General features: G+C 62.8%; 56 protein-coding genes, 3 pseudogenes and 1 riboswitch (1 of these 60 only partly in view). Of the genes and pseudogenes, 41 read left to right on the top strand and 18 right to left on the bottom strand.

From position 1 onward, the window contains the following. Positions 1-160: 160 nt before the first annotated feature. Positions 161-682 carry a hypothetical protein gene (locus tag HB777_19390; GenBank protein QND65856.1) on the bottom strand — a complete coding sequence of 174 codons (522 nt, stop codon included), beginning with the start codon at positions 680-682 and terminating at the stop codon, positions 161-163. Positions 683-877: 195 nt separating this feature from the next. Here HB777_19390 and HB777_19385 point away from each other — a divergent pair, with 195 nt between their 5' ends. From HB777_19385 to HB777_19375, 3 genes and pseudogenes are all read left to right on the top strand, one after another. Beyond that, a complete protein-coding gene (locus tag HB777_19385) occupies positions 878-1,837 on the top strand; it encodes a threonylcarbamoyl-AMP synthase (GenBank protein ID QND65855.1) in 960 nt (319 codons plus the stop codon). 24 nt (positions 1,838-1,861) lie between these two features. Then, a complete protein-coding gene (locus HB777_19380) occupies positions 1,862-3,292 on the top strand; it encodes an FAD-binding oxidoreductase (GenBank protein ID QND65854.1) in 1,431 nt (476 codons plus the stop codon). 185 nt (positions 3,293-3,477) lie between these two features. Continuing rightward, positions 3,478-4,045: pseudogene (locus HB777_19375) on the top strand (hypothetical protein). Positions 4,046-4,250: 205 nt separating this feature from the next. Here HB777_19375 and HB777_19370 read toward each other — a convergent pair. Then, positions 4,251-5,234 (bottom strand): 4-hydroxybenzoate octaprenyltransferase, encoded by a 984-nt coding sequence (locus tag HB777_19370; GenBank protein QND68826.1) that lies wholly within the window; start codon positions 5,232-5,234, stop codon positions 4,251-4,253. Positions 5,235-5,302: 68 nt separating this feature from the next. Then, positions 5,303-6,214: a LysR family transcriptional regulator gene (locus tag HB777_19365; protein ID QND65853.1), complete on the bottom strand. Its 912-nt coding sequence runs from the start codon at positions 6,212-6,214 to the stop codon at positions 5,303-5,305. An 89-nt stretch (positions 6,215-6,303) separates the two neighbouring features. Between HB777_19365 and HB777_19360 the strand changes: the two genes are divergently transcribed. Together HB777_19360 and purD are read left to right on the top strand one after the other, a co-directional pair. Beyond that, positions 6,304-7,125 carry a phytanoyl-CoA dioxygenase gene (locus HB777_19360; protein ID QND65852.1) on the top strand — a complete coding sequence of 274 codons (822 nt, stop codon included), beginning with the start codon at positions 6,304-6,306 and terminating at the stop codon, positions 7,123-7,125. 155 nt (positions 7,126-7,280) lie between these two features. Further along, positions 7,281-8,558 (top strand): phosphoribosylamine--glycine ligase, encoded by a 1,278-nt coding sequence (gene purD, locus HB777_19355; GenBank protein QND65851.1) that lies wholly within the window; start codon positions 7,281-7,283, stop codon positions 8,556-8,558. A gap of 24 nt (positions 8,559-8,582) precedes the next feature. On the opposite strand, the gene HB777_19350 is transcribed toward purD, so the two are convergent. The 4 genes from HB777_19350 to HB777_19335 all read right to left on the bottom strand — a co-directional run bounded on the left by HB777_19350 (position 8,583) and on the right by HB777_19335 (position 10,908). Continuing rightward, positions 8,583-9,692: a glycosyl hydrolase 25 family protein gene (locus HB777_19350; GenBank protein ID QND68825.1), complete on the bottom strand. Its 1,110-nt coding sequence runs from the start codon at positions 9,690-9,692 to the stop codon at positions 8,583-8,585. A gap of 135 nt (positions 9,693-9,827) precedes the next feature. Next, complete coding sequence (locus HB777_19345) at positions 9,828-10,331, bottom strand: GNAT family N-acetyltransferase (protein QND65850.1); 504 nt, start codon at positions 10,329-10,331, stop codon at positions 9,828-9,830. Then, positions 10,328-10,615, bottom strand: coding sequence for a DUF1778 domain-containing protein (locus HB777_19340; GenBank protein ID QND65849.1), 288 nt, complete (start codon positions 10,613-10,615; stop codon positions 10,328-10,330). Before HB777_19340 ends, HB777_19345 begins: the two co-directional genes overlap by 4 nt. 56 nt (positions 10,616-10,671) lie before the next feature. Further along, complete coding sequence (locus HB777_19335; protein QND65848.1) at positions 10,672-10,908, bottom strand: hypothetical protein; 237 nt, start codon at positions 10,906-10,908, stop codon at positions 10,672-10,674. 216 nt (positions 10,909-11,124) lie between these two features. Here HB777_19335 and HB777_19330 point away from each other — a divergent pair, with 216 nt between their 5' ends. Next, positions 11,125-12,894: an acyl-CoA dehydrogenase gene (locus HB777_19330; GenBank protein ID QND65847.1), complete on the top strand. Its 1,770-nt coding sequence runs from the start codon at positions 11,125-11,127 to the stop codon at positions 12,892-12,894. A gap of 19 nt (positions 12,895-12,913) precedes the next feature. Continuing rightward, entirely contained in the window at positions 12,914-13,666 is a 753-nt protein-coding gene (locus HB777_19325) for a crotonase/enoyl-CoA hydratase family protein (protein QND65846.1), read from the top strand. A 195-nt stretch (positions 13,667-13,861) separates the two neighbouring features. Here HB777_19325 and pdxH read toward each other — a convergent pair whose 3' ends face one another. Further along, entirely contained in the window at positions 13,862-14,479 is a 618-nt protein-coding gene (pdxH, locus tag HB777_19320) for a pyridoxamine 5'-phosphate oxidase (protein QND65845.1), read from the bottom strand. A gap of 77 nt (positions 14,480-14,556) precedes the next feature. On the opposite strand from pdxH, the gene HB777_19315 reads away from it, so the two are divergent. The 4 genes from HB777_19315 to HB777_19300 all read left to right on the top strand — a co-directional run bounded on the left by HB777_19315 (position 14,557) and on the right by HB777_19300 (position 17,640). Further along, positions 14,557-15,018, top strand: coding sequence for a hypothetical protein (locus HB777_19315; GenBank protein ID QND65844.1), 462 nt, complete (start codon positions 14,557-14,559; stop codon positions 15,016-15,018). 133 nt (positions 15,019-15,151) lie between these two features. Continuing rightward, positions 15,152-16,081 carry a J domain-containing protein gene (locus HB777_19310; GenBank protein QND65843.1) on the top strand — a complete coding sequence of 310 codons (930 nt, stop codon included), beginning with the start codon at positions 15,152-15,154 and terminating at the stop codon, positions 16,079-16,081. 106 nt (positions 16,082-16,187) lie between these two features. Continuing rightward, on the top strand, positions 16,188-17,006 hold the full coding sequence (gene fabI, locus HB777_19305) for an enoyl-ACP reductase FabI (GenBank protein ID QND65842.1): 819 nt from the start codon (positions 16,188-16,190) through the stop codon (positions 17,004-17,006). A gap of 46 nt (positions 17,007-17,052) precedes the next feature. After that, positions 17,053-17,640, top strand: coding sequence for a histidine phosphatase family protein (locus HB777_19300; protein ID QND68824.1), 588 nt, complete (start codon positions 17,053-17,055; stop codon positions 17,638-17,640). 136 nt (positions 17,641-17,776) lie between these two features. Here the strand turns inward: HB777_19300 and HB777_19295 are convergent, their stop codons facing one another. After that, entirely contained in the window at positions 17,777-18,037 is a 261-nt protein-coding gene (locus HB777_19295) for a DUF1344 domain-containing protein (GenBank protein ID QND65841.1), read from the bottom strand. Between the two features lie 178 nt (positions 18,038-18,215). Between HB777_19295 and aroC the strand changes: the two genes are divergently transcribed. Together aroC and ribB are read left to right on the top strand one after the other, a co-directional pair. Beyond that, a complete protein-coding gene (gene aroC / locus HB777_19290; protein QND65840.1) occupies positions 18,216-19,325 on the top strand; it encodes a chorismate synthase in 1,110 nt (369 codons plus the stop codon). Positions 19,326-19,432: 107 nt separating this feature from the next. Beyond that, positions 19,433-20,533, top strand: coding sequence for a 3,4-dihydroxy-2-butanone-4-phosphate synthase (gene ribB / locus HB777_19285; protein QND65839.1), 1,101 nt, complete (start codon positions 19,433-19,435; stop codon positions 20,531-20,533). A 57-nt stretch (positions 20,534-20,590) separates the two neighbouring features. Here ribB and HB777_19280 read toward each other — a convergent pair whose 3' ends face one another. Then, a complete protein-coding gene (locus HB777_19280; GenBank protein QND65838.1) occupies positions 20,591-21,811 on the bottom strand; it encodes an MFS transporter in 1,221 nt (406 codons plus the stop codon). Positions 21,812-21,932: 121 nt separating this feature from the next. On the opposite strand from HB777_19280, the gene HB777_19275 reads away from it, so the two are divergent. After that, positions 21,933-22,541 (top strand): TetR/AcrR family transcriptional regulator, encoded by a 609-nt coding sequence (locus HB777_19275; protein ID QND65837.1) that lies wholly within the window; start codon positions 21,933-21,935, stop codon positions 22,539-22,541. Positions 22,542-22,637: 96 nt separating this feature from the next. After that, a pseudogene (locus HB777_19270) lies at positions 22,638-23,585 on the top strand (hypothetical protein). Here the strand turns inward: HB777_19270 and bluB are convergent. Next, a complete protein-coding gene (gene bluB, locus HB777_19265; protein QND65836.1) occupies positions 23,474-24,355 on the bottom strand; it encodes a 5,6-dimethylbenzimidazole synthase in 882 nt (293 codons plus the stop codon). The pseudogene HB777_19270 and the gene bluB overlap by 112 nt on opposite strands. A 47-nt stretch (positions 24,356-24,402) precedes the next feature. Then, positions 24,403-24,583: riboswitch (cobalamin riboswitch) on the bottom strand. Between the two features lie 121 nt (positions 24,584-24,704). Between bluB and HB777_19260 the strand changes: the two genes are divergently transcribed. The 6 genes from HB777_19260 to HB777_19235 all read left to right on the top strand — a co-directional run bounded on the left by HB777_19260 (position 24,705) and on the right by HB777_19235 (position 29,663). After that, entirely contained in the window at positions 24,705-25,631 is a 927-nt protein-coding gene (locus HB777_19260; GenBank protein ID QND65835.1) for a histone deacetylase family protein, read from the top strand. A 3-nt stretch (positions 25,632-25,634) separates the two neighbouring features. Further along, positions 25,635-25,886, top strand: a complete 252-nt coding sequence (locus HB777_19255) for an exodeoxyribonuclease VII small subunit (protein QND68823.1) — start codon at positions 25,635-25,637, stop codon at positions 25,884-25,886. Positions 25,887-25,985: 99 nt separating this feature from the next. Next, complete coding sequence (locus HB777_19250; GenBank protein ID QND65834.1) at positions 25,986-26,252, top strand: DUF2277 domain-containing protein; 267 nt, start codon at positions 25,986-25,988, stop codon at positions 26,250-26,252. 39 nt (positions 26,253-26,291) lie between these two features. Continuing rightward, on the top strand, positions 26,292-27,212 hold the full coding sequence (locus HB777_19245) for a pirin family protein (GenBank protein ID QND65833.1): 921 nt from the start codon (positions 26,292-26,294) through the stop codon (positions 27,210-27,212). Positions 27,213-27,313: 101 nt separating this feature from the next. Further along, on the top strand, positions 27,314-29,227 hold the full coding sequence (gene dxs, locus HB777_19240; GenBank protein QND65832.1) for a 1-deoxy-D-xylulose-5-phosphate synthase: 1,914 nt from the start codon (positions 27,314-27,316) through the stop codon (positions 29,225-29,227). Between the two features lie 148 nt (positions 29,228-29,375). Further along, positions 29,376-29,663, top strand: coding sequence for a hypothetical protein (locus tag HB777_19235; GenBank protein QND65831.1), 288 nt, complete (start codon positions 29,376-29,378; stop codon positions 29,661-29,663). 103 nt (positions 29,664-29,766) lie between these two features. On the opposite strand, the gene HB777_19230 is transcribed toward HB777_19235, so the two are convergent. Both HB777_19230 and HB777_19225 read right to left on the bottom strand, forming a co-directional pair. Then, positions 29,767-30,915, bottom strand: a complete 1,149-nt coding sequence (locus HB777_19230) for a GNAT family N-acetyltransferase (protein ID QND65830.1) — start codon at positions 30,913-30,915, stop codon at positions 29,767-29,769. Beyond that, on the bottom strand, positions 30,912-31,907 hold the full coding sequence (locus HB777_19225; protein ID QND68822.1) for a sterol desaturase family protein: 996 nt from the start codon (positions 31,905-31,907) through the stop codon (positions 30,912-30,914). Before HB777_19225 ends, HB777_19230 begins: the two co-directional genes overlap by 4 nt. 322 nt (positions 31,908-32,229) lie before the next feature. Between HB777_19225 and HB777_19220 the strand changes: the two genes are divergently transcribed. Both HB777_19220 and HB777_19215 read left to right on the top strand, forming a co-directional pair. Beyond that, positions 32,230-32,994 carry a TlyA family RNA methyltransferase gene (locus HB777_19220; protein QND65829.1) on the top strand — a complete coding sequence of 255 codons (765 nt, stop codon included), beginning with the start codon at positions 32,230-32,232 and terminating at the stop codon, positions 32,992-32,994. Beyond that, entirely contained in the window at positions 32,991-34,232 is a 1,242-nt protein-coding gene (locus HB777_19215) for a class I SAM-dependent RNA methyltransferase (GenBank protein QND65828.1), read from the top strand. Before HB777_19220 ends, HB777_19215 begins: the two co-directional genes overlap by 4 nt. Before the next feature lie 197 nt (positions 34,233-34,429). Here the strand turns inward: HB777_19215 and tldD are convergent, their stop codons facing one another. Both tldD and HB777_19205 read right to left on the bottom strand, forming a co-directional pair. Then, entirely contained in the window at positions 34,430-35,842 is a 1,413-nt protein-coding gene (gene tldD / locus HB777_19210; protein ID QND65827.1) for a metalloprotease TldD, read from the bottom strand. A 157-nt stretch (positions 35,843-35,999) separates the two neighbouring features. After that, entirely contained in the window at positions 36,000-36,557 is a 558-nt protein-coding gene (locus HB777_19205) for an invasion associated locus B family protein (GenBank protein ID QND65826.1), read from the bottom strand. Between the two features lie 259 nt (positions 36,558-36,816). Between HB777_19205 and coxB the strand changes: the two genes are divergently transcribed. The 18 genes and pseudogenes from coxB to HB777_19115 all read left to right on the top strand — a co-directional run bounded on the left by coxB (position 36,817) and on the right by HB777_19115 (position 54,548). Next, on the top strand, positions 36,817-37,833 hold the full coding sequence (gene coxB / locus HB777_19200) for a cytochrome c oxidase subunit II (protein ID QND65825.1): 1,017 nt from the start codon (positions 36,817-36,819) through the stop codon (positions 37,831-37,833). 38 nt (positions 37,834-37,871) lie between these two features. After that, entirely contained in the window at positions 37,872-39,524 is a 1,653-nt protein-coding gene (gene ctaD, locus HB777_19195; protein QND65824.1) for a cytochrome c oxidase subunit I, read from the top strand. A gap of 75 nt (positions 39,525-39,599) precedes the next feature. Further along, a complete protein-coding gene (locus HB777_19190; protein ID QND65823.1) occupies positions 39,600-40,544 on the top strand; it encodes a protoheme IX farnesyltransferase in 945 nt (314 codons plus the stop codon). Between the two features lie 2 nt (positions 40,545-40,546). Continuing rightward, a complete protein-coding gene (locus HB777_19185; GenBank protein QND62437.1) occupies positions 40,547-40,705 on the top strand; it encodes a hypothetical protein in 159 nt (52 codons plus the stop codon). Further along, the gene (locus tag HB777_19180; GenBank protein QND65822.1) at positions 40,705-41,337 is read left to right on the top strand and encodes a cytochrome c oxidase assembly protein; all 633 of its coding nucleotides are present in this window, start codon (positions 40,705-40,707) and stop codon (positions 41,335-41,337) included. Before HB777_19185 ends, HB777_19180 begins: the two co-directional genes overlap by 1 nt. Before the next feature lies 1 nt (position 41,338). Then, on the top strand, positions 41,339-42,226 hold the full coding sequence (locus HB777_19175) for a cytochrome c oxidase subunit 3 (protein QND65821.1): 888 nt from the start codon (positions 41,339-41,341) through the stop codon (positions 42,224-42,226). Between the two features lie 90 nt (positions 42,227-42,316). Beyond that, positions 42,317-42,800: pseudogene (locus tag HB777_19170) on the top strand (murein L,D-transpeptidase). A 74-nt stretch (positions 42,801-42,874) separates the two neighbouring features. Continuing rightward, the gene (locus tag HB777_19165; GenBank protein QND65820.1) at positions 42,875-43,261 is read left to right on the top strand and encodes a DUF983 domain-containing protein; all 387 of its coding nucleotides are present in this window, start codon (positions 42,875-42,877) and stop codon (positions 43,259-43,261) included. Continuing rightward, positions 43,258-44,013: an SURF1 family protein gene (locus tag HB777_19160; GenBank protein QND65819.1), complete on the top strand. Its 756-nt coding sequence runs from the start codon at positions 43,258-43,260 to the stop codon at positions 44,011-44,013. Before HB777_19165 ends, HB777_19160 begins: the two co-directional genes overlap by 4 nt. An 88-nt stretch (positions 44,014-44,101) precedes the next feature. Continuing rightward, positions 44,102-45,112: a 4-hydroxy-3-methylbut-2-enyl diphosphate reductase gene (gene ispH / locus HB777_19155; GenBank protein QND65818.1), complete on the top strand. Its 1,011-nt coding sequence runs from the start codon at positions 44,102-44,104 to the stop codon at positions 45,110-45,112. A 5-nt stretch (positions 45,113-45,117) separates the two neighbouring features. Then, positions 45,118-46,080 carry a homoserine kinase gene (locus tag HB777_19150; GenBank protein ID QND65817.1) on the top strand — a complete coding sequence of 321 codons (963 nt, stop codon included), beginning with the start codon at positions 45,118-45,120 and terminating at the stop codon, positions 46,078-46,080. An 11-nt stretch (positions 46,081-46,091) separates the two neighbouring features. Next, complete coding sequence (gene rnhA, locus HB777_19145) at positions 46,092-46,622, top strand: ribonuclease HI (GenBank protein ID QND65816.1); 531 nt, start codon at positions 46,092-46,094, stop codon at positions 46,620-46,622. Positions 46,623-46,662: 40 nt separating this feature from the next. After that, positions 46,663-47,247 carry a histidine phosphatase family protein gene (locus tag HB777_19140; protein QND65815.1) on the top strand — a complete coding sequence of 195 codons (585 nt, stop codon included), beginning with the start codon at positions 46,663-46,665 and terminating at the stop codon, positions 47,245-47,247. A 295-nt stretch (positions 47,248-47,542) separates the two neighbouring features. Next, positions 47,543-50,647: an AAA family ATPase gene (locus HB777_19135; GenBank protein QND65814.1), complete on the top strand. Its 3,105-nt coding sequence runs from the start codon at positions 47,543-47,545 to the stop codon at positions 50,645-50,647. Further along, positions 50,647-51,795, top strand: a complete 1,149-nt coding sequence (locus HB777_19130; protein QND65813.1) for a YcaO-like family protein — start codon at positions 50,647-50,649, stop codon at positions 51,793-51,795. The genes HB777_19135 and HB777_19130 overlap by 1 nt, the downstream gene beginning before the upstream one ends. A 4-nt stretch (positions 51,796-51,799) precedes the next feature. Further along, on the top strand, positions 51,800-52,525 hold the full coding sequence (locus tag HB777_19125; protein QND65812.1) for a TfuA domain-containing protein: 726 nt from the start codon (positions 51,800-51,802) through the stop codon (positions 52,523-52,525). 67 nt (positions 52,526-52,592) lie between these two features. Further along, positions 52,593-53,792 (top strand): hypothetical protein, encoded by a 1,200-nt coding sequence (locus tag HB777_19120; GenBank protein QND65811.1) that lies wholly within the window; start codon positions 52,593-52,595, stop codon positions 53,790-53,792. A gap of 30 nt (positions 53,793-53,822) precedes the next feature. Then, positions 53,823-54,548 carry a hypothetical protein gene (locus HB777_19115; protein ID QND65810.1) on the top strand — a complete coding sequence of 242 codons (726 nt, stop codon included), beginning with the start codon at positions 53,823-53,825 and terminating at the stop codon, positions 54,546-54,548. Positions 54,549-54,656: 108 nt separating this feature from the next. Here HB777_19115 and HB777_19110 read toward each other — a convergent pair whose 3' ends face one another. From HB777_19110 to HB777_19100, 3 genes are all read right to left on the bottom strand, one after another. Next, on the bottom strand, positions 54,657-55,133 hold the full coding sequence (locus HB777_19110) for a DUF2938 domain-containing protein (GenBank protein QND65809.1): 477 nt from the start codon (positions 55,131-55,133) through the stop codon (positions 54,657-54,659). A gap of 94 nt (positions 55,134-55,227) precedes the next feature. Continuing rightward, entirely contained in the window at positions 55,228-55,710 is a 483-nt protein-coding gene (locus HB777_19105; GenBank protein ID QND65808.1) for a peroxiredoxin, read from the bottom strand. An 84-nt stretch (positions 55,711-55,794) separates the two neighbouring features. Then, positions 55,795-56,359, bottom strand: the 3' portion of a protein-coding gene (locus HB777_19100) for a hypothetical protein (GenBank protein QND65807.1). 242 nt of this gene lie beyond the right edge of the window; the window shows 565 of its 807 coding nt (coding positions 243-807); its start codon lies beyond the right edge, outside the window; the stop codon is at positions 55,795-55,797.

Here is a 56,359-nt window from a genome sequence, read left to right as displayed (position 1 = left end):
TCTCAAGTTGAATGGGCTCTGAGCCACCAACGACCGCTACAATGCCAATGGCGGCCAGAGGAGGTAGAACAGCATCACGGCAAGCAAGGCGCCAATTGTCCCAAACGATAACACCGCCACAGAAATCCAGATCGCTCGCCTGATCCGCACCTGGGTTACCCTAAGCCTGTCTTTGAGCCGGGGCTACTTGGTGTAGCCGTTGGGAGGCATGCGCTGACCTGCTGCCGGCGCCGGGGCGCTCGGCGGGGCGGGTTGGTTCTCGGCGTTTCCCGAGGGGGGCTGCGGAGGCGGTGGCCGTTGCCGGCGCAGTGCCGGCCGCCGGCGCGGTGCCAGCGGCCGGCGCGGCACCTGTCGCTGGTGCGGCGGTTGGCGCCGGTGCTGGGAAATCGGGACCGGTAACACCGCCACGAATGACCATCGGGCCTGGCTGGAAGCCGTGCCTGGCCTCGGGCTTTTCCGGGATCGCCGCCACCTTTTCATAGGTGACGTCGGGCTCTGCTGCGCCAAGTGCCACCACCGACCGCGCATCCTTGGCTGCTTCGGCGGTTTTAGGCTGGTTGGGGGCACCAACCCTGACGATCGATGGTGTCGAGGACGGCGCGCCGGGAAAAACCAACGACGAGGCCTGAGCCCCACCGGTCACCGCGGCCAGAACGATCCCCATCAGTATGCGCACAGACACTGACATAGCTCCCCTTTTTGCCCAGAAGCTGCTCAATAGCAGGCCGCAATTGATGCGGGCTTTCGCGGAAACGTAGCATTTTAGGAATTGATAAATCACCAATGTCCCGTTTGGCCAACCGTTGCCTTGCCCATCAGCCGACTTGCCCAACGGCCGCCATCGTACTACGCACCCCGCATCTGTGAGGTGACGAGAGTGGCTGAAATACTTGGCTCGGGCGAGGCGCTGGAGCAGGCGCTGGCGCTGCTCAGGGGTGGCGATGTCGTCGCCATACCGACGGAAACCGTCTACGGGCTTGCTGGCGACGCCACCAACGGCATCGGCGTGGCGCGCATCTTCGAAGCCAAGGGGCGCCCGCGCTTCAACCCGCTGATCGCCCATGTCGCCGACATGGCGATGGCCGAGCGCCTCGCGCTGTTCGATCCGCTGTCGAAGAAACTGGCGCTGGCATTCTGGCCCGGCCCGCTGACGCTGGTGCTGCCGCAGCGGCCCGGCAACGGCATCCATCCGCTGGTCACGGCCGGGCTTGATACGATTGCCTTGCGCATGCCGAGGGGCTTTGGCGGCGACCTGATCGCCAGGCTCGGCCGCCCGCTTGCAGCACCCAGCGCCAATTCATCCGGCAAGATCAGTGCAACGACCGCGCAAGCGGTGGCGGCCGATCTCGGCGCGCGGATAAAGCTGGTGGTCGATGGCGGCGCGACGCCGGTCGGGCTGGAATCGACCATCGTCAAGGTCGAAGGGGACAGATTGCGGCTGCTGAGGCCCGGCGGCATTGCCGCCGAGGAGATCGAGGCGGCCATCGGCATGGAACTGTTGCGCGGCGGTGCCGCCGGCGTCGAGGCGCCGGGCATGCTAGCCTCGCACTATGCGCCGGGCGCCGCGATGCGGCTCAACGCCGGGACGGTCGGCGCGGGCGAGGCCTTGCTTGGCTTCGGCCGCCAACGGGCGGACGGCTGGCGCCGCGCTGCCGCTTTCCTCAACCTGTCTGAATCAAGCAACCTGCGTGAAGCGGCGAGCAATCTGTTCGCCTACATGCAGGAACTCGACCGCAGCGGCGCGCCGACCATCGCCGTCGAGCCGGTTCCCTTCGACGGTCTCGGTGAGGCGATCAACGATCGCCTCACGCGTGCCGCCGCCCCTCGTGACATCTAACAGCCCGCGACATAGTTTTCCCTGATGACCGAAATTTCAGAGACCCTCGACCCTGCTCTCATCGATCGCTTCGCCGCGATCGTCGGCGACAAATATGCGCTGCGTGATCAGCAGGACATCGCGCCCTACCTCATTGAGCGGCGTGGGCTTTGGCACGGCGCGACATCGCTGGTGCTGCGGCCGGGCAGCGTCGACGAGGTCAGCCGGATCATGCGGCTGGCGACCGAAACAGGCACGCCAATCGTGCCGCAAAGCGGCAACACCGGGTTGGTCGGCGCCCAGGTGCCAGACACCTCCGGTCGCGAGATCATCCTGTCGCTGTCGCGGCTGAACCGCATCCGCGAAATCGATGTCCTGTCCAACACGGTGACGGTAGAGGCCGGTGTCATCCTGCAGACGCTGCAGGAGGCGGCCGATGCCGCCGACCGGCTGTTTCCGCTGTCGCTGGCCGCGCAAGGCTCCTGCCAGATCGGCGGCAATTTATCGTCCAATGCCGGCGGCACCGGCGTGCTTGCCTACGGCAATGCGCGCGAACTCTGCCTTGGTGTCGAGGTGGTGCTGCCGACCGGCGAGGTGTTCGACGATCTGCGCAAGCTGAAGAAGGACAACACCGGCTACGATCTGAAAAACCTGTTCGTCGGCGCCGAAGGCACGCTCGGCGTCATCACCGCAGCCGTGCTCAAGCTGTTTCCAAAGCCGAAGGGGCGCGAAGTGGCCTTTGTCGGCCTGTCGTCACCTGAGGCCGTACTTTCCCTGTTCAGCCTGGCCATGGACCGTGCCGGGGCAGCACTGACCGCCTTCGAACTGATCGGCAAGCGGCCATATGATTTCACGCTGGCGCATGCCCAGGGCGTCGTGCGGCCCTTGGTCGACGACTGGCCGTGGTATGTGCTGATGCAGATTTCATCAGGCCGTTCATCGGAGGATTCGCGAGCGTTGATCGAGGACGTGCTCTCGGCAGGCCTCGAACAGGAATTCGTCGGCGACGCCGTCATCGCCGCAAGTCTCGGGCAGGGGGACGCCTTCTGGAATTTCCGCGAGCTGCTGCCCGAGGCGCAAAAGCCGGAGGGCGCCTCGATCAAGCACGACATTTCGGTACCCATTGCGTCGATCCCGCGTTTGATCGCGGAGGCCGCCGGCGCCGTAGCGTCGGTGAGCGCCGGTGCCCGCGTCGTGTGCTTCGGCCATATGGGCGACGGCAATCTCCACTATAACATCTCGCGGCCCGTCGACGGCGACGACGAGGCGTTTCTCGCCCTCTATCATCCAATGAATAAGGCGGTGCACGACGTCGTGCGCAGCCTGCACGGTTCGATCTCGGCCGAGCATGGTATCGGCCAGTTGAAGCGCGACGAACTGATCGCCACCGCGCCGCCGATGGCGATCGATCTAATGCGAAGGGTAAAGGCGGCCTTCGACCCGGCCGGCATCATGAATCCCGGTAAGGTTATCTGATCCTTTCAACATCTTGTTGCTGGTGGGATTCCGATAACCATCCCTGAGATCAGCAAAATTTAACCGACTTTCTTAAGCGGGGCGGTAAGGAGCCCGCGCTACTGTCTCCTCACAAACGAGGCTGGAAAAACCGGCCCGGAGAGAACCGGACACCGGCTCTCAGGAGACAGACAGGAAGGCACTCTATGAACACCGGACTGAAGCCAGTCTGGGCGGGACGCAACATGCGTCTCGACCCATTTCGCCTGCCGCAAGTGGTTAGCTACGCGACACGCGACGACTACGGCGATGTGACCTTTACCATCGACCAGCGCGGCGCCGTGATCCGCCGCCTGCTCGAGATGAGCGGCCTGCCGGCGATCATCGTTCTACCCGCCAATGCGTTCCGCGGCGTTGCCGCCCGCGCCATGGAGGACCCGGACGGCAATGTCACGGTGACCCTGGAACTCCTGCACAACGACCCGATGCTGTCGGTGCCGCTGCTGGTTGCCGACGATCTCGACGATGTCGCCGCCGACTGGCGCGCCTGGGCCGATGCCTACCGTCTGCCGATGCTGCTGATCGAGATCGGACGGCGTCGCTCGCACCCTGGAAGAATCGCTCGGCGCCGCCATCAAGACGTTGCCGCCGCAGGATCGCCGCAAGGGCCGCATTTCCAACACGCGCCGTCCGCGCTTCCTCGCTCGCCGCAGGGCCGGCGACCTTGGTCTCAGGCTGGTCATCGACGGCCAGGAGATTATTTCAAGGGACTAGCCCACTTCTCCCCGTCACTATACGGGGAGAAGTGCCCGGCAGGGCGATGAGGGGCAGCGCTCACCTAAGTGTTTGGCCACCACTTTAAGACTAGTTGAGTGTGCGTTGTGTCGCCGCTGAACCTCTCGCCTTCCCTCCAAGGTCGGCGCTGCCCCTCATCCGGCTGCCGCCACCTTCTCCCCGTATAGTGACGGGGAGAAGGAGACTAAACCAGCGGCTTCAGCGCCACCCACACCGCACCGCCGATCAGGCCAAGGAAGATCAGCCAGCCGACCTGGTTGTTCGACCTGAACAGCCGCAGGCATTGGTCCGGATTGTCGATATCCAGAACCGCGATCTGCCGGGCCATATGGGCGCCGGCGGCGATCAGCCCTGCCAGCGCCACCACCGGAGCCTGCGCCGACGCAAAGGCGATGGCGAAGCAGACCAGCGCACCGCCATAGAGCCCTGCCAGCCACGCTTTGGTGTTGTCGCCGAACAGGCGTGCCGTCGAGCGCACGCCGACAATGGCGTCATCTTCCTTGTCCTGATGTGCGTAGATCGTGTCGTAGCCGATCACCCACAGGATCGAGCCGATATAGAGCATCACGGCGGGTCCATCGAGATCGCCGAACTCGACCGCCCATCCCATCAGCGCGCCCCAGGAAAAGGCAAGGCCGAGCACCAGTTGCGGCCAGTTGGTTATCCGCTTCATGAACGGATAGATGGCGATGATCGCCAGCGAGCAGATGCCGAGCAGGATGGCAAAGCTGTTGAACTGGATGAGCACCACGAGGCCGACCAGGGCCTGCAGGGCAACAAACAGCCATGCCCGCCGGCGCGTGGCCTTGCCCGACGGCAGCGGCCGCGAGCGCGTCCGCTCGACCTGGTTGTCAATGTCCTCGTCGACGAGGTCGTTGTAGGTGCAGCCGGCGCCGCGCATGGCGATGGCGCCGGCCAGGAACAGCACGAGATACCAGGGCGCCGGCAGCAGCGAGAGCAGCGGATCGCCGGGACGCGGATAGGCGCTCGCCGCAAGGGCAGCCGACCACCAGCACGGCCACAGCAGCAGCTGCCAGCCGATCGGCCGGTCCCACCGGGCAAGCTGCGCATAGGGCCATATCGAGCGCGGCAGCACGCGATAGACCCAGTGGCCGTTCGGCGCATCGGCGACACGGCCCTGGGCCGCTTTCGACTGGATAGGTTCCATCTCCATGGAGTGGCAGCAGCGGCGGAAACCGTCAAGCGGCAAGCGGAGACGCGGCGCCCGTCAGCCTTTCACGAGGCAAAGATGTCGCGGGTGGCGAACCAACCCTTCGCCACGTCGACGAAGGCCAGCGCCGCATTCGACACACGCTGATGCGTGTCATAGGTGAGCAGGATCCGCTGCATGGGTAGCGGATCCGACAGCGGCTTGCAGATGAGCGGCAGGCCGTCATAGCTGCGATCACCGTGCGGGCGGGTGTAGCTGACCGCGACGCCGAAGCCGTTGGCGACCATGGAGCGCTGCAGTTCGAACGAGCTTGTCGTCGTGTCGGCCACAGGCGAAAGGCCGCGGCTGCGAAACAGGTCGAGCATGTGCTGCCAGCTGTGCGGCTGGTCCGTGGTGATCAGCGGATAGGCGGCCAAATCGGCAAGGCTGACTGTTGGGCGATCCGCCAGGGCATGGCCTGCCGGTAACAGCGCGTGCGGGCGAAGTTCGCGCAGTAGGATGCGGGCGAAATGCGTCGGCAGGCTGAGGTCATAGGTGAGGCCGAGATCGATGGCCGCATCGCCGAGCCGCCGCCCAAGCGTCTCGAAGGTTTCGTCGCGGACGACGACCTTGACGGCTGGATAGCGTTCGGAGAAGGCGCGCAGAAGGGCCGGCGCGAAGAACGGTGCCAGATCCTCGAAGCATCCCAGCACCAGTTCTCCGCTGACAGCCGATTTGCTTGAGCCCAGGCCGATGAGTTCCTCCGTCTCGGTGAGAACCTGCCTTGCCTTGGCCACGACCGCGCGGCCGAACGATGTCGGCGACACGCCGCTTCCCCTCTGGCGGACAAACAGTTTCTGGCCGAAATTCTTTTCGACGGCGTCAATGGCCACCGAGATCGACGGCTGCGAAACGTTCAGCACCTTGGCCGCGCCGGTGACGCTGCCATGACGCGCCACGGCGACCAGATAGCGCAACTGCGTGAGGGTCACATTCATAGGTAAGCTCTATGTGCTGGATGGAAAGTTATTATTTTACTGAATGAATGAGGGTTGCGATAGTCGGTTCATTCCAAGAGGAGAACGCCATGGCTTCCCAAGCTGCCACCCACACTTCCAACGCCTCCATGATCGATGCGGGCACCATCGCCGACTATCAGCGTGACGGTGCTGTCTGCATTCGCGGCGCCTTCAAGGGCTGGGTCGACACGATTGCCGCCGGCATCGAGCGCAATATGCAGAACCGCAGCGAAACCGCGTCCGACATAGCCAACGGCCGCGGCAGTTTCTTCGACGACTACTGCAACTGGGAGCGCATTCCTGAATTCGTCAGCGTGGTGCGGGACTCGCCCGTCGCCGAACTGGCAGCGGCGGTGATGCAGTCGCGCACCGCGCAGTTCTTCCACGATCATGTGCTGGTCAAGGAGCCCGGCACGCAGAAGCCGACGCCCTGGCATCAGGACATCCCCTACTACTTCGTCGATGGCCAGCAGACCGTGAGCTTCTGGATCCCCATCGACCCGGTGAAGGAAGCGACGCTGCGGCTGATCGCCGGTTCGCACAAATGGGACAAGATGATCCTGCCGGTGCGCTGGCTCGACGACAGCAATTTCTATGCCGGCGAGGGCGACTATCTGCCTGTGCCCGATCCCGACAACGATCCGTCGCTGAAAGTGCTCGAGTGGGAAATGGAGCCGGGCGACGCCATCCTGTTCGACTTCAGGACCGCGCATGGCGCGCGTGGCAACCTGACCGCGGCGCGACGCCGGGCGCTGTCGCTGCGCTGGGTCGGTGACGATGCCCGCTATGTCGAACGGCCGGGGCGCACCTCGCCGCCCTATCACGGCCATGGCATGCAGCCGGGCGAGAGGCTGCGCGAGGACTGGTTTCCAGTCGTCTACCAGGGCTGAGGCGGGCCAGAATATGGGCGCCGCAATTCGGCGCCCATATTCGGCCGGGGATAACGTTCCCGTGCGCAATTCGGCTCAAAACGCCCTGATGTCTTGACCCATCGTCCAGAGAGCAATAGCGGGTGCTCTCCAAGGGTTGGCATCAAGAGGTGACCATGAACGTTCTTCTTCTCGGCTCCGGCGGCCGCGAACATGCGCTCGCCTGGAAGATCGCCGCGTCGCCGCTGCTGACCAGGCTCTATGCGGCTCCCGGCAATCCGGGCATCGGCGGCGAGGCCGAACTGGTCAAGCTCGACATCGCCGATCACGCCGCGGTCGCCGCGTTCTGCAAGGACAAAAAAATCGACCTCGTCGTGGTTGGGCCGGAAGGGCCGCTGGTCGCCGGCATTGCCGACGATCTGCGCGCGCAAGGCATTCGCGTCTTCGGACCCTCCAAGGCTGCCGCACAGCTGGAAGGGTCGAAGGGTTTTACCAAGGATCTCTGTGCCCGCTACAACATCCCGACCGCCGCCTATGGCCGTTTCGGCGATCTGGCTTCGGCCAAAGCCTATGTCGAAAAGACCGGCGCACCGATCGTCATCAAGGCCGACGGGCTTGCTGCCGGCAAGGGCGTCACCGTCGCCATGACGCTCGGCGAAGCACAGGCCGCACTCGATGCCTGTTTCGACGGTTCCTTCGGCGCCGCCGGCGCGGAAGTGGTGGTCGAGGAGTTCATGACCGGCGAGGAGGCGAGTTTCTTCTGCCTCTGCGACGGCACCACAGCACTTCCCTTCGGCACCGCGCAGGACCACAAGCGCGTCGGTGACGGCGACACCGGCCCCAACACAGGCGGCATGGGCGCCTATTCGCCGGCCCCGGTGATGACGCCGGAACTGGTCGAACGCACCATGCGCGAGATCATCGAGCCTACCATGCGCGGCATGGCCGAACTTGGCGCGCCGTTCTCCGGCGTGCTGTTCGCCGGGCTGATGATCACGGACAAGGGGCCGAAGCTGATCGAATACAACACCCGTTTCGGCGACCCGGAATGCCAGGTGCTGATGATGCGGCTGAAGGACGATCTGCTGGTCCTGCTCAACGCCGCCGTGGACGGTCAGCTTGCGCATATGTCCATACGCTGGCGCGACGAGGCCGCACTGACCGTGGTGATGGCGGCGAGGGGCTATCCCGGCACGCCGGAAAAAGGCTCCGTGATCCGTGGCGTCGAGCAGGCGGCGAGCGATGGCGTCCAGATATTCCACGCCGGCACCGCCATCAATGGCGGCGCGCTGGTCGCCAATGGCGGCCGCGTCCTCAATGTCACGGCATCAGGCGCCACGGTCGGCGAGGCGCAGAAACGAGCCTATGCCGCGCTCGACCGCATCGACTGGCCGGATGGCTTCTGCCGTCGCGATATCGGCTGGCAGGCCGTGGCGCGCGAGCAGGCTGGCTGAAATTCAGTATTGGGAGACGACAATCTACCGCAAACCGCGATCGATCTCGGTCGAAGCGGTGCTGAGCGGATCGGCGGCGGCAAAGGCGGCGTCGAGTTGCGCGGGCGAACGCTGTTCGGTCCGCTTCCAGGCGACATATTGGACAATGCCGAAGCTTGGCCGTCGCGGCACTGTCTTCACGACCGGCATGCGGAAGCCGTCGCGAAATTTCCCCCAACGGGTGCCCAGCGCTGCCACCATATCCTCGAAAGTCGGCGGCGCCGCCACCGAGGCATAGGTGATGGTGACATTGCCGGCGAGGCCGGCTTCGCGTGAGACCGGTAGCGGTATCGAGGCGAGATAGTCCGGCGGCACGTCGATAAGCCCACCGAACGGCCATTGCGCGCGCAACGTGGTGGCGTCTGTCGGCGCGACATTGACGTCGATGTCCTTGGGCGTGCCGGCGACCCTGTAGGGGCAGCGGAACCGGCCGCAATTGGCTTGCGCCGAAAACTGCCACAGTGCGTAGCCTTGCCAGTTGCCCATCGGAAAATGCACGTCGATGTCGGACTTGTAGCGAGCATACCAGAGCGGCAGCCGCGACAGGAGCCTGTATCTGTAGCTGTTGTCGGCAATGTACTGGGCGGTCTTGCCGTTGGTGTAGAGCACCGGGAAACGGCCGATGCGCCGATGCACCTGGCGTACGAACTCCTCGGCATCGTCGAGCGACATCCATTGCGAAGGATCGTTGCCCTCGATGTCAAGGGCCATGAGATCGTCCGGCGCCGGCTCGGCGAAGTCGAGGAAGTTGTTGGCCTGCTCGACCGGATTGCCGGGGCGGGCGAGGTGATAGGCGCCCCATTTCAGGCCGAGTGCCTTGGCGACCACCCGGCGCGTCTGGAACAGTTCGCGCGTCACCGCATGGCGTTTCCACAGCGCCTTGCAGAGCTTCACCTCGGTGTCGTCGCCCAAACAGAAATAGGGCGGGGGCATGCCGTCGGACGCCTTGTTGATGAAGCCGACGACCCGCTTGTCGGTGGCGAGCTGGGCCCAGTCGATGGAATTGTATTCGTAGGCGTCGACGATGAGGGCGCGGTCAGCGTTCTTCCACGGCTCGGAAAAATCCGAGGCCTTTGCCGCCATCGACAGCGCCATCGTCGCCGCCAAGGCGAGAAGCGCTTTGCGGCGAAGAAGGCGCGCCGGCATTTTCAAAACAGGGAATCCCCGTTGATCAAAGGTAGATGCTGAACCGCTATGGTTAAGGATTTGCCATCAAGGCAATTCGGCGCGTCAGTCGAACAGCTTCAACGCCGTCGCTACCGACAGGAACATCGACAACGGGCGGTCGTGAAATGGCGTGAAACCATGTTTGCGATAAAAAGCCGCAGCTTTGTCGTCCTTGGCGTCGACGATCAGCGCGAAGCAGGCAGGAGCGGCTTGGGCGCAGCGCCGGAGCGCATCCACGATCAGTATCGATCCAACTCGTTGTCCCTGGTATCGGATATCAACCGCCAACCTTCCGATCAATATGGCGGGCAGGACTGGATAACGCGGTAGGCGTTTTATCAGGTCTTCTGGCAGCGAAGCCATGGGTACACTTGACGCTGCAAGAGTGTAATATCCGGCAACGAGATCGACGTCACGCTCTGCGGCGACAAAGCAGTTGCTGACTCGGCGTTTGACGTCCTGGCTCGCTTGCTCGCGTAGATAGTGGTCGAGCGCCTGCACGCCACAACTGAATGCCTTACGATCATACGATCCGCCCAGCGGCTCGATGATCAGGTCTAGACTCACCGGGATTCGACGACAAGTCGCTTGTAGGCGTCGGCAGCTTTGCGCAACGCTTCATTGGGTTCGGGTGGATTGAAAATGGCCTCTGCCAGAGCGTGCTGATCCTTGATGGACAGGCGGATGATCGCAGTCTCTTCAATGGTGCGTTGTGCAGCTTCCTGCGCTGCGGAGACTACGAAGTCGCTGACGCTGCGGCCCTGGATTTCGGCAGCACGTTTCACCACACTCAGCATATCCGGGGATATCCGAGCTTCGAGACGGGCAGTACGGGTCTGTTGGTTTGGCATCACGATCACCTCTACCTTAATGTACGGCCTTTAACCGTACATATCAAGCGCCGCGTTCAACGCTGGCTGAGCGGTTGAACCTCAAACGGATCCGGCGCTGGCTCCTGCCGCAGCGTGCCTTCGGCGGCGCGTTTGCGGTGATGGGCGAGAGAGCATTGCGGCGAGCACAATATGCCGCGATCCGACCAGTAGGCGGCACCGTGTTCCAGTCTGCCCTCATGGTAGCAGAACCCTTCCGCTCGATAGGGCAGGCCGCATTCGATGCAGCGATAGGCGTCAGGTCTGGCAAGCATGGGGCGGGTTCCGGTCGGCTGGTTCTGATCTGTCGCCGGTTGATTTGATCCGGCGCCGATTGAATTTAATACGCGTCGCCGCGATTGCAAAATCCGCGTGACAAAATTTGACGTTTACGTAAAAAGAAGACGAGAGATCGCCCAAAGGGCGGATGGTTTTGCAGTGGCGCTGGCTCTAGGGTTGGCGGGGCCGATGCATCAGGAGGAGTGAGCGGCATGTATCGGGCACCGGTCGAGGATATCGCTTTCACGCTCAAGCACGTGGCCGGCATGAAATCGGCGCTTGATGCCGGCAGGTTCGGCGACCTCGGCGAGGATCTGGTCGATGCCGTTCTGGGTGAGGCCGGTCGCTTCGCCACCGAAGAGGTCGCACCGCTCTACAAGATCGGCGATCAGCAAGGTGCGGTGCTGAAGGACGCCGCCGTCACCACACCGCCCGGCTGGAAGCAGCTCTATCGCCGCTGGATCGACGGCGGCTGGAACGCGCTGTCCGGACCTGAAGCCTATGGCGGCCAGGCGCTGCCGACCATGCTCGGCGTCGCTGCGCTCGAAATGTGGAACTCCGCCGCCATGGCCTTCGGCATCGGCCCGACGCTGACCATGGGCGCGGTCGAAGCGCTCGACAAACACGCCTCCGAAAACCTCAAGGCGAAATATCTCGAAAAGCTCGTCTCCGGCGAGTGGATGGGCACGATGAACCTGACCGAGCCACAGGCCGGTTCGGACCTCGCAGCCTTGCGCGCCCGCGCCGAGTCGGCCGGTGACGGCAGCTACCGCATCTTCGGCCAGAAAATCTTCATCACCTATGGCGAGCACGATTTTACCGACAACATCATCCACCTGGTTCTGGCGCGGCTGCCCGATGCGCCCGCCGGCACGAGCGGCATCTCGCTGTTCCTGGTGCCGAAATTCCTGGTCGGCGACGATGGCTCGCTGGGGGCGCGCAACGACGTCTTCTGTTCCGGCCTCGAGCACAAGCTCGGCATCCATGCCTCGCCGACCTGCACCATGATCTATGGCGATGGTTTCCAGGGCGCCAAGCCGGGCGCCGTCGGCTGGCTGATCGGCGAGGAGAACAAGGGCCTCGCCTGCATGTTCACGATGATGAACAATGCGCGGCTTTGCGTCGGCATGCAGGGGGTCGCGGTCGCCGAGGCCGCAACGCAGAAGGCGATTGCCTATGCCAACGACCGCCGGCAGGGCAAGGCGGCAAGCTACGCTGGCGCCGGCATGGCGCCGATCGTCCATCACCCCGATGTGCAGCGCAATCTCCTGACCATGAAGGCGCTGACACAGATCGCGCGGGCGATCAGCTATTCCTGTGCCCACGCCATCGACCTGGCACGCGTCTCGGCCGGCGACGAGGCGGCGCACTGGCGCGACCGTGCCAATCTGCTGACGCCGCTGGCCAAGGCGTTTTCGACGGATGTCGGCGTCGAGGTTGCCTCGCTCGGCGTCCAGGTGCATGGCGGCATGGGCTTCATCGAGGAGACGGGCGCGGCCGCCTTCTATCGCGATGCGCGCATCGCCCCTATCTACGAAGGCACCAACGGCATACAGGCCATTGATCTGGTGATGCGCAAATTGCCGCTCGGCGGCGGCGGCCATGTACACGGTTACATCGCCGAACTGGCTGCGGTGGCCGGAGCGGTGCGAACCTCGAACCTGCAGGGTTTCGGCCGCACCGCCGATGCTCTCGACGCCGCGTTTGGCGATCTGACGCAAGCGACCCGCTTCCTGCAGGAATTGGCAGCCGATGGCCGGCCGGACGAGGCGTTGGCGGGTGCTACGCCCTATCTCAGGCTGATCTCGCTGGCCGCCGGCGGCGCCTATCTAGCGCAAGGCGCGCTTGCCGATGACAACCGCATCGCGCTTTGCCGCTTCTTCGCCGAAAACCTGCTCGGCGAGGTCCGTGCCTTGAAGGAACGCGTTATCGATGGCGCCGAAAGCCTCGCCGCTGCCGGCAAGACACTGATTTCCGCCTGACGTTCACAAGGAAAAGACCGTGACTGACCACATCCTCGTCGAGCGCCAGGGCGCCATCCAGATCATCCGCATGAACCGGCCGGACAAGAAGAACGCGCTGACGCGCGCCATGTACGCGAAAATGTCGGCTGCTCTTGCCGAGGGTGACGCCGATCCGGCGGTCCGCGTCCATGTCTTCCTCGGCGTGCCCGGCGCCTTCTCCTCCGGCAACGACCTTGCCGATTTCATGGTCATAGCGACGGGTGGCGACGGCGGCACCGAGGTTTGGGATTTCCTGATGGCGCTGGCCAAGGTTGAAAAACCCATGGTCTCCGGCGTCGACGGCATCGCGGTCGGCATCGGCACGACGCTCAATTTGCATTGCGACCTGACTTTCGCCACGCCACGCACCGTGTTCAGGACGCCTTTCGTCGACCTTGGCCTGGTGCCCGAGGCGGGTTCCAGCCTTCTGGCGCCGCGGATCCTGGGGCAGCAGGGGGCTTTCGCACTGCTTGGCCTCGGCGAGGGCTTTTCGGCCGAACGCGCAAAGGCCGCCGGCTTGATCTACGAGGTGGTCGAGGAAGCTGCACTTGAAGCCTCGGTGCTTGCAGCCGCCGGCCAGATCGCGGCCAAGCCGCCACAGGCGCTGAAGATCGCGCGCGACCTGATGCGCGGCTCACGCGACGACCTCGTCGCCCGCATAGGCGAGGAAAGCGAGCATTTTCGCGAGCGGCTGAAGTCCGACGAGGCGCGCGCGGCACTCACGGCGTTCATGACCAGAAAGAAATCGTAAGTGGAAGCAGCCGATCTCCCCCCTCGCGGGGGAGATGGCCGGCAGGCCAGAGGGGGCGCTGTCCCGCCGGCCTTTCAGCCACGGCAATTATGATCGCAAACAGAATCGGGTGACGGTCAAGCCTTCGAAGGCTGGCGACCCTTCACGCCCCTCTGCCCTGCCGGGCATCTCCCCCACGAGGGGGAGATTGGCGCTTCAGGGATAAAGCCTGGTCTTGTCCCAACCGCCCTTGGCGTCGCGGCTGAAGACGAGCCGGTCGTGCAGACGGAACGGCCTGTCGTGCCAGAACTCGATGGTGCTGGGCACGATGCGGAAGCCCGACCAGTGCTTTGGCCGCGGGATCTCACCGATCGGATAGCGTGCCGTGTATTCCGCCACCGCCTTTTCCAGCGCAAAGCGGCTTTCCAGCGGTCGCGACTGTTTCGAGGCCCAGGCGCCGATGCGGCTGCCGCGCGGCCGCGTCGCGTAGTAGGCGTCGGCTTCGGCGTCGCTGACGATCTCCACCGGCCCGCGAATGCGAACTTGCCGGCGCAGCGATTTCCAATGGAAGCACATCGCCGCCTTCATGCTGCCAAGAATCTCCTGGCCCTTGGCGCTCTCGAAATTCGTGTAGAACACAAACCCGCCTTCATCGAACCCCTTGAGCAACACCATACGCACATCCGGCATGCCGTCGGCATCGACGGTCGCCAGCGCCACGCCGTTGGGGTCGTTCATTTCGCTCTTCGTGGCGTCGTCCAGCCATGCGGCAAAGAGGCGAAACGGCTCCGCGGCCTCGGTAAAGTCACCGCTTGTTAACTCAGTGTCACTCATAGTTTTTCTCAATTTGTCACGAAGCCAAGATTCTTTACGAAACCAAGATTCTTACGAAGCAAGGGGGAGGTTGCCGATTGTCGCGTATCGCGCAGGCTTTTGACAGCAGGCAATGGAGCGTTATCGCTTCGGCCAGCACGAAAGCCGCGATCGTGGCAGTCGTCTTGCCGCTTGCCGCCTGCGGTGCTGGTGGCTTCAGCCTGGAAAAGGCCGAAGTCGACCGCTCGATCCTGACCAGCAGCACATCGGCCTCGGCGACACCGGCCAGTTCGGATCGCGACTCCGACCAGACGACGATCGGCAATGCCGTGTCCTCGGCCGACATCGAGCAACTCGGCGGGCAGGCCGTGCCGTGGGCCAATGCCGGCACCGGGTCACGCGGCTCCATCACCGGGCTGGCGGAATTGAAGGACAACGGCCAGACATGCCGTCGCTTCAAGGCCTCGCGCGAAAGCTTTGATGGCGTTGCCATGTTCGAAGGCGAACTGTGCCTGGCCAGCGCCGGCGGCTGGCGCATGCAGGACTTCAAGGCACTCTGAGCCTGATCCGAAAGTCGATCGGGTCGGCTCTGATTTTCCGCCTTTGATATGCTGCTCCAGCACTGGAATTTCTTCCTATGCGAGCGCATATAGGGGGCAACCAGAGACTCAACTCTTCTCCAGGGCAGTAAGCATGCGCGACCCCTATGAGGTGCTGGGCGTTGCCAAGAACGCATCGGCCAAGGACATAAAATCGGCGTACCGGAAACTCGCCAAGAAGCATCATCCGGATCAGAATCCGAATGATCCAAAGGCGAAGGACCGTTTTGCCGCGGCCAACCAGGCCTACGAGGTCGTCGGCGACGAGAAGAATCGCGCCGCTTTCGATCGCGGCGAGATCGACGCCGACGGCAAACCGCGATTCCAGGGCTTTGAGGGCGCAGCCGGTGGCGGCGATCCCTTCGGCGGGTTCCGCCGGCAGCAAGGGCCGGGCGGGTCGCGATTCGAATTCCGCTCCGGCCGCCCGGGCGGCGATCCGTTCGACGGCAACAGCGACATTTTCAGCCAGATTTTCGGCGACGCCTTTTCCGGCGCGCGCGGCGCAGGCTCCGGCGATCGTCGCCAGCCGGCGACCGCTGCCGATCTGAACGTGACGCTCGACGTCACCATCGAGGAAGCGGCGACCGCCGAAAAGGTGACGGCGATGTTCCCCGACGGCCGCAAGGTGGCGGTCAAGCTGCCGGCCTATGTCGAGGATGGCCAGACCATTCGGCTGAAGGGGCAAGGCGAGCAAGGGCCGGGCCAGCCGGGCGACGCGCTGGTCAAGATCCATCTGCGCCGGCATCCGCGCTACCGCATCGAGGGCCGCGACCTGCACGCCGATCTGCCGGTGGCACTGGCGGATGCGGTGCTCGGGGCCAAGGTGCCGGTCGAGACGCCGACCGGAAGGCTTGCGGTCAACATTCCAGCCTGGTCGAGCTCCGACAAGGTCCTGCGGCTGAAAGGCCGGGGCCTGCCGGAAAAGGCCGGCGGCCATGGCGATCTCTACGCCCATGTCCGGATCATGCTGCCGGAGGGCGGTGATAGCGCGCTCGAAGCGGCGTTGCGCGGCCAAAAAGACTGATCGACGGCTTTTGTCCCCCGAACTGTCCGGTTTGAACGCTTGAAGGGGCTCTGTGCCTGTGCGATAGGGCACTCCACAAAGCAGAAATCTTGCGGAGAGCGCTGACATGGCGGGTGGACAGGGCCTAATGGCCGGCAAGCGCGGCCTTATTCTAGGCGTCGCCAACAACAGATCGATCGCCTATGGCATCGCCAAGTCGTGCGTCGACCATGGCGCCGAGATCGCGCTGACCTATCAGGGCGAGGCGTTCAAGAAGCGCGTCGAGCCGCTGGCGGCGGAACTTGGCGCCTTTGTCGCTGGCCATTGCGACGTCACCGACCCGGCGAGCCTGGACGAGGTTTTCGCCAATGTCGCCAGGCACTGGGGCAAGCTTGATTTCCTCGTCCATGCCATCGCCTTCTCCGACAAGGACGAGCTGACCGGCCGTTATGTCGAGACGACGCGCGACAATTTCCTGCGCACCATGGACATTTCGGTCTATTCCTTCACCACCATTGCCAAGCGCGCCGAGGCGCTGATGACCAATGGCGGCTCGCTGCTGACGCTGACCTACTACGGCGCCGAAAAGGTGATGCCGCACTACAACGTCATGGGTGTCGCCAAGGCGGCGCTCGAAGCCAGCGTGCGCTACCTGGCGGTCGACCTTGGTGCCAAGAAGATCCGCGTCAACGCCATCTCGGCTGGCCCGATCAAGACGCTGGCCGCTTCCGGCATCGGCGATTTCCGCTACATCCTGAAGTGGAACGAGTACAATTCGCCGCTGAAGCAGACGGTGACGCAGGAGGAAGTCGGCGATTCCGGCGTCTATTTCCTGTCCGATCTGTCGCGCGGCGTCACCGGTGAAGTGCATCACGTCGATTCGGGCTACCACGTCGTCGGCATGAAGGCGGTCGATGCGCCCGACATTTCGACGGTCAAGGACTAACACCCCGCCAAACGTCGTCCGTCCCGATCCCGCACCGGAAGACCTGATGTACCCGCTGGTTTATATCGCGCGCCACGGCCAGACCGCGTGGAACGCCGAAGCCCGGCTTCAGGGGCAGGCCGACACCGATCTCAACGCTCTTGGCCGCGAGCAGGCGACCGGAAATGGTTGCCAGTTGGCCGAGTTGATCCAAAATCCCGAGGATTTTGATTTCGTCGCCAGCCCGATGCGGCGGACGCGCGAGACGATGCAACGCATCCGTGCCGCGATGAAACTCGATCCGGATGCCTATCGAACCGATCCTCGCCTGGTCGAAGTCAATTTCGGCGATTGGCAGGGATTTACCTTTGCCGAGCTCGAAACGCGGTATCCCCGAGCGCGCAAGACACGCGCTCGGGACAAATGGAACTTTCAGCCGCCCGGCGAAGACGCCGAGAGTTATCAGATGCTGCTCGTACGGGTGAAGCCCTGGTTCGACGCGATCGAACGCCAGACGATCTGCGTGACGCATGGCGGCGTCATGCGTACCTTGTTTCGCTTCGTTCTGGGACTAGCCGAGAACGAGGCAGCAAACCTGGAAATACCGCAGGATCGCCTGCTCAAACTCGACGGTAAGAGCCTCGAGTGGCTGTAAGCCAGCGGATGCATGTCGCCCAAAAGTGGGGGAACGATATGCGCAAGATCAAAGACCCAAAGCGCGTCGCCTGAATCCGTTCGAACGCGACACGCTTGGAGGAGCGGAACTGCCGCCCCGATCTTGGCTGGAAGCTCTAGTTCGCGCTGCTGTCCGGCAGTTCCATGTCGGTGATGACGTTTTCACCATTGGTCACATCGAAGGCAATGACGATGTCCATGCCCGGCTTCAGCGCGTCGAGATCGGTCTCTGCGTTCAGCTTGTAGGACTTGCCGTCATCCAGCGTCAGCGTCGCCGTGTCCTTGTCGATCTTCTTGATCAGGCCTTCGGTCTGGCCGGCGAAAGCGGCGGTGGAAAGCAGCAGTGTGGTGGCAACGGCGCCAATCAGGGTACGCATAATCGTTCCTCTTTATCATTGCACCGGCATGGTGGCGGGCGTTCAACGGCGGATGGAACAGAGCAGAAACCAACCGAATGTGTCAAAACTAAATCCGCCAGATCACAGTTTGACCCCTGTGAAAAACGCCAATAGAAGGCAACCTTGAGCCGGCTCCGATGCCGGGCAGGGTCATTTCATGTCTCACAACACGTTCGGCCACCTTTTCCGCGTCACCACCTGGGGCGAAAGCCATGGCCCGTCGCTCGGCTGCGTGGTCGACGGTTGTCCGCCCGGCATCCGCTTCACTCAGCGAGAAATCCAGGCCGAACTCGACAAGCGCCGGCCGGGCCAGTCACGTTTCGTGACGCAGCGTCGCGAACCGGATGAAGTGAAGGTGCTGTCCGGCTTTATCCTCGACGAGGACGGCGAGACCATGATCACCACCGGCACGCCGGTGTCGATGCTGATCGAGAATGTCGACCAGCGCTCGAAGGACTATGGCGAGATCGCCCGCCAATACCGGCCCGGCCATGCCGATTACACCTATGACGTCAAATACGGCGTGCGCGATTATCGCGGCGGCGGCCGCTCCTCGGCTCGCGAGACGGCAGCTAGAGTGGCAGCCGGCGCTCTGGCGCGCAAAGTGGTGCCCGGCGTGGTGGTGCGCGGCGCGCTGGTGTCGATGGGCGAAAAAGCAATAGACCGCGCCAACTGGAACTGGAATTTCATCGGCGACGCGGAAAATCCGTTCTTCACCCCCGATCCGGCTTCCGTTCCCGTCTTCACCAGCTATCTCGACGGCATCCGCAAGGCGGGATCCTCGGTCGGTGCGGTGATCGAGATCGTCGCCGACGGCGTTCCGGCGGGCCTCGGCGCGCCGATCTATGCCAAGCTCGACCAGGACATCGCCTCCGGCCTGATGTCGATCAATGCCGTCAAGGGCGTCGAGATCGGCAACGGCTTCGAGGCCGCCCGCATCACCGGCGAGCAGAATGCCGACGAGATGCGGATCGGCAATGACGGCAAGCCGGTGTTCCTGTCCAACAATGCCGGTGGTATCCTGGGCGGCATCTCGACCGGCCAGGCGATCGTCGCCCGTTTCGCCGTCAAGCCGACCTCGTCGATCCTGACGCCGCGAAAGTCGATCGACAAGGACGGCAAGGACGTCGAGATCATGACCAAGGGCCGTCACGACCCATGCGTCGGCATCCGCGCCGTGCCGATCGGCGAGGCGATGGTCGCCTGCGCCATTGCCGATCATTATCTGCGCCATCGGGGACAGACGGGGAAGGGAGTAGGGCAGTAGGGACCAGGCAGTAGGCAGCGCTGCTCGCCGAAACAGAAAATTTTTCCTTTTCCCTACTCCCTTACTGCCCTACTCCCTTATTCCTCTGCGAGCGAAGCGAGTACTCCATGCCTTACGACCAGAAGAAAATCGTCGAAGCCCTGCGCGCTTTCGAACGCGGCGAGATCGTCGTCGTCATGGATGATGACGGGCGCGAGAACGAGGGCGACCTGATCGTCGCCGCCGTCCACTGCACGCCCGAAAAGATGGCGTTCATCGTCCGCCACACCTCCGGCATCGTCTGCACGCCGATGCCGCGCGAGGAAGCCAAGCGGCTGAACCTTGCGCCGATGGTCGCCGACAATGATTCGGCCCACACCACCGCCTTCACCGTCAGCGTCGATTTCAAGCACGGCACCACGACAGGCATTTCGGCCGAGGACCGCACGCTGACTGTTCGCAATCTCGCCAACGGCAATGTCGGCGGTTCGGATTTCGTCCGGCCTGGCCACATCTTCCCGCTGATCGCGCGCGAGGGCGGCGTGCTGATGCGTTCGGGCCATACCGAGGCAGCGGTCGATCTCTGCAAGCTCGCCGGCCTGCCGCCGGTCGGCGTCATTTCCGAGCTGGTCAATGATGACGGCACGGTCAAGCGCGGCCCGCAGGTGCAGGCTTTCGCCGAAGAGCATGGCCTGAAGCAGGTTTCGGTGGCCGACCTCATCGCCTACCGGCAACGCAAGGAAACGCTGGTCGAACGCGTCGCCTGTTCCGAAATCGACACGCTCGGCGGCAAGGCGCAGGTCTTCACCTACACGCTGCCATGGGACTCCATGCATCACGTCGCCATCGTCTTCGGCGATATCCGCGACGGCGAGGATGTGCCGGTGCGTCTGCATTCCGAGGATGTGGTGACCGACGTGTTCGGCACCAGCCACCGGCTCGACGCCATCATGAAGTCCATGGGCGAGCGCAGGCGCGGCGTCATCGTCTATCTCAGAGAAGGCTCCGTCGGCGTCGCCCATCAGGAGCGCAAGCGGCCGGCGAGCGGCGACCGCGAGGATCACGAAGAGGCGCGCCGCCGCGAAAACGAGTGGCGCGAGATCGGGCTCGGCGCGCAAATCCTCAAGGATCTCGGCATTTCCTCGATCAACCTGATCGCCTCGCGCGAACGCCACTATGTCGGCCTCGAAGGTTTTGGCATCCACATCGCCAAGACCGAGATTCTCTAGGGTATGTCGATATTCAGGTGAGGCCGGCCTGACCTAGATCTCAACATACACTGGCTGTCATTCGGCCGGGATTGCTGCTTCGCATCCATCCAATTCGCATTCGTGCGTGGCAAGGCTGCGCTGGCCAAGCAGCACCGTGGCCAGGGCAATGGTGCCTGAAGCCACCGAGACCCAGAACCCGCTCTGGGCGCCGAACGCGTCCACCACCGCACCGGCGGCAAACGAGCCGAGCGCCATGCCGATGCCGATGCCGGTCATGACCCAGGTGATGCCTTCGGTCAGCATCGCCTCCGGCACGTGCCGCTCGATCAGGCCGAAGGCGGTGATGAAGGTCGGCGAGATCGCCACACCGCTGATGAACACGGTCAGCGCCAGCAGTGGCACGGTGTCGGCGGTGAGCGGCAGCAGCGTGCCGAGCGCGACGAGGGCGACTGCGATGGCCAGTTGACGTTGCAGTGGCGCCTTCAGGCTAAGCGCGCCGACGACGAGGCCGAGCACGAACGATCCCAGCGCATAAACGCCGATGACAAGGCTGGCGGCGCCCGGCTGGCCGAGTTCCTTGGTGATTGCCACCGTGCTCACTTCCGTGGTCGCGAAAGTCGCGCCGATGAAGATCAGGGCAAAGGTGATGATCTGCACCGGCCTGAGCCGTATTGCCGAGCCGCTCGAGACATGATTCACCGGCCGTACTTTTGGTTCGGTCGAACGCTGCAGGATGAAGGCTGTCGAGCCAAGGGCGAGGAACAGCGTGCTGACCAGGACACCAGCCTCCGGGAACAGCGCCGCACTCAAACCCACCGAAAGCGACGCACCGGCAATATAGACCAGCTCGTCCGCAGCCGACTCGAAGGCGAAAGCAGTGTTCATCTGCGGCCGCCCGCGGAAAATCTCGGTCCAGCGCGCGCGCACCATTGCCGGCATGCTGGGCATGGCGGCAGCAAGCAGGGCCGACACGAACAACGTCCATACTGGCCAGTCCTGATTGGCCGCCGCAATCAGGACGGCGAAAGCCAGCACGGAGATGATGGTGGTGGGCACCACGACCCGTGTCTGGCCCTGGCGATCCACCAGTCTCGATATCTGCGGCGCAACGAAGGCGTTGGCCAGGGCGTATGTCGCGGAGACGGCACCCGCCAGCCAATATTCGCCACGTGTCTGCGACAGCATCGCCACGATGCCGATCGGCGCCATGGCGATCGGCAGGCGCGCCATGAAGCCGGCGGCTGCAAAGCCCTTGGCTCCGGGGGCGCGAAAGATTTCCGAGTAAGGATTTTGCATGGTCCGGTTCCTCGACAAAGGACGATATCACAATTACATACGATGCGTATGATTGTTAGATAGAGCATACGTCGCGTATGTCAATTGGCATACGTAACGTATGTGAGTAGGTCCAGAAGCCATGCACAAGCCCCGCAAGGAGATGATCGCCGAGACGCGCGCCAAGCTGATCGCGGCCGCCCGCCATGCTTTCGGCACGATCGGCTATGCCGAAGCCTCGATGGATGATTTCACCGCATCGGCCGGGCTGACGCGCGGCGCGCTCTACCACCATTTTGGCGACAAGAAGGGCCTGCTGCAGGCAGTCATCGCCGAAATCGACGGCGAGATGGCAGCGCGCGTGAATGAAGCGGCGGCGCGGGCGCCGACCCGCTGGCAGCATTTCGTCGACGAATGCACAACCTATATCGAGATGGCGCTGGAGCCGGAAATCCAGCGCATCATGTTCCGCGATGGCCCGGCCGTCCTGGGGGATCCGGCGCAATGGCCGAATGCCAATGCGTGCGTCGCTTCAGTGACCGGCCATCTGACGACACTGCAGGAGGAGGGAGTTGTCGTCTCCAGCCTCGACCCCGAGACGGCCTCGCGGCTGATCAACGGTGCGAGCAGTCAGGCGGCGCAACAGATCGCCAATTCGAACGACCCTGAAGGCACGTCGAAGAAGGTGGTGGCGGCCTTCAAGCAACTGCTGGAAGGCTTGCTCAAAAGGCCGGATCCACAACCGAGCTGAAGCCCCATCGGTGGCCCGGCGCCACGGTCGGGCAATTGACAATCGCCGGGTTGAGTTCATCCTCTGCCACCATCTCTGAGCGGAGATTCGGGGCGCATGTGGGATTTCGATATCGGCAGGTCGGTGTCCATCATGATGCGGACTTGGCCGTTCATTGTCTTTCGCATGATCGTCTATTTCGGCATCACCCTGGCCTACATCATGGCGACCGGCACCGGCGCCTCCGTCGGCTATGGCGTCGGCCACATTTCCACCGATCCCGACGGACCGCTGTCCTTTGCCTTGTGGGGCGGGGTGGTCGGTTTCGGCATCGTCTCGATCGCCGTCTACTGGATCCGCGAATACATCCTCTATGTCGTCAAGGCCGGCCACATCGCCGTCATGGTCCATCTGATCGACGGCCGTGACATTCCCAGTGGCCAGGACCAGATTGCCTACGCCAAGGATGTCGTGACTCAGCGTTTTGCCGAGGCCAACATCCTTTTCGTCGTCGACCAGCTGGTCAAGGGCGCCATCCGCGCCATCACCGGCCTGCTCGGCGGCATCGCCGCCTTCCTGCCCATTCCGGGGTTGAGCGGCCTGGTTTCCTTCATCAACACGGTGATCCGCCTGTCGCTGACCTATGTCGACGAGATCATCCTCGGCTACAACATCCGCATCAATTCAACCTCGCCATTCGAGACGGCGCGCCAAGGCGTCGTGCTCTATGCCCAGAACGGCAAGGTCATGGTCAAGAACGCGGTCTGGCTGGCGGTCATCATGTGGGGCGTGTCCTTCGTCATCTTCTTGGCCATGCTGGCGCCTGCCGGCGCCATTCTCTTCCTGATGCCTGGCCAACTCGCCGGCTGGGCCTTCGTGCTCGCCATCGTCTTCGCCTGGGCCTTCAAGGCGGCCTTCATCGAACCCTTCGCCATCGCTTGCCTGATGCAGGTCTATTTCAAGACCATAGAGGGCCAGGTGCCTGATCCCGCCTGGGACGCCCGGCTGGCCGAGGCGTCGTCGAAGTTCAGGGAGCTCAAGGACAAGGCGCTGGCCTCCTTCGGCGGCTCGCGCTGGGGCACAGCCGGCGCGGCACGCTGATCCGGTGCGGCATCGATAGCGTTGAGACGCGCCACGGTTGACTTCAGCGGCGCCTCACCTTCGCCGCAAAAAATCTCGCTCATGATCAGCTCCGGCAGCGGCAGCCGCCGCCCCCAGCCATGCGTTTCGAGGTCCGGCTTTGGCGCGAACTCGGAAACACGGCCGACGCAGAGATAGGCGACCGGCGTGACATGCTCGGGAATCGACAGCAGGCTTTTCAGCGCTTGTGCCTCGATGATGCTGACCCAGCCGACACCGACGCCCTCAGCGCGCGCCGCCAGCCAGAAATTCTGTACCGCGCAGACCGTGCTGTAGATATCCATCTCCGGATTGTGCCAGCGGCCCAGCGGCGAACCCTTCGAGCGCTGCCGGTCGCAAGTGATGCAGATGTTGAGCGCGCTTTCGCAGATGCCTTCCAGCTTGAGCTTGCGATACAGCGCCTGTTTTTCCGCCTCGATCGCCGGCAGTTCCTGTTCTCGCGCGGCCAGGAACAGGTCGCGCACCTCCGCCCGTCGTGCGGCGTCGCGAATGACGATGAAGTTCCAAGGCTGCATGAAGCCTACCGACGGCGCGTGATGCGCGGCAAGCAGCAGCCGCGCCAGCACCTCATCGTCGAGCCCAGTGGGCAGGAAATGGCTGCGCACGTCACGCCGCGTGAACATGGCGCGATAAACCGCATCGCGCGCACTCTGGTCAAATCCATCGTCAATGGCAGCGGTCATGTGTTCCGGCATCGCTTGTCCCCTTGCGATTGCAGTCGATGTCATCCGCCTGACCATGCGGATGACGATGCCTGCCAGGCCGGTCTTCTGGCTCGGGATCAACCCGCGTCCGGTGCCTTCCCGTCATCGACAGTGGCATTGACCGGCGCGGTCCCCCTTACAGCGTTGGGCACGCCACGGAATTCAACCGTGTTCCCGATTCTCCCGTTTGCGGCGGGCACCAGGCAGTGTCAGAGACCTTACGCCGAAGCGCTGAGGACGCCAATGCCCGCAGCGACACGAATGGACGCAGGCGTGATTTTCCCCAGCCATCGGCCGCCCGCGCATGGCCTTTGTCGATCCGGGTCACTAGATTAGGACGATGACCACTCGTCTCTACACCCATCCGATCTTCCTTGAGCACCTCACGCCGCCCGGCCATCCCGAGCGGCCGGATCGCCTGCGCGCCATCGAGCGCGTGCTGGATGACGAGGCGTTTGCCGGGCTCGATCGTATCCAGGCGCCGGAAGGCGACGAGGCCACCATCCTCTACGCGCATCCCGCCGATTTCGTCGCCCGCGTGCGTGCTGCCATTCCCGACGAGGGGATCGCGCGCATCGACGCCGACACCACGGCCAGCCCGAAGAGCTGGCAGGCGGTGATCACCGCGATCGGCGCCGCCAACGCCGCCGTCGACGATGTCTTCACCGGCCGTGCCGACAATGTCTTTGTCGCCGCCCGCCCACCCGGACACCATGCCGAAAAGACCACGGCGATGGGCTTCTGCTTCTTCAACACGGCGGCGATCGCGGCCCGCTATGCGCAGAAGAAGCATGGCGTCGAGCGCGTTGCCGTCGTCGACTGGGACGTGCACCACGGCAATGGCACGCAGGATATTTTCTGGGACGATCCGTCGGTGCTCTATTGCTCGACGCACCAGATGCCGCTCTATCCCGGCACCGGGGCAAAGAACGAGACCGGCGCCGGCAACATCGTCAACGCGCCGCTGGCGCCGCAGACCGGCAGCGAGGTCTTTCGCGATGCCTTCCTGTCGCGCGTGCTGCCGGCGCTCGACAATTTCGCGCCCGACCTGATCATCATTTCGGCTGGGTTCGACGCACACCATCGCGATCCGCTGGCCGAGATCAACCTGACCGAGGATGATTTCGACTGGGCGACCGGCCAGCTGATGCAGCGCGCGGCGCGCCACAGTGGCAACCGGCTCGTCAGCCTGCTCGAGGGTGGCTACGATCTGCAGGGATTGGCATTTTCGGTCGCCGCCCATGTCGGGCGACTGATGAAAGGATGAATGATGGCTGGTGAGACCAACGAAGACGTCAAGGCGATGAGCTTCGAACAGGCGCTCGACGCGCTGGAGAAGATCGTCGATGATCTGGAGCGCGGTGACGTGCCGCTCGACCAGTCGATCCGGATCTATGAGCGCGGCGAGGCACTGAAGGCGCATTGTGACCGGCTGCTGAAGGCCGCCGAGGACAAGGTCGAGAAGATCAGGCTGTCGCGCGACGGCAAGCCGGTTGGAACGGAGCCGCTCGACGCGGACTGAGGCGCGCGGCCGTCTCACCGACTTTTGGACACGATCATGATTGAGGATAGAGTTCGTCCCGATTGAAAGCGCTCCAGGACAAGAGGAGATACGGAAACGATGTGCAGAAACATCAAGACCCTGTTCAATTTTGACCCGCCCGCAACCAACGACGAAGTCCGCGACGCGGCCCTTCAATTTGTCCGCAAATTGAGCGGAACGACGCGGCCCTCGAAGCAGAACCAGCATGCTTTCGACCACGCCGTCGAAGCCATCGCCGCCTCGGCGCGCGAATTGCTCGATTCCTTGGAAACCCATCAGCATCCTCGCAATCGCGAAGAGGTGGCAGCCAAATTACGGGCAAAGTCGGCGATCCGCTTTGCCTGACGCGCCCAGGCGGCCTTTGACCGCTGACAAGGAGAGCCCATGAGCTTCTTTCCTGGGAAAGACCCTGAAGCCGGCGACGCCTTCGCCAGCGACCAGATCGAATTGATGGTCATCCCGAACGCCAAGGACATTGGCGGCTTCCAGGTGCGCCGCGCTCTGCCGACCGCCAAGAGGCGGCTGGTCGGTCCTTTCATCTTCTTCGACCGCATGGGTCCGGCGATCCTGCGCGCCGGTCAGGCACTGGATGTCCGTCCCCATCCGCATATCGGTCTGTCGACGGTCACCTATCTGTTCGATGGCAGGATCAGGCATCGCGATTCACTCGGCACCGAAATGGTCATCCAGCCCGGCGACGTGAACCTGATGACCGCCGGCCGCGGCATCGTCCATTCGGAGCGCACGCCCGAAGAGTTGCGTGGCGCGCCGATGTCGATCTCCGGCCTGCAGACATGGCTGGCGCTGCCGGACGGCAAGGAAGAAGTGGCCCCGGTGTTCGAGAACACCGCAGCGCTTCGGCTGCCCGAGATCGACGCCGAGGGCGTCAGCGGGCGCATCGTCATTGGTGATTTCCAGGGATTGCGGTCCCCGGTCAGGGCCGACTCCGAGACGCTCTATGCCGACCTCAGGCTGGTGCCCGGCGCCAGCATAAAGATCCCGGCCGATGCCGAGGAGCGCGCCATCTACACGCTGGAAGGCGAGGTCTCGATATCAGGTGACGTCTTTCCGGCGGAACGGCTGCTGGTGTTTCGGCCAGGCGACGAGATCGTCGTGTCGTCTGAGACCGGCGCGCATTTCATGCTGTTTGGCGGCGCCTCGCTCGGCTCGCAGCGTTATATCTGGTGGAATTTCGTCTCGTCATCCAAGGAACGCATCGAACAGGCCAAGCAGGAATGGAAGACAGGTCGCTTCGATATCGTTCCCGGAGATGAGGAGGAGTTTATTCCGCTGCCGGAAAGCTGAGGAAAATCGGTGAGGGGACCTGGTCGTCCGCGTCACTGACACGCATTTACTTTCACCGTCTGGCGGCCTATCCCGCCGATGAACAGAAAGCCTGAGCACCCGTGAACGCAACGCCGCATACGCCGCTTCTCGACAAGGTCCGCATTCCGGCCGACCTGCGCATGCTTGCCGAAAGCGAGCTGCCGCAACTGGCATCCGAGCTTCGCGTCGAGCTGATCGACGCCGTTTCCCGCACCGGCGGCCATCTTGGCGCCGGCCTCGGCGTGGTCGAGCTGACGGTGGCGCTGCACTATGTCTTCAACACTCCCGATGACCGGCTGATCTGGGATGTCGGCCACCAGGCCTATCCGCACAAGATCCTGACCGGCCGCCGCGACCGCATCCGCACATTGCGCCAGGAAGGCGGCCTGTCCGGCTTCACCCGCCGCGCCGAGAGCGAGTACGATCCCTTCGGCGCCGCTCACTCCTCGACATCGATATCGGCCGGCCTCGGCATGGCTGCTGCTCGCGACCTCTCCGGCGGCCGCAACAGTGTCATTGCCGTTATCGGCGACGGCGCCATGTCTGCCGGCATGGCCTATGAGGCGATGAACAATGCCGGCGCGCTCGATGCCCGGCTGATCGTCATTCTCAACGACAACGACATGTCGATTGCCCCGCCGACAGGCGCGATGAGCGCCTATCTGGCGCGTCTGGCTTCGGGCAAGGCCTATGTCGGCCTGCGCGATTTCGGCAAGAAACTGACGTCTTATCTCGGCAAGCGGGCTGATCGCGCGATCACGAGGGCGGTCGAGCATGCACGCGGCTACGTCACCGGCGGCACGCTGTTCGAGGAACTCGGCTTCTATCACATCGGCCCGATCGACGGTCACAATCTGGAGCACCTGATTCCGGTCCTGAAAAATGTCCGCGACAATGGCGAAGGCCCGGTGCTGATCCATGTCGTGACCCAGAAGGGCAAGGGCTACGCCCCGGCGGAGGCCGCCGCCGACAAATATCACGGTGTCAACAAGTTCGACGTCATCACCGGCGCGCAGGCCAAGGCGCCGGCCAATGCACCGGCCTACACCAGGGTGTTCGCCGAAAGCCTGGTCCAGGAGGGCCGTGAGGACGACCGCATCGTCGCCGTCACCGCCGCGATGCCGAGCGGCACCGGCCTCGACCTGTTCGGCGAAGCATTTCCGTCGCGGATCTTCGATGTCGGCATCGCCGAACAGCACGCCGTGACCTTTGCCGCCGGCCTGGCCACCGAAGGTTACAAGCCGTTCGCGGCGATCTACTCGACCTTCCTGCAGCGCGCCTACGACCAGGTCGTCCACGACGTCGCCATCCAGAAATTGCCGGTGCGCTTTCCCATCGACCGCGCCGGCTTCGTCGGCGCCGATGGCGCGACCCATTGCGGCGCCTTCGACACCACCTTCCTGGCGACGCTGCCGGGCTTCGTCGTCATGGCGGCGGCGGATGAAGCGGAGCTGCGCCACATGGTGCGCACCGCGGCGAGCTATGATGATGGTCCGATCGCCTTCCGCTATCCGCGCGGCAATGGCGTCGGCGTCGACATGCCGGAGCGCGGCTCGGTGCTCGAAATCGGCAAGGGCCGTATCGTCAAGGAGGGCACCAAGGTCGCGCTGCTGTCGTTCGGCACGCGGCTGCAGGATTGCCTGATCGCCGCCGAGGAGCTGGGTGCTGCCGGGCTTTCCACCACGGTCGCCGATGCCCGTTTCGCCAAGCCGCTCGACGAGGATTTGATCCGCCGGCTGGCCCGCTCGCATGAGGTTCTGGTGACGGTGGAGGAGGGCGCCGTCGGCGGCTTCGCCAGCCATGTGCTGCAGTTCCTCGCCCACGAAGGCCTGCTGGAAAGCGGCTTGAAGGTGCGCCCGTTGGTGCTGCCCGACGCGTTCAGCGACCACGCCAAGCCCGAGAAGATGTATGCCGATGCCGGGTTGGACGCAGCCGGCATCGTGCGCACGGTTTTTGTCGCGCTCGGGCACAGCACCCGCGCCCAGCGCGCCTGAATCAAAGTCTCAACGGCCTGAATCAGTTTGCCGGACAACGATCTTAACGCGTTGTTTACGCTGACATTTGGCTTTTCGCTTACCGTGTCTCTTGGCCGTTTTTCAACGGCGCCCTGCTAGATCAGAACCAGGCAGGGAGACAACAACAATGAAAACGCTTCTGTGCGGCGTAGCGCTTTGCGCCGTCCTCGTCGCGCCGGCCGTCGCCGAAACGCGCTATGATCGAAGCATCGAGAAGGCGGCCATGGGCATTGTCGCCGGCAAGATGGGCGACATCCGCGGTGGCTTTTCCTACAAGCAGGTGCCGCAGCTTGTGGTCGTGCCGGCAGCAGCGCCCGCGGCCGTGACCGAACGCCCACGCGAGGAAGCCACGGGCAAGCCGGATGACGGCCTGGCGCCCGCCGTTGAACGGCAGGTTTCGCGAACCATTTTCTAGATTACAGGTCAGGCCTGGAGCTGTTTGAGAGGGTATGACTGGAGCCGGTCTGCCGGCCGATGCCTTTTCATCGTCCATGCCGCCATTCGGCGATCTGAAAAGGTTACTCCTCCGCCGGCTCCGCTTGTTTCGAGGGTTTCTTGGAGCGCCAGGATTTCGTGGCGTGGCGGGCGCGGTCGGCCAAGATGGCGAGGCGTCCGCGCAGGCTTCGCCCACCCATCACCGACGACAAGGTCACCGAATGCGTTGCAAAGCGGCGCTTGAAATCCTCGCCGCCGCAGAGAAAGTCGACCATGGTCAAGCCCCGGTCTAGCGACCACTGGATGTAATCCATCATCAGGACCATGCCGGGCGAGGCCCGCTCGAAGGCCGGGTCATAGGTTGTGACGAAGGCCATCATCGTTCCGTGCTGCTCGAAATTGATCGAGATGGCGATGATCTCGTTTTCGCGTTCGAGCACGAAGATCCGCAGCAATCCGAGCCCGGCCAGTACGGAGACGAGCGCCGCCAGAGCGGCGGAGCCTTCGTCGAAGAGGTCCGAAACGCGGCCGTGCTTTGCCAGCCATAGCCGCTTCAGCGCCGCGACGCGCTCGAGCACCGGCTCGCGGGCTTCGTGCGCTTCCATGAGGCGAAAGCGCAAAGTGCCGCCTTCCTCCATGAATTTGCGGCCACGGCGATAGTTTTGCCGGGCCTTTTTCGATTGGCTTTCGAACCATTGCGCGCCGCTTTGCCAGTCGCCGGCGACACGATAGCTGACCTCGCTGCGGTGGTTCGGCTGCAGGATCGTGCCGCGGCCTGGCGCGGCGGAGCCGAGCAGGGCCGGCAATCGGGCATCGGGCAAAAGACGGTTCAGATAGACAAGGTCGAAGCCGCCATCGTCGAGAATGCGTTGCCAGAGCTGCCGCAGGATCTGCGGGTCGCAATCGGGGGCAAGCAGGACATCGCCATAATCGCAGTGATCCTTGGCCGCCCATTCCAGGACGCGCATGCCGGAGCGCCTGAAGGTCGCGAGCGCAATGACGGCCACGAGTAGCTCGTCGCTCCAGACCAACCCGATCCTGAGGTTGCGCCGATCCTGATGCGGCGTCGTGCGCCACCAGGCCGAGATCCAGTCCGGATGCTGGAAAACGAGGCCGCCGGCGCGCCGCCAGAGCGCCGCCCAGGCGGGCGCGATTTCCGCCAGGCGCGCATCCGACGTTGCGACTTCGATCCGGTGCGTTCGCGGCAGCCGGCACACGACAGGCCCGTTCAAGGCTTGGCCCTTTGCGACGATTGTTGTGGCTGGGGCTTGTCGGTTCGGAACTGTTTGGCGATCTGCCACCACATCCGCTTCAGCGGCATGATATAGAGGCCTGCGAGCGACTGATAGTCGCGCACGTTGCGCTCGATCAACCCGAATTTGAAGTCCTCGTCGGGCCTGGGAACGCATAGAGTTCCAAACAGCCGATCCCAGAACGAGAAGAGCAGCCCGAAGTTTTTGTCATAGTGGCGCGGGTCCGTGCTGTGGTGCAACTGATGCCAGTGCGGGCACAGGATCAGGTTGTTCAGCGGCCCAAACGAGATCTTGAAATGCGTGTGCCTGACGAAATCCATCATCAGGATGTTGCGTATGATGTAGACGTTGACGCCGAAGACCGTCAGCTCAACGAGGTTCAGCGACACCAGCGACCAGATGCCGAAGCAGATGCCGGGAATGACGCCGTCCCAGGCCCGGTTCATCAATTCGTCGAGCGGGTGGACACGGTCCTTGGTGATGCCGACCATCACCTCGGCCGAATGGTGCACCTTGTGCAGTTCCCAGAGCACCGGATAGCGGTGTTGGGCGACGTGATAGAGATAATACGAGATGTCGTAGGCGAGCAGCATGGTGACAGTGAAGACGGTCACCGTCACCGGCCCTGCCGGGCCCGCGATCAGGGGTGGCTGGATCGCAAGGAGCGTCGACAGCAGCCAGTTCGTCGCATAGCCGACGGCGCTGACGAAGACGATGCCGGCAGGCAGCATGAGGAATGGCATCAGGGCCTTCCTCGTCACCCAGAACAACAGGTCGGCCCTCGCCGAGGGATGAGTGATCACCTCGTGCGGGACCGCGAATTCGAAGAATTCTTTCCAGCTCTTTTTCTCGACCGTGCGCCAATAGGCGACGAGGGCGCTGACCAGAGCGGTCAGCAACAGAAGTCCGGTCGCCAGCAGGCCGGCGCCGGAAATCCGGTCAAGCACCTTGTAGACGATGTCGCTGGCCATTTCCAAGATTGACGCCTCTTCCTCCCGTTTTGCGGGCTGTCGCAGTCATAACAGTTAGTCCTCAAGCAAATGCGACGAAAATAGGTTAACAATTCATGATATTCATGGAATTTCAGGGCACTGGTCCGCAAACGACGACGCCGCGTGCTTCGGAAATCACGCGCCTCAACAAGTGTATTTTTCAAAGGATGGTGGGCGTGACAGGGACACTCACCATAGTCTTAGGCCCAATTCTGGGTACGGTGGTAGGGATGGAGACGAACGCCCCTCAATGCGCGGCTGGCGCCCTTGCTATCGTCGTCGGCTTTCGCCATGAAGGCCGATGAATTCGCCTCTGCCAGCCAGCACACGCCAGCGGCTCGACGACCTGCTCGTCCAGCGCGGGCTGTTTGCCAGCCGCTCGCGTGCCCGCGACGCGGTCGAACGCGGCACGGTGACGGTTGACGGTGTCCTCGCCCGCAAGCCCGGCCAGAGTGTTTTGCCGCAATGCCTTGTTACCATAGATGATCCTGCGCAGGGCTATGTGTCGCGCGCAGCGCTCAAGCTGATCGGCGGGCTCGACCATTTCGGCCTCGACCCTGCCGGCTGCGAGGCGCTCGACGTCGGCGCCTCGACCGGCGGCTTTACCCAGGTTCTGCTCGAACGTGGTGCGGCTCATGTCACCGCCATCGATGTCGGGCATGGCCAGATACATCCTGATGTCGGCCAGGACCCGCGTGTGACGGTTATCGAGGGCCTGAACGCCCGCGATCTCACAGCCGCCGATCTCAGCGGTCGTATTCCGGATTTCATCGTGTCTGATGTCAGCTTCATTTCGCTGAAACTGGCGATGCCACCGGCGCTTGGCCTTGCGAAGGCCGGCGCCAAGGCCATGTTTCTGGTCAAGCCGCAATTCGAGGCTGGTCGCGAAGCGATCGGCAAGGGTGGTCTGTTGAAAGACCCCTTCGACGCCTCCCGTGTCGCCGGCCTGCTGCAGGATTGGCTGGACGCCGTTCCCGGCTGGCGCTCGCTCGGGCTGCATTTGTCGCCGATCGAGGGCGGCGACGGCAATCGCGAATTCCTGCTCGGTGGGATCAAGGATCGATGAGCGCGCGCTTCAGCATCAGGAAACTTGGCGCCCAGGGCGACGGCATCGCCGAGACCGAGACAGGCGATCTGTTCATTCCCTTCACGCTGCCCGGCGAAACGGTCACCGCCGCGCGCGAACGGGATCGCGCCATGCTGATGGCGGTGCTGGAAGCCTCGTCGCTGCGCATCGATCCCGCCTGCCGGCATTTCACCGAATGCGGCGGTTGCGCGCTCCAGCATTTCGAGGCCGAAGCCTATCGCCAGTGGAAACGCGAAAAGGTGGCGCACACCCTGAAGGGCAAAGGCATCGATTGCGAGATTGGCGAACTGGTCGCTTGTGCGCCGCAGACGCGCCGCCGTGTCGTGCTGGCCGCCCGGCGCACCGATACAGGCATGCTGCTCGGCTTCCATCGCCATCTGTCGCCGGAAATCATCTCGATCGAGGAATGCCCGATTTCGCTGCCGGAGATCGTCGCTTCGCTCGATCGGTTGAAGGCGCTCGCCATATTGGTCTGCGCCACCACCAAATCGTTCCGGATGGCGGTCACCGTGACCGGCTCAGGCCTTGATGTCGCGGTCTATGAGTCGGGCAAACTTGGTGAGAACCAGCGTCGGGTCGCCTCGAACTTCGTCATGGCTCAGGGACTTGCCCGGCTTTCGATCGATGACGAGATCGTCATCGAACCCAAAAAGCCGGTGGTCACGTTCGGCGGCGTTGCCGTTGCCATTCCGCCGGGCGCCTTCCTGCAGGCAACCGAGGCCGCGGAACAGGCAATGGCCGATATTGTTGGCGGACATCTCAAGCGCGCCAAGAAGGTGGCGGATCTTTTCGCCGGTTGCGGCAGCTTCGCCTTGAGGCTGGCAATGAAATCGGAAGTCCATGCGGTGGAAGGTGACGCGGCGGCCCTTTCGGCGCTCGACCGGGGATCACGCTTCGCCACAGGCCTGAAGCGGGTGACGGGCGAACGCCGCGACCTGTTCCGGCGGCCGCTGACGTTCAAGGAATTGAATGCCTTCGACGGTGTGGTGTTCGATCCGCCGCGCGCGGGCGCCGAAGACCAGTCGAAGCAGATCGCCCGCTCGGATGTGCCGTACGTCGCCGCGGTGTCCTGCAATCCAGTGACGCTCGCGCGCGACCTGCGCATCCTCATCGACGGCGGATACACACTGAAAAGCGTGACGCCGATCGACCAGTTCCTGTGGTCGCCGCATGTCGAGGCAGTGGCGCTGCTGGAGAAGCCGAAGAAGAGGCGGTAGATCATTCGCTGGTTTGGCGACGCCGTGCTTCCGCGAGCACGCCCGGTTCCATTTCTCTCAATGTTTTCGACTTGCCTCTGTTGGGCAGCGACCCGAACACATCCTCGGGTCGCGTTGGGGGAAAGACCGGAGCAGGCCGTGTGACCTGATCGTCGGTTGAACTGGAGGCAACGGATTTTTCTCCAGTGGCCATCGCATCAGACCCGCGTACCGCCCACCGTCATCTGGTTCATGCGCAGATGCGGCTGGCCGACGCCGACCGGCACGCCCTGTCCGGCCTTGCCGCACATGCCGATGCCGGTGTCGAGCTTCATGTCGTTGCCGATCATTGAAACGCGGTGCATGGCGTCCGGCCCGTTGCCGATCAGCATCGCGCCCTTGATCGGCTGCGTCACCTTGCCATTCTCGATCATGTAGGCCTCGGTGCAGCCGAACACGAATTTTCCCGAGGTGATGTCGACCTGGCCGCCGCCGAAGGAGACGGCATAGATGCCGTTCTTGACCGAGGCGATGATTTCGTCCGGCTCCATGTCGCCTGATGTCATGTAGGTGTTGGTCATGCGCGGCATCGGCTGGTGCGCATAGCCTTCACGCCGGCCATTGCCGGTGGCCTGCATGCCCATCAGCCGGGCGTTCTGGCGATCCTGCATGTAGCCGACCAGTTTGCCGTCTTCGATCAGCACGTTGCGGGCCGAAGGCGTGCCTTCGTCGTCGACGGTGAGTGAGCCGCGCCGCTCGGGCATGGTGCCGTCGTCGACCACCGTGACGCCCTTGGCGGCGACCTGCTGGCCCAGCAGGCCAGCAAAGGCGGAGGTCTTCTTGCGGTTGAAATCACCCTCCAGCCCATGGCCGACGGCCTCGTGCAGCATGACGCCCGGCCAGCCGCTCGACAACACGATGTCGAAGGTGCCGGCCGGCGCCGGTATGGCCTCGAGATTGACCAGGGCTTGCCGGAGCGCCTCCTTGGCGGCGTGCTTCCAGCTGTCTTCAACCAGGAATTCGCCAAACGCCTTGCGGCCACCCATGCCATAGGAGCCGCTCTCCTGGCGGTCGCCATTCCCGACGACGACGGAGACGTTGATGCGGACCAGCGGGCGGATGTCGCGCACCATTTGGCCGTCGGCGCGCACGATCTCGACATGCTGCCAGGAGGCGGCGAGCGACGCCGAAACCTGGCGCACGCGCGGATCCTCGGCGCGCAGCCAGGCGTCGATTTCCTGCAGCAGCTTTGCCTTGGCCTCGAAGGAAGGCGAGGGGATCGGGTTCTCCTCGCCATAGAGATGGCGGTTGGTGCGGGCGGGTGCGGCGGCAAGCGTGCCGGAATAACCACCCTTGACGGTTGAAACGGCGTCGGCCGCGCGCAGCAGCGAGGCCTCGGACAGGTCGCTGGAATGGGCATAGCCACTGGCTTCGCCGGCGACGGCACGCAGGCCAAATCCCTGGTCGGTGTTGAAGTTGGCCGTCTTCAGGCGACCATTGTCGAACATCAGCGCTTCGCTCTCGCTGTATTCGAGGAACAGCTCGCCGTCGTCGGCGCCGTTGATGGTCTCAGCGACGATCTGCTTGATGCGATCGTCTGAAATGTCGAATTGGCCGATCAGGCTGTTCATGGCGCATCCGTTCACAGGAGGAATGGGTCTTTGCCACGATGTAGGCGCGAAGGCGCGCCGAGACAATCGTCCCGCCGCATTGCGAAGACAAATGCGCTTCGTCGACAGGTCGTCGACACCACTTCTGGTTGGTGAAGTCCGTGATGTCGGCGAGCGGTCAGGGCAGTGCGGCGAAACCGTCGGCAAAGCCCTTGAGGTCGACCGGGATGCCGATGCCTTCTTCCGGGGTCTGGAAGACGATGAAGGTGGCCGACGTGCCGGTCTTCAGCGTGTCGAGCAGCGGCTTTTCGAGAATGACTTCGGCATAGCAGCCATCCTGGAAGCAGCGCACGAAATAGGCGCGGCCGATATCCTTGCCGTCGACATTGAGGCCGAGCCCGTTGGGCAAAAGCACGCCGAGCGGCGCCAGCACGCGCAGGATCTCCGCCTTGTTGTCGGCGGTGCGCAGCACGACGACCGACAGCCCCATCTCCGGACGGTCCTCGGCGACGACGTTCTGCATCATCACGCATTGTTCGGACGTGGCGCCGGCCGGCGTGTCGCAGATGATCGACCACGCGCCATGCGTCGAGCGCACCGTGCCGCTCGGTTGCGCGGCGTTGGCCGTGCCGGACAGGCCGATCGCGAACAAGCCGATACCAGACAGGGCGGCGAGAAAGATGACCTTCGCCCAGTTTCTCGAAAACCGAGAGTTTCTCGAAAGCCAAGGGATCATGACGGCTCCATTGCGAATCACGGCACTTTAAGCCGCGCCAAAGCCAAGTAAAGGACGAGACCGCAGCCGGTCTGCCCCGAAAAAGCCAATACGGCGCTTTTCCCTGCCAATTTCGCCCGAATTGCGACGTTCGGCACGCGCGGCCCGCAGGAAGGTGACCGTTGACCCAGCATAGGCGATTCGGGGTCGCCGCAGCTGCCATCAAAGGCACATCCGGGCTTGCGCGCAAAAATGCCGCACGGTTTCGCCCGCTCCTTTCTTGCGGAGGGAAAAAGAGTATGGTTTGAACCACCTTGAGACTGTCGGGATTCCCGTCCCGGCATTGTTCGTTATTCTCGATGGTACGGCCGCGAGGAACTGGGAGACGATGAGGGCGATGAGAAATTTCCTGGCAAACGCCAAGGTTCCAGCAAGTGCCAAGTTTCTAAGTGCTTGTGCCGCTATCACGTTTTTCGCCGGCGCATCCGCCCATGCCGACCAGCCCAAGGACTGGGAGACAACCTTCCAGGCGCCGGCGACCGACATGATGCGGCAGATCGAGTGGTTCGGGAACTACACGATGTGGTTCATCGTCCCGATCACCATCTTGGTGCTGCTTCTTCTCGCCTATTGCATCGTCAGGTTCCGCGCGAGTGCGAACCCGGTTCCGTCCAAGACCAGCCACAACACGCTGATCGAGGTGATCTGGACTGTCGGCCCGGTCGTCATCCTGCTTTGCCTCGCAATTCCCTCGTTCCAGCTGCTGACCGCGCAGTATACGCCGCCGGAAGAAGCAAAGCTGACCGTGAAGGCGACCGGCAACCAGTGGAACTGGGACTACGAGTACCAGACCGAGAACACGCTCTCCTTCAACTCCGCGATCCTCCAGGAAACCGACCGCGCCGCCGCCGGCAAGGAGGACCGCAAGGTCTATCCGCGCCTGCTCGCCGTCGACAACGAGCTGGTGGTCCCTGTCAACACCATGACCCGCGTGCTCGTCACCGCAACCGACGTGATCCACTCTTTTGCCATGCCGTCGTTCGGCATCAAGATCGACGCCGTTCCGGGCCGCACCAACGAGACCTGGTTCAAGGCGGAGAAGGAAGGTATTTTTTACGGCCAGTGCTCGCAGCTCTGCGGCAAGGACCATGCCTTCATGCCGATCGCCATCCGTGTCGTCTCCGACGCGCAGTTCAAGACCTGGCTGGCGGCAGCCAAGACCGATCTGCCGGGCGCCAACAAGACGCTGATGGCCGCGGTCGACAGCCAGAACAAGGTAGCGGCCGCCGGCAACTGATGCCGCGGGTTAGCAAGATTTAGGGAACGGAGCGGAACATGGCAGACGCTGCAGCTCACGACGAGCACGACCACAAGCCTTATCACGGTTGGGTGCGCTGGGTTTATTCGACCAACCACAAGGACATCGGCACGCTCTACCTGATCTTCGCGATCATGGCTGGCATCATCGGCGGTGCCTTGTCGGTCGCCATCCGCATGGAGTTGCAGGAGCCTGGCATCCAGATCTTCAGCGGTCTGGCGCAGATGGTCTACGGCATGAACGGTGACGCCGCGATCGATGGCGGCAAGAGCATGTACAATGCCTTCGCCACCGCGCACGCCCTGATCATGATCTTCTTCATGGTCATGCCGGCGCTGATCGGCGGTTTTGCCAACTGGATGGTCCCGATCATGATCGGCGCGCCCGACATGGCGTTCCCGCGCATGAACAACATCTCCTTCTGGCTGCTGCCGCCGGCCTTCATCCTGCTGCTCACCTCGATGTTCGTGCCGAGCGCGCCGGGCGCCTTTGGCGTCGGTGGCGGCTGGACGCTTTATCCGCCGCTGTCGACCTCGGGTCAGCCCGGACCGGCAATGGATCTGGCGATCCTGTCGATCCACATTGCCGGCGCGTCGTCGATCCTTGGCGCCATCAACTTCATCACCACCATCTTCAACATGCGTGCGCCTGGCATGACGCTGCACAAGATGCCGCTGTTTGCCTGGTCGGTGCTGGTCACCGCCTTCCTGCTGCTGCTGTCGTTGCCGGTTCTGGCCGGCGGCATCACCATGCTGCTTACCGACCGCAATTTCGGCACGACCTTCTTTGCGCCTGACGGCGGCGGCGATCCGATCCTGTTCCAGCACCTTTTCTGGTTCTTCGGTCACCCGGAAGTGTACATCCTGATCCTGCCGGGCTTCGGCATCATCAGCCACGTCATCTCGACCTTTTCGAAGAAGCCGGTGTTCGGTTATCTCGGCATGGCCTACGCCATGGTGGCGATCGGCGCCGTCGGCTTCATCGTCTGGGCGCACCACATGTACACGACTGGTCTGTCGCTCGACACGCAGCGCTATTTCGTCTTCGCCACGATGGTCATCGCGGTGCCGACAGGCGTGAAGATCTTCTCCTGGATCGCGACGATGTGGGGCGGGTCGATCTCGTTCAAGACGCCGATGCTGTGGGCGCTGGGCTTCATCTTCCTGTTCACCATCGGTGGCGTTACCGGCGTCCAACTGGCCAATGCCGGTCTCGACCGTTCGCTGCATGACACCTATTTCGTCATCGCCCACTTCCACTACGTGCTGTCGCTGGGCGCGGTGTTCGCGATATTCGCCGGCTGGTACTACTGGTTCCCGAAGATGACCGGCTACATGTATTCGCCCGTCATCGCCAACACCCACTTCTGGGTCACCTTCGTCGGCGTGAACCTGATCTTCTTCCCGCAGCATTTCCTCGGCCTCGCCGGCATGCCGCGCCGCACCATCGACTATCCCGATGCGTTTGCTGGCTGGAACTATGTGTCGTCCATCGGCTCCTATATCTCGGCCGTCGGCGTCCTGATCTTCCTGTACTGCGTGTTCGAAGCCTTCCAGAAGAAGCGGGTTGCCGGTGCCAATCCGTGGGGCGAGGGCGCAACGACACTCGAGTGGCAGCTGCCTTCGCCGCCGCCTTTCCACCAGTGGGAACAGCTGCCGAAGATCAAGTAGGCTGCTGCCCGCTCGAATACGAAACCGCCGGTTCGCCGGCGGTTTTGGCCAACGGAATGATGGACTTAAGTACGCATGGCCCTTGTCGACGACCCATTGATTGACGAAGCGGGCTTTCGCATGTCGGAAGCGACGGCGGGCGATTTCTTCGCCCTGCTGAAGCCGCGCGTCATGTCGCTGGTGGTGTTCACCGCCTTTGTCGGTCTCGTCGCCGCACCGGTGACCATCAACCCGCTGCTGGCGGTGATCGCCATCCTGGCTATTGCCATAGGTGCTGGCGCCTCCGGCGCGCTCAACATGTGGTACGACGCCGACATCGACGCGGTGATGACCAGGACCGCCAGCCGTCCGGTCCCGGCCGGTCGCATCCAGCCGCACGAGGCGCTGAGTTTCGGTCTGGTGCTGTCGGTGCTGTCGGTGATGACGCTCGGCGTGCTGGTCAACTGGCTGTCGGCGACGCTGCTGGCCTTCACCATCTTCTTCTATGCCGTCGTCTACACGATGTGGCTGAAGCGCTGGACGCCGCAGAACATCGTCATTGGCGGTGCCGCCGGCGCCATTCCCCCGGTCATTGGCTGGGCCGCGGTGACCGGAACGGTCAGCCTCGAAAGCCTGATCCTGTTCCTGATCATCTTCCTGTGGACGCCGCCGCATTTCTGGGCGCTGGCGCTGTTCAAGTCCGAAGATTACGCAAAGGCCGGCATCCCGATGATGCCGAACGTCGCCGGACACGCTTCGACGCGCCGCCAGATCTTCGCTTACGCGCTGGTGCTGGCCCCGGTCGGGGTGGCGCCATGGCTGCTTGGCTACACCACGCCGATCTATGGCGTGGCCGCTGCGCTGCTCGGGGTCGGTTTTGTCTGGTACGCGTGGAAAGTGCTTGGCATGGCCGACGACGATCGTGTCATGAAACCAGCCAAGGCCTTGTTTGCCTATTCGCTGCTTTATCTCTTTGCCATTTTCGCCGCCTATCTTGCCGACAGCGTCGTCGAGCGCGCGCTTGCCATGGGCGGAGCATGACCATGATCGAAGAAAAGCTCGAGCTGGTCACGCTCACCGAGCGGCAGAGGAAAGCCAGACGCAACCGTTCGGTCGCCATCGGCGTGGCGCTGGCTGTGCTGGTCGTCATTTTCTACATCGCGACGATCGTGAAGTTCGGCCACAATCTGGGCACGATGTGATGAGCGTCGAGACGCCCAAAAAGACGACGGGCAAGAACGGCAACGTCATCGTCGCGGCTGTCTGCCTTGCCTTTTTCACCGGCATGATCGGCATGGCCTATGCCGCGGTGCCGCTTTACAAGATGTTCTGCCAGGCGACAGGCTATGGCGGCACGACGCAACGTGCCGAGAAGCAGTATGCCGGCCGTGTGCTCGACCGTGAGATCACCGTTCGCTTCGATGCCAACATCGCCGGCGTGCCGTGGGATTTCCAGCCGGTTCAGCGCTCGATGACCATGAAGATCGGCGAGACGGTGCAGGCCCACTACAAGGCCACCAACAAGTTCGATCGCCCCGTGACCGGCCGCGCCACCTTCAATGTGCAGCCGGAACTGGCAGGCCCCTACTTCAACAAGGTCGAGTGTTTCTGTTTCACCGACACGACGCTGAAGCCGGGCGAGACGCTGGACATGCCGGTCCTGTTCTATGTGGACCCCGACATCGTCAACGTGCCGGAACTGAAGGACGTGAAGACGATCACTCTGTCCTACACGATGTTCCCGGTCGAGAAGACCAAGCCGGTCGCCTCCTCGGAGCCGGCCAAGGGCAATAGCAAGACAATTTCGAATACCGAAGCAAATCTCGGGGGTTGATATGGCAGACGCGCACGCACACGCAAAACCACAGCATGACTATCATCTCGTCAACCCGAGCCCGTGGCCTTTCCTGGGATCGGTAGGGGCGCTCGTGACCGCCTTTGGCGGCGTCTGCCTGATGGAGTACCTGAAGGGCGGCTCGTTCCCGATCTTCGGCCACAACATCGCCAATCCGTGGCTGTTCTTCATCGGCCTGGTGATCGTCCTCTACACCATGTTCGCCTGGTGGTCGGATACGATCAAGGAAGCGCATGAGGGCCATCACACGCGTGTCGTGTCGCTGCATCTGCGCTACGGCATGATCATGTTCATCGCCTCGGAGGTGATGTTCTTCGTTGCCTGGTTCTGGGCCTATTTCGACGCCAGCCTGTTTCCGAGCGAAGTCCAGCAATATGCCCGCACCGCCTTTACCGGCGGTGTCTGGCCGCCGAAGGGCATGGAGGTTCTCGATCCCTTCCATTTGCCGCTCTACAACACCGTCATCCTGCTTCTGTCGGGCACCACGGTCACCTGGGCGCACCATTCGCTCATCCATGGTGATCGCAAGGGCCTGATCAACGGCCTGGTGCTGACCGTCGGCCTCGGCATGCTGTTCACAATGGTGCAGGCCTATGAGTACATGCACGCTCCGTTCGGCTTCAAGGATTCCATCTACGGCGCCACCTTCTTCATGGCGACCGGCTTCCATGGTTTCCATGTCATCATCGGCACCATCTTCCTGGCTGTCTGCCTGATCCGGGCGATGAAGGGTGATTTCACCCCCAAGCAGCATTTCGGCTTCGAGGCGGCCGCTTGGTATTGGCACTTCGTCGACGTGGTCTGGCTGTTCCTGTTCGCATCGATCTACGTCTGGGGATCGGTCGGCGCGGTGATCGAAGGCCACTGATCTCGGCCTTTAGGATTTGATCTGGGGAGGCGACCGCGGCGACGTGGCCGCCTTCTTCTTTTCGGCGCAATGATCGCCGATCGATAGCCAATGCGGCTGACAATTCCTTGGGCGATCTGCGCATTCATCATCGCGGCATTTCCGGCGCTTGCCGCGGAAAGGGTCGATCTGATGCGCGTCGACAAGTCGGAACGGCGGCTGGAGCGACGGCAAGGTCCTGCGAAGCTACGGCATCGCGCTCGGCGGCGATCCAATCGGGCACAAGCACCAGGAGGGCGATCAACGTACGCCCGAGGGGCGCTATGTCCTCGACTGGCGCAACCCGAACAGCATCGCGCACAGGTCGATCCATATCTCGTATCCCAATGCCGACGATCTGGCGGCTGCCAAGGCGCGCAATGTCGATGCGGGCGGCATGATCATGATCCACGGCCAGCCGAATGGTTACGGCTGGTGGGGCTGGCTGCTACAATTGGTCGACTGGACCGACGGCTGCATTGCCGTTACGGACTCCGACATGGACGAAATCTGGGCACTGGTGGCCGATGGCACACCGATCGAGATCGAGCGGTAAGCAATGAGTGACAAGGCGATCTGGCGGCCGATCGATCCGAGATCGAGCGGTAAGCAATGAGCGACGACGCTCCCATGAGTGAAGATAGGGCGATCTGGCCTCCGATCGACCCGATTTCGGCCGGCCTGCACGGCCGCTGCCCGCGCTGCGGCGAGGGGCGGCTGTTTTCCGGCTTCCTCACCGTCGGCAAGCGCTGTGTCAATTGCGGCCTCGACTATTCCTACGCCGATGCCGGCGACGGGCCGGCGGTGTTCGTCATCCTGATCATCGGCTTCCTCATTGTCGGACTGGCGCTCTGGGTTGAAGTCACGCTGAGCCCGCCGCTCTGGCTGCATCTGCTGGTCTGGATCCCGCTGGCTGTCGCGTTGTGCCTGACGGCGCTGCGGCTGATCAAGGGCGTGCTGCTTACCCTGCAATATCGCAACAAGGCGGCCGAAGGCCGGCTGGATCGCGGCGAATGAGCGAGGCATCCGTCAAAGCCGGCGGCCGTTCGCGGCCACGGACGGCATTGCTTTTCGGCCTTGGCCTGGGGCTGTTCCTGATTCTGCTGGTGCTCGGCACCTGGCAGGTCCAGCGCCTGTATTGGAAGGAAGGTCTCCTCCAGACCATTGACCAGCGCACCCACTCTGCGCCACGGCCGCTGGCCGAAGTCGAGAAAGAATTCGCAGCCACAGGGGACGTCGACTACACGCCGGTCACCGTCACCGGCACGTTCCTGCATCAAGGCGAACGGCATTTCTACGCGACCTGGGAAGGCGATGCCGGCTTCAACGTCTACACGCCGCTGACGCTCGACGATGGCCGCTTCGTCCTGATCAATCGCGGCTTCGTGCCTTACGATCTGAAGGATGCCGCCAAGCGCGCCAAGGGACAGGTGACGGGCAAGGTGATTGTCACCGGGCTGGCCCGCAATCCGCTGCCGGCAAAGCCTTCGATGATGCTCCCCGACAACGACGTGGCGAAGAACATTTTCTACTGGAAGGACCGCGACGTGATGGCGGCGAGCGCCGGGCTGCCGGCTGGCGCTGCGCTGGTGCCGATCTTCATCGACGCCGACAAGACGCCAAATCCAGGCGGATTGCCGGTTGGCGGCGTCACCATCATCGACCTGCCGAACAGCCATCTGCAATATGCGATGACCTGGTATGGGCTTGCCGCGGCGCTCGCCGCCGTGCTCATCCTGCGGCTCCGCCGTCCAGCGAAAGAGGAATGAACGCGAACGACGCCTTCACAGGGCCATCGCCCTTGACAGGACGGGGGTAGGCACCTCATTTCGGCGCTGACGAACCGGCCAGGATTTAATGCTCCAGACAACCACCAAGCCTCCTTTGACGATCCGGCTCTGCCAGCCGCGCGGTTTTTGCGCTGGTGTCGACCGTGCCATCCAGATCGTCGTGCTGGCGCTGAAGAAATATGGCGCGCCGGTCTATGTCCGCCATGAGATCGTGCACAACCGCTATGTCGTGGAGGGGCTGCAAAGCCTTGGCGCCGTCTTCATCGAGGAACTCTCCGAGATCCCGGCCGAACATCGGCAGTCGCCCGTCGTGTTCTCGGCGCATGGCGTGCCGAAATCGGTGCCGGCGGATGCCCAGGCGCGCAATCTCTTCTATCTCGATGCCACTTGCCCGCTGGTGTCGAAGGTCCACAAGCAGGCGATGCGCCATCAGCGGCTCGGCCGCCATGTGCTCTTGATCGGTCACGCCGGACATCCCGAGGTGATCGGCACCATGGGCCAGCTGCCGGACGGAGCGGTGACGCTGATCGAGACCGAAGCCGATGCCGCCAAGCTCGCGCCCGCCGATCCGCAGGCGCTCGGCTTCGTCACCCAGACCACTTTGTCGGTCGAGGACACCGCCGGCATCATCCGCGCCTTGCAGGATCGCTTTCCAGCCCTGCAGGCGCCGGCGGCGGAATCGATCTGCTACGCCACCACGAACCGCCAGGAAGCGGTCAAGGACACCGCTCCAGGCGCCGATCTCTATCTGATCGTCGGCGCGCCCAATTCCTCCAATTCGAGACGCCTTGTCGAAGTGGCGGAGCGTGCCGGCGCCTCGATGTCGCTTCTCGTGCAGCGCGCCGCCGAGATTCCGTGGAATGACATCGGCAACATCTCGACGCTCGGCCTGTCGGCCGGCGCGTCGGCGCCCGAAATCATCGTCGACGAGATCATCGACGCGTTCCGGCAACGCTTCGATGTCACGATCGACCTGGCCATCACGGCCACGGAAACGGAGGATTTTCCGGTCATGCGGGTACTGCGCGATGTCGAACTGACGCGGGCCGACATGGCCTTCGTCAATGGAGCCGCGTAAGGCACATGGCGGTCTACACCGACGTTGCGGAAGGCGAACTCGGCGCATTCCTGAAGCACTATCCGGTCGGCGATCTCCTGTCCTACAAGGGCATCGCCGAAGGCACCGAGAACTCGAACTTCCTGCTGCACACCTCAAGCGGCTCCTACATCCTGACGCTCTATGAAAAGCGGGTCGAGAAGGCGGATCTGCCGTTTTTTCTCGGCCTGATGGGCCATCTCGCCAACAAGGGCGTCTCCTGCCCGTTGCCGGTGACCGCGCATGACGGCAGCGTCATCGGCACGCTCGCCGGACGGCCGGCAGTCATCATCACTTTCCTCGAGGGACTTTCCCTGCGGCGGCCGACAGCAACGCATTGCGCCGAGGTCGGCAAGGCGTTGGCGGAATTGCATCTGGCTGGCGCCGATTTTTCGATGACGCGCCCCAATGCACTGGCCATCGACGGCTGGCGCAAGCTCTGGAGCGCGGCGCGCGACCGCGCCGACGAGGTAGAGCCGGGCCTCGCGGCCGAGGTCGATGCCGATTTCGCCGATTTCGAGCGCAACTGGCCGAAAGACCTGCCGCAAGGCATCATCCATGCCGATCTTTTCCCCGACAATGTCTTCTTCCTCGGTGAAAAGCTCTCCGGTCTGATCGACTTCTATTTCGCCTGCGACGACCTTTACGCCTATGATGTCGCCACTTGCCTCAATGCCTGGTGCTTCGAGAAGGATTTTTCCTTCAACCTCACCAAGGGCAAGGCGCTGCTAGCCGGCTATCAGAGCGTGCGTCCGCTGAGCGATCAGGAGAAGGCGGCGCTGCCGATGCTGGCGCGCGGTTCGGCGCTGCGCTTCATGCTGACCCGGCTGTACGACTGGCTGACTGTTCCCAATGGTGGGCTGGTGATGAAACGCGATCCGACCGAGTACATCAGAAGGATGCGGTTCCACCGGGCGATCAGATCTCCTTCGGAATATGGATTGGCCTGATATGGGGTATCATGAGCAAACAGGTTGAGATCTTCACCGACGGCGCCTGTTCGGGCAATCCCGGCCCCGGCGGCTGGGGCGCGATCCTGCGCTTCAACGGTACCACCAAGGAGCTTTCCGGCGGTGAGGCCGAGACGACCAACAACCGCATGGAGCTTCTCGCCGCCATCTCGGCGCTGAATGCGCTGAAGGAACCTTGCACGGTCGAGCTTCACACCGACAGCAAATATGTCATGGATGGCATCTCCAAGTGGATCCACGGCTGGAAGAAGAACGGCTGGAAGACCGCCGACAAGAAGCCTGTGAAGAACGGTGAACTCTGGCAGGCGCTCGACGAAGCCAACAAGCGCCACAAGGTCACCTGGAACTGGGTCAAGGGCCATGCCGGCCATGCCGAAAACGAGCGCGCCGACGAACTCGCGCGCGAAGGCATGGCACCGTTCAAGAAAGGCCCGTTCAAGCCTGCAGCAGCGCCGAAGCCGGCTGCGCAGGCAAAACAGCCGGCGATCGCGAAAGCGCGGCGCTCAACCCAGAGCTATTGATTTCGGACGCTGGACGGATCTCAGGCAGGGAATTTCTATCGTGCCGATCCTCTACTACGTCACGCATCCCCAGGTTCGGGTCGATGCCAAAATTCCCGTGCCGGAATGGGGGCTGTCCGACATCGGACGGGCGAGAGCGGTCGCAATGCTCGATCAACCCTTTGTCGGGTCGATCCGGCGTATCGTGTCGTCGGCTGAACGCAAGGCGATGGAAACCGCCGAGATCCTCGCAACGCATCTGCGTCTTGCCATCGAGGTGAGGGAACGGATGCATGAGAACGATCGATCGGCAACGGGCTTTCTGCCGCCGCCGGAGTTCGAGGCTGTCGCGGACCAGTTCTTCGCCAATCCACACGAGAGCGTTCGCGGGTGGGAGCGCGCCATCGATGCCCAGCATCGCACCGTGAGCGAAGTCGAAGCCGTGCTCCGCAGCAATGACGCCGACGACATTGCTTTCGTGGGTCATGGAGGCGTCGGAACGCTGCTCTTGCTGTCTCTCAGTGGCAAGGAAATCAGCCGCCAAGCGGATCAGCCGGCCGGCGGCGGCAATTATTTCGCGTACGATATCGGCGCAGCCCGTGTCGTCCACGGATGGCGGCCGATCGACGGGCCGGCGCAGCTGTAACGCTCAGACCAGACCAGATGCGCGTCAGCGACATCGATCTCCCAGACAGGGGGATGTCGTCGAGTGTGAAGACGACGCGCATGGTTGTCTGCACTCCCATGATCCGGCTCCCCCGCCAACCCACAGGCGAGAGGTCCTGGGCAGCCGTCGCACGTTTCGGCGATCGCCGCTCTGCAATTTGTGCTCTGTCGTACTTTTGATAGTATGCCGTGTCAGCGAGGGTGACATGTCGGATAGGAGCCGAGTTGATGTTCCGAGGGCCGGGACTGGCTCGCGCCTTCCGGTCGGTGCGGGCTTGATCGACGATGGCGCTGAAGCCCGTCACGAGCGGCGTGTCCTGACCGCCCTGTGCTACGATCTCGTCGGCTCCACCGAGTTGCTCGGACTGCTTGGCATCGAGGATTTCGAGGAACTGATCCTGGCGTTTCAGCTGGCCGCCAAGGAAGCGATCGCATCCTGCTCCGGCACCGTGAGGGTCGAGGTCGGCGATGGCGGCGTCGCAATGTTCCCAGTCGATCTGGGCGCGAAGGATTCGGCATCGCTGGCAATCAGCGCCGGGCTTGCGATCGTCAAGGCGTGCAAGCGCCTCGCGGCGGAGAAAGGGAGGAGCGACCTGCATGTAAGGGTCGGTGTGGCGACCTCAATGGCGCTGATCCTGAAGGGCGACACCGCCGCAGCGCAGGACACCGTCACCGGTCCTGCATTTGCGCTGGCAGCCAGGCTGCAGGCAATCGCCCGGTCAGACACCGTCTTCGTCTCCAACGATACGCGCAATCTGACACGCCGCTCACACGTATTCAGCTTCTGTGGCGCTCACCTGATCAAAGGTTTCGCGCAACCCGAGCAGGTCTGGCAGGCGCTGAGCCACAAGCGGAAGGTAGACCGCTTCTTCGCGTTCGGACGCCTCGCCAGCCCCTTGATCGACCGTACGGATGAGGCCAACCTGATACATCAATGTTGGACCGAAGCCGTTTCGGGACGGGGCCAGGTCATCCTGATCGAGGGCGAAGCCGGCATTGGCAAGTCGCGCATCCTGCACGAGGTGCGCCGGCGAACGCGCTTTCAGCGCGACAAGTTGCTCCTCTTCCAATGTATGCCAGGCGACTCGCGCTCGACGCTGTATCCACTACGGCAGGCGATGCTGGGAAATTTCGACGCCGGCGAGCCTGCATTGACTTCGACGCTTGTGGCCGAGGTGTTCGCCGCGCATGACGTTCACGACGGTGAAGTCGTCGACATCTTTTCTTTTCTGCTGGGTGCGGAAGGTGCAAGTTCCGGGTTCCAGGAGATGGATCCGGACGTAATCCGGGAGAAGGCTGACTGGGCCGCGCGCCGAGCGCTACAAGCAATGTGCGCCGGTGGCCCGCTGGTCTTATTCGTTGAAGATATTCACTGGATCGACCTGACGTCGAAGCAGCTGCTCGGCGAGCTTGCAAAGCTGGTTCCCAGTTGTCCTGTGCTCTTGATCGTGACGACGAGGCCTGGATTTGGCGACTGGTTGGACGGAAAAAGCAAACATGTCCTGCTCGCTCCCCTCGAGCATGCCGACACCTTGCAGGCAATCGCGACGATGTGGCCTCAGGGCAAGCGAGCGCTCGCGCCTGAGCCTGAGCTGATAGAGTTGGTCGAGCGCGTAACCGGCGGTGTGCCACTGTTCATCGAAGAGGTTTGCCAATGGATGGCGGAGGATATCGCCAACCGCACGGAGCAGCTGCCACAAGGCGCTTCGCTCGGCCGCGCGTCGGTGTTGGAAACTGTGCTGGATGCCCGGCTGGAGCCTCTCGGCCGCGCCCGCGAGGTAGCGCGAGCGGCCGCCGTCGCCGGCGGCAGGTCCAGCCTGGACTTGCTGTCGGCGCTCTTGCCGGAATTTGACCAGGGCACAATCTCCGCGGCGCTCGATGCCCTGGGCGAGGCAGGCTTCGTTCGCGCCAGGCACGCAGGCGTTTCGCTGTACGCGTTCCGGCATGCACTCATCCAGGAAACGATCTACAATGGAACGCTGCGGAAGCGGCGGCAGACTCTACATCAGCGTCTCTATGCGGCGGTGAACGGCAACCGCAGCCTCGCCAGATGGCTGACGACGGCAGCACTTGCCGACCATGCCGAGCGAGGAGGCCTGCTGGAGGAGGCGATCGGCGAGTTCGTCAATGCCGGCATGGAAAGCTCGTCCCGTTCGGCCATGACCGAGGCGAGGCAGTTGCTCGAGCACGCCATTGGACTTTGCGAGCAGATTTCCGATCATGACAGACGGGACGCGCTACGGCTCTCGGCGATGGTGGCGCTCGGGCCGATACTGACGGCCGTCGAAGGGCCGAATTCCGAGCACGCCCGCAAGCTCTATGACGACGGCGTAAAGATCGCACGGCGGCGGCCGATGGCGGAGCGCGCCAAATGGTTCCCGATCTATTGGGGTTGGTGGTTCACTGGCTCGATCGTCGATGGCGAGCGGGCGCAGGCCGTCGTCAGCGACCTGAAGGAGGTCAATGACCCAGAGATCCAGTTGCAGGCCAGGCACTGCTTGTGGGCAGTCGATTTCAATCGCGGAGACCATAGCGGATGCATAGCTGCGATTGATGCCGGATTGCCGCTCTATGACGTGGGCCAGGGGCACGCGAATGCCACCCGTTTCGGGGGGCATGACGCGCGTGTGTGCGGCTTGGCGCATCGTGCATTGTCGCTGTGGTTCTCGGGGCGTGCAACAAGCGCTCTTCGGTCCATGTCCGAGGCCCGGCGCTGGGCGCAACAGACCGGCCATGTCAGCAGCATTACGCATGCCTGCATCAATGACGCCATGCTCAGTTGCTATCGCCGCGACTTCGCAGCGCTGCGTCACGTGATTGCGGATCTACGACAGCTGACCGCGCGTTATCACCTGCCTTCGCTCGCCGTCTCGGCGCAAATCTTCGAGGGCTGGTGCGATGGCAACGCTGGCCATCTCGAGCAAGGCAAGGACAAGATGCGCGAGGGCCTCGGCCTGCATGGAAAGGTGCAGACGCCGGAGGACGAGCCCGTCTATTGCGGCATGTTGGCTGAACTTCTCGCGCGCTCAGGTGAGACCGACCAGGCGCTCGCGCTGCTTCATTCAGCTGTAGCCGAGGCCGAGGCGGGCGGCAGTCGCTACTGGCTGGCGGAACTGCACCGGCGAATCGCGCAACTTCTCGTCCTCGTCAAGGCGGAAGCCAGCCAGGCGGCCGCCGCCTTTGAGAGGAGCCTCACCACTGCAGCCGAGCAAAACGCCGTACCCATCCTGATCGGAACCTATGAGACGCTCAGATCATCGAATGTCTCGCCCGAACTGCTCCGTCGCTACAGCGATCGTGTCGAAACGGCAAGGAAGTCGGCCGAGCCCGGCGAACCGCTGATCGTGAACCCCGAACCGGAACTGCGGGCCAGCCGATAGTGGAACAGTATGAGCGCATTGGTCCTCCTGCAGACGAGGCGCTGGCGTATCTGATGTCGATGCGACAAGCGTTGGGCATCACCCGTATCGCGGATATTACCGGCTTGGACCGCGTTGGCATCCCGGTCGTGCAGGCAACGAGGCCGTTCTCGTTTTCAAACGCAGTTGCGCAGGGAAAGGGCGCCAGCCTGGCTCGCGCCGCGATATCGGCCATTTTGGAATCCGCTGAAGGGTTTTTCGCCGAGCGCATCGAATATTTTGACGTCGTCCACGGTTCGGCCAAGTCGCTCGAGATACCCTCCGGGCGATATGAAACTTGGCTGCGAGAGCCTGCACTTGCTGATTGGCGAGACAGGGAAACGGCCTGGGTCTCAGCGGAGAACCTGCTAAGCGGCAGCTGCGAGTTCGTTCCGCTGGAATTGGTGCACACGGCCTATCTCGTACCGCCCAGCCCCTGTGACGGAATTTTCACGCCAACGACAACCGGACTGGCGGCCGCGCTTGATGAAACAGACGCCGTCACGCACGGCATACTGGAATGCGTCGAACGGGATGCGATCGCCCGCGCTCTCAAGACGCATGGCTTTCTGCAACATGAGCGAATCGATCCGGCGACCATCGATGACGCAAGGGTCCTGACGCTGTTGGATGAACTTGCACGAAAAGACATGGTCGTCGGCCTTTGGCTCGCGCCGTCGCCTGTCGGCCTGCCAGTGATCTGGTGCCATCTGATGGAAAGCAATCCTCGCGAAACGGCACTGCTCAATCTGCCAGCCGATGGTTCGGCCGCTGCATTCGATCCGGCGGCAGCTGTCGTCCAAGCGATCCATGAGGCGGCGCAGGCAAGGCTTGCGGCGATATCGGGTGCGCGCGATGACATTACCCGGGCGTCTTATCCGAAATATCCGGACTGGCAGCTTATCGCGGCACACCGGCAGCTGATCACCGGCGGCCGCAAGGATGTGAGTTTCGCCAGCCAGCCTGCCTATCGAGCGGCGGGCGGCGAGACCTTGTTGCGCAGCCTTCTCACCAGGCTGGAGGAAAGCGGAATTTGCGCTGTGTACCTAGTCCGCCTTAACACCAGCCCTTGGAACCGGCTGTCGGCCGTCAGGATAATTATCCCCCAATTGTACCCGCTGGTGGAGTGACCGGATGCGGCCCTGGCTTCTTTTCGCCGGACCCACGCTATCGCATGCGGAGGCACTGCAGGTGGCCGACGTGATCTGCCTGGCGCCCGCCGTGCAGGGATCGATCATAGCCGCCGTGCAGCGCTACGACCCGGCTGCCATCATCATTATCGACGGCGCCTTCCAAGCTGAGCCGGCAGTGAGGCACAAGGAGATACTGTGGGCGGTCAGCCAGGCCATCCCGGTGATTGGTGCTGGAAGCATGGGAGCCCTGCGAGCCGCCGAGCTTTACCCATACATGCACGGCGTTGGCCTTATCTACCGATGGTACCGCCGCTTTGCTTTCCTGCCTGATGACGCAGTGGCAGTGCTGTATGGTCCGAAGGTGGTGAATTTTTCGCCACTGACCCACGCTTTGGTTGATTTGCGAATGACAGTCCGCGCCGCCTGGAGGCGGAACCTGATCTCCGCCGACTTGTCAGGAAAGCTTGAGAATGCGGCCCGGAACCTCAATTTTCGGGAACGTACGCTGTCGCGAATGGTCCGCGAGGCATCACCGGAAGCCGGTGACCATGATATCGAAGTCTGCCGGCAAATCCTCGCGGGAGCTTTCGTTCAGCAAAAGAAACGCGACGCACTGTCAGCTCTGCAGCTTATGCGCGAAAATGCTTTGGTGCCGGCGGAATTGACGAATTTCAAAATGACGATCGCGTTTCTTCAAGATTTGGAGGACGCCGGCTTGGCAATCTGACGACAGCGTTGCTGGTGATACTTGGTGCAATTTACGAAGTACAAGCTTCGTGCTAGTGTCGCGGACTATGAGAGGGGCCGGGCAATTGGACGCGCTCGATGTCGCCGGTCGGGCGGCGGTGTCGGTCGGAACACGCTTCCTGTTATACCCACAAGCGCCTCACCTTTCCGGGTACGAAAAACCCGAGGCGGTCTGGATTTCAACATCGCCCGGTTTGATCCATCCGGGCCCGGAAGATCATCGCATATACGTGCGTGATCCCGTGCTGGACAAGCAGCCGTACGAGTATCCCTACCTGCCGCCTTTCGTTGGCGCCTGTTTCCCACCAGCCGAACCCGGCTTTGATGGTCATTTCGACAACCTCTCTCCTCAGTCGCGCCAGTTCCTGGCGGCGCATGCGTTCGCGGCTGCGAGCCGGGTGCTGGACATCTGGGAAAGCTATCTAGGCAAGCCGATTGTCTGGTACTTCGCCGAAACATACGAGCGGCTTGAGATCATTCCCTGGGTTGACTGGGAGAATGCACAATCGGGGTTTGGATATCTGGAGCTTGGCCGCGAGCGTGGAGCCGACGGGCGCGGCCATCCGTACGCCCTGAACTTCGACGTGATCGCGCATGAAATGGGTCACGCCATACTCTTTTCTCTCTTCGGAGTGCCCACGGAAGGCCTGCAGGACAGCGACTTTGGGCCGTTCCACGAAGCCAACGCCGATCTGATTTCGCTGCTTTCGTTCCTGCATTTCGACAGCGGGATGGATCGATTGTTACGGCACAGCCAGGCAAACCTGCTTGTCCTCAACGAGCTCAACCGCATCGCCGAGCTGACGGGCGACAGCCAGATCCGCATCGCCAGCAACTCGCGCAAGATGTCGGAAGTGACCGAAGAGATTCATGACAGGTCTCGCCCATTCACGGGAGCAGTGTTCGATACCCTGGTCGATCTCTATCACGCCGGCCTGGTGCGACAGGGCCTGGCCGACGAGCGCCTGCTTGGTTTCGACATCAGGCAGGTTAGCGAAGCCGACATGCGGCGCATTTCTAACTTCACGGGCGATGCATTCCGAGCCCGTCCGTTCCTTTTCAAGACCGAGCTAATCAAGGCGCGCGACGATGTCGCGCTGGCGCTCGCGCGCGCGTGGACGCGCCTCGATGCCGATCATCTCACATTCGCGGTCGCAGCCTCCACCATCATCGAAGTGTCCGACCGCATCGGCCCGGCGCTAGCGGCAGGCTTCGAAGAGAACTTCAGATGGCGGGAAATTTTATGAACTGGTGATTGCAACGGAGGGAGTAACAACATGAGCGACGATTTTCACCGACCGACACTGACCTTCCCACAGAGCGCGTACAACGCAACCCAGGTCAGACTCTACGGTATTTCCCCAAACGGAGGCGAATTATTGTTTCCCGGAGAGGAAAAAAGTATTTCTGGAGAGGAATTCGATATTTCCGTAAAATCTAGGACTAATGATACTAGTAATAATGAAAAAATTAAAAAGCAAATGGAAAAGGTTAGCCAAAATGGAAAGCTTACACGTGGCCAGATAGCGAATTCACTAGCCAAGAGCTCTAGTAGATTTCCAGAAGGTATTGGATATGCGACGCAAATATCTTTGGATATACGAAAGTTTGGGCTGATTGTAATATCAAGCGTAATTTCACTTAATGAAATGGTGAAGCAGGAAGCGGCTCTTTCGTGCGGAATAATAGTTGGTTATTCATATGAAGGCCATTGTTACGATCTTCCAAAGCCGAAAATTATGCTTATACCTTCCGCGCCACAACCGATACCTGTCGACGATTGCGGGTATGACAAGAAAGTTGACCGTTCGAATCCAGGGTCGGCGGACAATTATCTTCTATGGATTGTCGACAAGCTTGATGAGTGCGTGGAATTCGAAATGAGCCAGGGGTTCGTCGAACAGATCGTTCTCGATGCCAATCTGCCGGGTAAGCGCTCACCCACGATGTATGCTTCCCGGATGATGATGGGGCATCGCGGGGGAAGACTTGGCGACTCATAGACGCGAGTGCGCGCATGACCTATCGCGGGTTGTCACCGACCAGCCCCAGCCCGGCTTGCCGTTGTTGGCGGATAGGCCAGGCAGACGGCCCGTCTGGGGGCATCTAGTCTAGCGGATCAGCAGCGCCGTGCCGTACAGCCCGAGCGCGAACACCGTGTGGGATACCAGGTTGAGGGCACGGATCTGCATCGGGTTGGGGCGCTTCGAGGCAGCCCAGCCGGCGCCCATGCCGGGCGCCAGCAGGAACCAGCCGGCGCCGACGGTGACGATGCCGAGGATGAAGGCCGGCAGGAATGTCGGCGCGGCAAGCCAGCCCGCTCCGGCCAGCACGACCAGGATGATGCCGTAGACGATGCCGACAAAATAATGAAAGGCCCAACCCAGCGCCTTTTCATGCGCGTAAGGCGCTGCGTCGCCGATATCGTCGTGGAAGACCTTGTCGCCGAGATGCCAGACCCAGCGACCGACCGGCCCCCAGTTCGGCCGTGGCTGGCCGAACGCCTTGTGCAGGAAGACGGCCCAGAAATCCATCAGCACGGTGGCGCCGATGCCGATCGCGATAGCGCGCCAGAAGATGTCAAACATCTCTAGGGTCCCCCCAAAAGCGAGCACTGGAACACAGCGCGATCATCGGGCGGGGCAACCATTGCGGTCCCACGCCCGACGCCGCCGCTGAGGGTCAGAGCTGTCCCAGAATATGAGCCGCGCCGGACTCGTCGACGCCGGGCTTGGTCTCGACATTGAGAGCGGTGACCTTGCCGTCGTCGACGATCATCGAAAACCGCTTCGAACGCAGCCCCATGCCGCCGGCGGAAAGGTCATTGTCGAGGCCCACCGCCTTGGCGAAATCGCCACTGCCGTCGGCAAGGAACAGGATCTTGCCCTCGCCGCCGGTGAAGTGCGCCCAGGCGCCCATGACGTGGGCGTCATTGACCGAAACGACAGCGATGGTGTCGACGCCGCGCGCCAGGATGGCGTCATGGTTCTCGAGATAGCCGGGCAAATGGTTGTTGCTGCAGGTGGGTGTGAAGGCGCCGGGAACCCCAAACAGCACGACCTTCTTTCCAGAGAAGATTTCGGCCCCGGTGATCGGCTTGGCGCCATCGGCGGTCATCGTCTTGAAGGTCACGTCAGGCAGCTTGTCGCCAACGGAAATGGTCATGAATTCCTCGCTTGGGAAATGGGGAAGGACTTGTCTTTGCGTAGCGAACTCAACGGCTTCCTGCAACCGTTCGGATGGGCTGGATCAAGGGAAAGGCAGAACCCCTTCGACCGCGCCAGCCGAACTCGTCAGCGTATAGTGAAGCCCGCCATCCGTCGGCGTCGTCGATGGGCGATCGAGGATCGGCACGGTGAAGATCAGCTTGCCGTCCTTCTCGCTGCGGGCAGGGGTGCCGAACATGTAGTCCCGCTCGCCGGCAACGAAGAAATCCGCTGCCTCCGGATCGCCGGGAAAACTCGCCTCGACAATTAGCGTCTCATGGTCGCCCGGCAGGACATTGATGCCGAAATCGGATCTCGCGGGCGCTGGCAGTGCCGTGAAGCTCGCCTTCACCAGCGCCGCGTCCTCGGCATTGTCCGGATCGGAGGCGGGGTCGACGGTCAACCGCGTCTGCACCGGAATGCAGATCGTTTCGCAAATACCGAGAAAGATGTCGGCATCGATGACCGCCGGCTGGTTCGGCGTCCCCAGCGTGAATGTCACCGGCAGCGAAACCGGATAGTTGTAGCCTGCCCATTTGCCATAGCCGTCGTCATGGCGCTGCGGGGCAGGAAACGCCAGAGCGGCGTCGGTTATGTTGGTGCTGGCT

It is taken from the genome of Mesorhizobium loti (assembly GCA_014189435.1).
Classification (GTDB): domain Bacteria; phylum Pseudomonadota; class Alphaproteobacteria; order Rhizobiales; family Rhizobiaceae; genus Mesorhizobium; species Mesorhizobium loti_G.
This window is presented reverse-complemented; position numbering and strand designations above follow the sequence as displayed.

What these genes read in the sequence shown, in the direction of transcription:
- purD (QND65851.1), top strand. Translation starts at nt 7,281, where the DNA reads ATGAACGTTCTTCTTCTCGGCTCCGGCGGCCGCGAACATGCGCTCGCC.
- rnhA (QND65816.1), top strand. Translation starts at nt 46,092, where the DNA reads ATGAGCAAACAGGTTGAGATCTTCACCGACGGCGCCTGTTCGGGCAAT.
- HB777_19330 (QND65847.1), top strand. Translation starts at nt 11,125, where the DNA reads ATGTATCGGGCACCGGTCGAGGATATCGCTTTCACGCTCAAGCACGTG.
- HB777_19220 (QND65829.1), top strand. Translation starts at nt 32,230, where the DNA reads ATGAATTCGCCTCTGCCAGCCAGCACACGCCAGCGGCTCGACGACCTG.
- HB777_19115 (QND65810.1), top strand. Translation starts at nt 53,823, where the DNA reads ATGAGCGACGATTTTCACCGACCGACACTGACCTTCCCACAGAGCGCG.
- HB777_19300 (QND68824.1), top strand. Translation starts at nt 17,053, where the DNA reads ATGTACCCGCTGGTTTATATCGCGCGCCACGGCCAGACCGCGTGGAAC.
- HB777_19175 (QND65821.1), top strand. Translation starts at nt 41,339, where the DNA reads ATGGCAGACGCGCACGCACACGCAAAACCACAGCATGACTATCATCTC.
- bluB (QND65836.1), bottom strand. Translation starts at nt 24,355, where the DNA reads ATGCCGGAACACATGACCGCTGCCATTGACGATGGATTTGACCAGAGT.
- HB777_19190 (QND65823.1), top strand. Translation starts at nt 39,600, where the DNA reads ATGGCCCTTGTCGACGACCCATTGATTGACGAAGCGGGCTTTCGCATG.
- HB777_19180 (QND65822.1), top strand. Translation starts at nt 40,705, where the DNA reads ATGAGCGTCGAGACGCCCAAAAAGACGACGGGCAAGAACGGCAACGTC.
- HB777_19255 (QND68823.1), top strand. Translation starts at nt 25,635, where the DNA reads ATGGCTGGTGAGACCAACGAAGACGTCAAGGCGATGAGCTTCGAACAG.
- tldD (QND65827.1), bottom strand. Translation starts at nt 35,842, where the DNA reads ATGAACAGCCTGATCGGCCAATTCGACATTTCAGACGATCGCATCAAG.
- HB777_19280 (QND65838.1), bottom strand. Translation starts at nt 21,811, where the DNA reads ATGCAAAATCCTTACTCGGAAATCTTTCGCGCCCCCGGAGCCAAGGGC.
- HB777_19350 (QND68825.1), bottom strand. Translation starts at nt 9,692, where the DNA reads ATGGCGCTGTCGATGGCGGCAAAGGCCTCGGATTTTTCCGAGCCGTGG.
- HB777_19120 (QND65811.1), top strand. Translation starts at nt 52,593, where the DNA reads ATGAGAGGGGCCGGGCAATTGGACGCGCTCGATGTCGCCGGTCGGGCG.
- HB777_19380 (QND65854.1), top strand. Translation starts at nt 1,862, where the DNA reads ATGACCGAAATTTCAGAGACCCTCGACCCTGCTCTCATCGATCGCTTC.
- ispH (QND65818.1), top strand. Translation starts at nt 44,102, where the DNA reads ATGCTCCAGACAACCACCAAGCCTCCTTTGACGATCCGGCTCTGCCAG.
- HB777_19365 (QND65853.1), bottom strand. Translation starts at nt 6,214, where the DNA reads ATGAATGTGACCCTCACGCAGTTGCGCTATCTGGTCGCCGTGGCGCGT.
- HB777_19160 (QND65819.1), top strand. Translation starts at nt 43,258, where the DNA reads ATGAGCGAGGCATCCGTCAAAGCCGGCGGCCGTTCGCGGCCACGGACG.
- HB777_19225 (QND68822.1), bottom strand. Translation starts at nt 31,907, where the DNA reads ATGGCCAGCGACATCGTCTACAAGGTGCTTGACCGGATTTCCGGCGCC.
- HB777_19310 (QND65843.1), top strand. Translation starts at nt 15,152, where the DNA reads ATGCGCGACCCCTATGAGGTGCTGGGCGTTGCCAAGAACGCATCGGCC.
- HB777_19105 (QND65808.1), bottom strand. Translation starts at nt 55,710, where the DNA reads ATGACCATTTCCGTTGGCGACAAGCTGCCTGACGTGACCTTCAAGACG.
- HB777_19165 (QND65820.1), top strand. Translation starts at nt 42,875, where the DNA reads ATGAGTGAAGATAGGGCGATCTGGCCTCCGATCGACCCGATTTCGGCC.
- HB777_19125 (QND65812.1), top strand. Translation starts at nt 51,800, where the DNA reads ATGCGGCCCTGGCTTCTTTTCGCCGGACCCACGCTATCGCATGCGGAG.
- ctaD (QND65824.1), top strand. Translation starts at nt 37,872, where the DNA reads ATGGCAGACGCTGCAGCTCACGACGAGCACGACCACAAGCCTTATCAC.
- HB777_19295 (QND65841.1), bottom strand. Translation starts at nt 18,037, where the DNA reads ATGCGTACCCTGATTGGCGCCGTTGCCACCACACTGCTGCTTTCCACC.
- pdxH (QND65845.1), bottom strand. Translation starts at nt 14,479, where the DNA reads ATGAGTGACACTGAGTTAACAAGCGGTGACTTTACCGAGGCCGCGGAG.
- HB777_19260 (QND65835.1), top strand. Translation starts at nt 24,705, where the DNA reads ATGACCACTCGTCTCTACACCCATCCGATCTTCCTTGAGCACCTCACG.
- aroC (QND65840.1), top strand. Translation starts at nt 18,216, where the DNA reads ATGTCTCACAACACGTTCGGCCACCTTTTCCGCGTCACCACCTGGGGC.
- HB777_19235 (QND65831.1), top strand. Translation starts at nt 29,376, where the DNA reads ATGAAAACGCTTCTGTGCGGCGTAGCGCTTTGCGCCGTCCTCGTCGCG.
- HB777_19340 (QND65849.1), bottom strand. Translation starts at nt 10,615, where the DNA reads ATGCCAAACCAACAGACCCGTACTGCCCGTCTCGAAGCTCGGATATCC.
- HB777_19215 (QND65828.1), top strand. Translation starts at nt 32,991, where the DNA reads ATGAGCGCGCGCTTCAGCATCAGGAAACTTGGCGCCCAGGGCGACGGC.
- HB777_19370 (QND68826.1), bottom strand. Translation starts at nt 5,234, where the DNA reads ATGGAACCTATCCAGTCGAAAGCGGCCCAGGGCCGTGTCGCCGATGCG.
- HB777_19245 (QND65833.1), top strand. Translation starts at nt 26,292, where the DNA reads ATGAGCTTCTTTCCTGGGAAAGACCCTGAAGCCGGCGACGCCTTCGCC.
- HB777_19275 (QND65837.1), top strand. Translation starts at nt 21,933, where the DNA reads ATGCACAAGCCCCGCAAGGAGATGATCGCCGAGACGCGCGCCAAGCTG.
- fabI (QND65842.1), top strand. Translation starts at nt 16,188, where the DNA reads ATGGCGGGTGGACAGGGCCTAATGGCCGGCAAGCGCGGCCTTATTCTA.
- HB777_19250 (QND65834.1), top strand. Translation starts at nt 25,986, where the DNA reads ATGTGCAGAAACATCAAGACCCTGTTCAATTTTGACCCGCCCGCAACC.
- HB777_19150 (QND65817.1), top strand. Translation starts at nt 45,118, where the DNA reads ATGGCGGTCTACACCGACGTTGCGGAAGGCGAACTCGGCGCATTCCTG.
- ribB (QND65839.1), top strand. Translation starts at nt 19,433, where the DNA reads ATGCCTTACGACCAGAAGAAAATCGTCGAAGCCCTGCGCGCTTTCGAA.
- HB777_19185 (QND62437.1), top strand. Translation starts at nt 40,547, where the DNA reads ATGATCGAAGAAAAGCTCGAGCTGGTCACGCTCACCGAGCGGCAGAGG.
- HB777_19360 (QND65852.1), top strand. Translation starts at nt 6,304, where the DNA reads ATGGCTTCCCAAGCTGCCACCCACACTTCCAACGCCTCCATGATCGAT.
- HB777_19205 (QND65826.1), bottom strand. Translation starts at nt 36,557, where the DNA reads ATGATCCCTTGGCTTTCGAGAAACTCTCGGTTTTCGAGAAACTGGGCG.
- HB777_19110 (QND65809.1), bottom strand. Translation starts at nt 55,133, where the DNA reads ATGTTTGACATCTTCTGGCGCGCTATCGCGATCGGCATCGGCGCCACC.
- HB777_19335 (QND65848.1), bottom strand. Translation starts at nt 10,908, where the DNA reads ATGCTTGCCAGACCTGACGCCTATCGCTGCATCGAATGCGGCCTGCCC.